The sequence below is a fragment of the Microseira wollei NIES-4236 genome (genome assembly GCF_020521235.1).
Lineage (GTDB): Bacteria > Cyanobacteriota > Cyanobacteriia > Cyanobacteriales > Aerosakkonemataceae > Microseira > Microseira wollei.
The window spans coordinates 1-48,535 of the sequence record NZ_BLAY01000065.1 but is presented as its reverse complement, the minus strand read 5'-3'; the positions used below and the strand labels follow the sequence as shown (position 1 = coordinate 48,535).

46 protein-coding genes and 2 pseudogenes are annotated in these 48,535 nt (G+C 46.1%); 29 read left to right on the top strand and 19 right to left on the bottom strand.

What is annotated here, in order from left to right:
* Window positions 1–273: 273 nt before the first annotated feature.
* Window positions 274–2,592 carry a GumC family protein gene (locus tag MiSe_RS21445; protein WP_226584757.1) on the bottom strand — a complete coding sequence of 773 codons (2,319 nt, stop codon included), beginning with the start codon at window positions 2,590–2,592 and terminating at the stop codon, window positions 274–276.
* Window positions 2,593–2,959: 367 nt separating this feature from the next.
* On the opposite strand from MiSe_RS21445, the gene MiSe_RS21440 reads away from it, so the two are divergent.
* The 10 genes from MiSe_RS21440 to MiSe_RS21395 all read left to right on the top strand — a co-directional run bounded on the left by MiSe_RS21440 (window position 2,960) and on the right by MiSe_RS21395 (window position 16,400).
* The gene (locus MiSe_RS21440) at window positions 2,960–4,228 is read left to right on the top strand and encodes a glycosyltransferase (protein WP_226584755.1); all 1,269 of its coding nucleotides are present in this window, start codon (window positions 2,960–2,962) and stop codon (window positions 4,226–4,228) included.
* A gap of 64 nt (window positions 4,229–4,292) precedes the next feature.
* Window positions 4,293–5,639, top strand: a complete 1,347-nt coding sequence (locus MiSe_RS21435) for an oligosaccharide flippase family protein (protein WP_226584753.1) — start codon at window positions 4,293–4,295, stop codon at window positions 5,637–5,639.
* Between the two features lie 382 nt (window positions 5,640–6,021).
* Complete coding sequence (locus MiSe_RS21430) at window positions 6,022–7,014, top strand: class I SAM-dependent methyltransferase (RefSeq protein ID WP_226584751.1); 993 nt, start codon at window positions 6,022–6,024, stop codon at window positions 7,012–7,014.
* A 146-nt stretch (window positions 7,015–7,160) separates the two neighbouring features.
* Window positions 7,161–8,561 (top strand): O-antigen ligase domain-containing protein, encoded by a 1,401-nt coding sequence (locus MiSe_RS21425; RefSeq protein WP_226584748.1) that lies wholly within the window; start codon window positions 7,161–7,163, stop codon window positions 8,559–8,561.
* A gap of 51 nt (window positions 8,562–8,612) precedes the next feature.
* Window positions 8,613–10,376 carry a cellulose-binding protein gene (locus MiSe_RS21420; protein WP_226584746.1) on the top strand — a complete coding sequence of 588 codons (1,764 nt, stop codon included), beginning with the start codon at window positions 8,613–8,615 and terminating at the stop codon, window positions 10,374–10,376.
* A 379-nt stretch (window positions 10,377–10,755) separates the two neighbouring features.
* The gene (locus tag MiSe_RS21415; protein WP_226584744.1) at window positions 10,756–11,805 is read left to right on the top strand and encodes a class I SAM-dependent methyltransferase; all 1,050 of its coding nucleotides are present in this window, start codon (window positions 10,756–10,758) and stop codon (window positions 11,803–11,805) included.
* 104 nt (window positions 11,806–11,909) lie between these two features.
* Window positions 11,910–12,881, top strand: coding sequence for a glycosyltransferase family 2 protein (locus tag MiSe_RS21410; protein ID WP_226584742.1), 972 nt, complete (start codon window positions 11,910–11,912; stop codon window positions 12,879–12,881).
* Window positions 12,882–12,938: 57 nt separating this feature from the next.
* Window positions 12,939–15,086: an NAD-dependent epimerase/dehydratase family protein gene (locus MiSe_RS21405; protein ID WP_226584740.1), complete on the top strand. Its 2,148-nt coding sequence runs from the start codon at window positions 12,939–12,941 to the stop codon at window positions 15,084–15,086.
* A 22-nt stretch (window positions 15,087–15,108) separates the two neighbouring features.
* On the top strand, window positions 15,109–15,477 hold the full coding sequence (locus MiSe_RS21400; protein WP_226584738.1) for a glycosyltransferase family protein: 369 nt from the start codon (window positions 15,109–15,111) through the stop codon (window positions 15,475–15,477).
* A 341-nt stretch (window positions 15,478–15,818) separates the two neighbouring features.
* Complete coding sequence (locus MiSe_RS21395; protein WP_226584736.1) at window positions 15,819–16,400, top strand: serine O-acetyltransferase; 582 nt, start codon at window positions 15,819–15,821, stop codon at window positions 16,398–16,400.
* Between the two features lie 13 nt (window positions 16,401–16,413).
* Here the strand turns inward: MiSe_RS21395 and MiSe_RS21390 are convergent, their stop codons facing one another.
* Window positions 16,414–17,067, bottom strand: coding sequence for a class I SAM-dependent methyltransferase (locus tag MiSe_RS21390; RefSeq protein ID WP_226584734.1), 654 nt, complete (start codon window positions 17,065–17,067; stop codon window positions 16,414–16,416).
* A 116-nt stretch (window positions 17,068–17,183) separates the two neighbouring features.
* On the opposite strand from MiSe_RS21390, the pseudogene MiSe_RS21385 reads away from it, so the two are divergent.
* Window positions 17,184–17,402, top strand: a pseudogene (locus tag MiSe_RS21385) (serine acetyltransferase); the annotation flags it as partial.
* 454 nt (window positions 17,403–17,856) lie between these two features.
* On the opposite strand, the pseudogene MiSe_RS21375 reads toward MiSe_RS21385, so the two are convergent.
* Window positions 17,857–18,425, bottom strand: a pseudogene (locus tag MiSe_RS21375) (transposase).
* Window positions 18,426–18,646: 221 nt separating this feature from the next.
* Window positions 18,647–18,775 (bottom strand): hypothetical protein, encoded by a 129-nt coding sequence (locus tag MiSe_RS51090; RefSeq protein WP_264196621.1) that lies wholly within the window; start codon window positions 18,773–18,775, stop codon window positions 18,647–18,649.
* A 768-nt stretch (window positions 18,776–19,543) separates the two neighbouring features.
* Here MiSe_RS51090 and MiSe_RS21370 point away from each other — a divergent pair.
* Window positions 19,544–20,368, top strand: coding sequence for a WecB/TagA/CpsF family glycosyltransferase (locus tag MiSe_RS21370; RefSeq protein ID WP_226584732.1), 825 nt, complete (start codon window positions 19,544–19,546; stop codon window positions 20,366–20,368).
* 125 nt (window positions 20,369–20,493) lie between these two features.
* Window positions 20,494–21,690 carry a glycosyltransferase family 2 protein gene (locus tag MiSe_RS21365; protein WP_226584730.1) on the top strand — a complete coding sequence of 399 codons (1,197 nt, stop codon included), beginning with the start codon at window positions 20,494–20,496 and terminating at the stop codon, window positions 21,688–21,690.
* 97 nt (window positions 21,691–21,787) lie between these two features.
* Here MiSe_RS21365 and MiSe_RS21360 read toward each other — a convergent pair whose 3' ends face one another.
* The 4 genes from MiSe_RS21360 to MiSe_RS21345 form a co-directional block, all read right to left on the bottom strand.
* Window positions 21,788–22,051 (bottom strand): hypothetical protein, encoded by a 264-nt coding sequence (locus MiSe_RS21360; RefSeq protein WP_226584728.1) that lies wholly within the window; start codon window positions 22,049–22,051, stop codon window positions 21,788–21,790.
* Between the two features lie 81 nt (window positions 22,052–22,132).
* A complete protein-coding gene (locus MiSe_RS21355; protein WP_226584726.1) occupies window positions 22,133–22,831 on the bottom strand; it encodes a pentapeptide repeat-containing protein in 699 nt (232 codons plus the stop codon).
* A 31-nt stretch (window positions 22,832–22,862) separates the two neighbouring features.
* Window positions 22,863–24,218, bottom strand: a complete 1,356-nt coding sequence (locus tag MiSe_RS21350; RefSeq protein ID WP_226584724.1) for a DICT sensory domain-containing protein — start codon at window positions 24,216–24,218, stop codon at window positions 22,863–22,865.
* 81 nt (window positions 24,219–24,299) lie between these two features.
* Window positions 24,300–25,874, bottom strand: a complete 1,575-nt coding sequence (locus MiSe_RS21345) for a photosystem II high light acclimation radical SAM protein (RefSeq protein WP_226584770.1) — start codon at window positions 25,872–25,874, stop codon at window positions 24,300–24,302.
* Between the two features lie 304 nt (window positions 25,875–26,178).
* On the opposite strand from MiSe_RS21345, the gene MiSe_RS21340 reads away from it, so the two are divergent.
* Window positions 26,179–26,568 carry a DUF1830 domain-containing protein gene (locus MiSe_RS21340; RefSeq protein WP_226584722.1) on the top strand — a complete coding sequence of 130 codons (390 nt, stop codon included), beginning with the start codon at window positions 26,179–26,181 and terminating at the stop codon, window positions 26,566–26,568.
* Window position 26,569: 1 nt separating this feature from the next.
* On the opposite strand, the gene MiSe_RS21335 is transcribed toward MiSe_RS21340, so the two are convergent.
* Window positions 26,570–27,790 carry an RNA-guided endonuclease InsQ/TnpB family protein gene (locus tag MiSe_RS21335; protein WP_226584721.1) on the bottom strand — a complete coding sequence of 407 codons (1,221 nt, stop codon included), beginning with the start codon at window positions 27,788–27,790 and terminating at the stop codon, window positions 26,570–26,572.
* Between the two features lie 363 nt (window positions 27,791–28,153).
* Here MiSe_RS21335 and MiSe_RS21330 point away from each other — a divergent pair, with 363 nt between their 5' ends.
* Window positions 28,154–28,591 carry a DUF4079 domain-containing protein gene (locus MiSe_RS21330; protein WP_226584768.1) on the top strand — a complete coding sequence of 146 codons (438 nt, stop codon included), beginning with the start codon at window positions 28,154–28,156 and terminating at the stop codon, window positions 28,589–28,591.
* A gap of 1 nt (window position 28,592) precedes the next feature.
* On the opposite strand, the gene MiSe_RS21325 is transcribed toward MiSe_RS21330, so the two are convergent.
* Window positions 28,593–28,892, bottom strand: coding sequence for a c-type cytochrome (locus MiSe_RS21325; RefSeq protein WP_226584766.1), 300 nt, complete (start codon window positions 28,890–28,892; stop codon window positions 28,593–28,595).
* A 155-nt stretch (window positions 28,893–29,047) separates the two neighbouring features.
* Between MiSe_RS21325 and MiSe_RS21320 the strand changes: the two genes are divergently transcribed.
* Both MiSe_RS21320 and MiSe_RS21315 read left to right on the top strand, forming a co-directional pair.
* Window positions 29,048–29,635, top strand: coding sequence for a hypothetical protein (locus tag MiSe_RS21320; protein ID WP_226584719.1), 588 nt, complete (start codon window positions 29,048–29,050; stop codon window positions 29,633–29,635).
* Window positions 29,636–29,726: 91 nt separating this feature from the next.
* Window positions 29,727–30,524, top strand: a complete 798-nt coding sequence (locus MiSe_RS21315; protein WP_226584717.1) for an ABC transporter ATP-binding protein — start codon at window positions 29,727–29,729, stop codon at window positions 30,522–30,524.
* 76 nt (window positions 30,525–30,600) lie between these two features.
* Here the strand turns inward: MiSe_RS21315 and MiSe_RS21310 are convergent, their stop codons facing one another.
* A complete protein-coding gene (locus MiSe_RS21310; protein WP_226584716.1) occupies window positions 30,601–31,383 on the bottom strand; it encodes a response regulator transcription factor in 783 nt (260 codons plus the stop codon).
* A 196-nt stretch (window positions 31,384–31,579) separates the two neighbouring features.
* On the opposite strand from MiSe_RS21310, the gene MiSe_RS21305 reads away from it, so the two are divergent.
* The 4 genes from MiSe_RS21305 (at window position 31,580) to MiSe_RS21290 (ending at window position 35,058) form a co-directional block, all read left to right on the top strand.
* On the top strand, window positions 31,580–31,816 hold the full coding sequence (locus tag MiSe_RS21305; RefSeq protein WP_226584715.1) for a hypothetical protein: 237 nt from the start codon (window positions 31,580–31,582) through the stop codon (window positions 31,814–31,816).
* Window positions 31,817–31,906: 90 nt separating this feature from the next.
* Window positions 31,907–32,164, top strand: a complete 258-nt coding sequence (locus MiSe_RS21300) for a DUF6761 family protein (protein WP_226584714.1) — start codon at window positions 31,907–31,909, stop codon at window positions 32,162–32,164.
* A gap of 551 nt (window positions 32,165–32,715) precedes the next feature.
* Entirely contained in the window at window positions 32,716–33,813 is a 1,098-nt protein-coding gene (locus MiSe_RS21295; protein WP_226584713.1) for a hypothetical protein, read from the top strand.
* Window positions 33,814–33,870: 57 nt separating this feature from the next.
* A complete protein-coding gene (locus MiSe_RS21290) occupies window positions 33,871–35,058 on the top strand; it encodes a pyridoxal phosphate-dependent aminotransferase (protein WP_226584712.1) in 1,188 nt (395 codons plus the stop codon).
* A gap of 190 nt (window positions 35,059–35,248) precedes the next feature.
* On the opposite strand, the gene grxD is transcribed toward MiSe_RS21290, so the two are convergent.
* Together grxD and MiSe_RS21280 are read right to left on the bottom strand one after the other, a co-directional pair.
* Complete coding sequence (grxD, locus tag MiSe_RS21285; RefSeq protein WP_226584764.1) at window positions 35,249–35,572, bottom strand: Grx4 family monothiol glutaredoxin; 324 nt, start codon at window positions 35,570–35,572, stop codon at window positions 35,249–35,251.
* A gap of 131 nt (window positions 35,573–35,703) precedes the next feature.
* On the bottom strand, window positions 35,704–35,940 hold the full coding sequence (locus MiSe_RS21280) for a BolA family protein (RefSeq protein WP_226584711.1): 237 nt from the start codon (window positions 35,938–35,940) through the stop codon (window positions 35,704–35,706).
* A 214-nt stretch (window positions 35,941–36,154) separates the two neighbouring features.
* Between MiSe_RS21280 and MiSe_RS21275 the strand changes: the two genes are divergently transcribed.
* Complete coding sequence (locus tag MiSe_RS21275; protein WP_226584709.1) at window positions 36,155–37,351, top strand: RNA-guided endonuclease InsQ/TnpB family protein; 1,197 nt, start codon at window positions 36,155–36,157, stop codon at window positions 37,349–37,351.
* Between the two features lie 25 nt (window positions 37,352–37,376).
* Here the strand turns inward: MiSe_RS21275 and MiSe_RS21270 are convergent, their stop codons facing one another.
* From MiSe_RS21270 to grxC, 4 genes are all read right to left on the bottom strand, one after another.
* Window positions 37,377–37,997 carry a hypothetical protein gene (locus tag MiSe_RS21270; RefSeq protein WP_226584707.1) on the bottom strand — a complete coding sequence of 207 codons (621 nt, stop codon included), beginning with the start codon at window positions 37,995–37,997 and terminating at the stop codon, window positions 37,377–37,379.
* A 127-nt stretch (window positions 37,998–38,124) separates the two neighbouring features.
* Window positions 38,125–38,892 carry a lysophospholipid acyltransferase family protein gene (locus MiSe_RS21265; protein WP_226584705.1) on the bottom strand — a complete coding sequence of 256 codons (768 nt, stop codon included), beginning with the start codon at window positions 38,890–38,892 and terminating at the stop codon, window positions 38,125–38,127.
* 190 nt (window positions 38,893–39,082) lie between these two features.
* Window positions 39,083–39,577 (bottom strand): tRNA adenosine(34) deaminase TadA, encoded by a 495-nt coding sequence (gene tadA / locus MiSe_RS21260; RefSeq protein WP_264196620.1) that lies wholly within the window; start codon window positions 39,575–39,577, stop codon window positions 39,083–39,085.
* A gap of 4 nt (window positions 39,578–39,581) precedes the next feature.
* Entirely contained in the window at window positions 39,582–39,899 is a 318-nt protein-coding gene (gene grxC / locus MiSe_RS21255) for a glutaredoxin 3 (RefSeq protein WP_226584703.1), read from the bottom strand.
* A 273-nt stretch (window positions 39,900–40,172) separates the two neighbouring features.
* On the opposite strand from grxC, the gene MiSe_RS21250 reads away from it, so the two are divergent.
* The 7 genes from MiSe_RS21250 to MiSe_RS21220 all read left to right on the top strand — a co-directional run bounded on the left by MiSe_RS21250 (window position 40,173) and on the right by MiSe_RS21220 (window position 46,998).
* Window positions 40,173–40,454 carry a hypothetical protein gene (locus tag MiSe_RS21250; RefSeq protein WP_226584701.1) on the top strand — a complete coding sequence of 94 codons (282 nt, stop codon included), beginning with the start codon at window positions 40,173–40,175 and terminating at the stop codon, window positions 40,452–40,454.
* Between the two features lie 6 nt (window positions 40,455–40,460).
* The gene (locus MiSe_RS21245; RefSeq protein ID WP_226584699.1) at window positions 40,461–40,748 is read left to right on the top strand and encodes a type II toxin-antitoxin system RelE/ParE family toxin; all 288 of its coding nucleotides are present in this window, start codon (window positions 40,461–40,463) and stop codon (window positions 40,746–40,748) included.
* A gap of 110 nt (window positions 40,749–40,858) precedes the next feature.
* On the top strand, window positions 40,859–41,980 hold the full coding sequence (locus MiSe_RS21240; RefSeq protein WP_226584697.1) for a filamentous hemagglutinin N-terminal domain-containing protein: 1,122 nt from the start codon (window positions 40,859–40,861) through the stop codon (window positions 41,978–41,980).
* Window positions 41,981–42,140: 160 nt separating this feature from the next.
* Window positions 42,141–43,286, top strand: a complete 1,146-nt coding sequence (locus MiSe_RS21235; protein WP_226584696.1) for a beta strand repeat-containing protein — start codon at window positions 42,141–42,143, stop codon at window positions 43,284–43,286.
* Between the two features lie 339 nt (window positions 43,287–43,625).
* The gene (locus MiSe_RS21230; RefSeq protein ID WP_226584694.1) at window positions 43,626–44,438 is read left to right on the top strand and encodes a calcium-binding protein; all 813 of its coding nucleotides are present in this window, start codon (window positions 43,626–43,628) and stop codon (window positions 44,436–44,438) included.
* A 107-nt stretch (window positions 44,439–44,545) separates the two neighbouring features.
* A complete protein-coding gene (gene glpX, locus MiSe_RS21225; protein ID WP_226584759.1) occupies window positions 44,546–45,583 on the top strand; it encodes a class II fructose-bisphosphatase in 1,038 nt (345 codons plus the stop codon).
* Between the two features lie 119 nt (window positions 45,584–45,702).
* Complete coding sequence (locus MiSe_RS21220; protein ID WP_226584692.1) at window positions 45,703–46,998, top strand: glutamyl-tRNA reductase; 1,296 nt, start codon at window positions 45,703–45,705, stop codon at window positions 46,996–46,998.
* 75 nt (window positions 46,999–47,073) lie between these two features.
* On the opposite strand, the gene MiSe_RS21215 is transcribed toward MiSe_RS21220, so the two are convergent.
* Together MiSe_RS21215 and tnpA are read right to left on the bottom strand one after the other, a co-directional pair.
* Window positions 47,074–47,865 (bottom strand): PDDEXK nuclease domain-containing protein, encoded by a 792-nt coding sequence (locus MiSe_RS21215; RefSeq protein WP_226584690.1) that lies wholly within the window; start codon window positions 47,863–47,865, stop codon window positions 47,074–47,076.
* 87 nt (window positions 47,866–47,952) lie between these two features.
* On the bottom strand, window positions 47,953–48,351 hold the full coding sequence (tnpA, locus tag MiSe_RS21210; RefSeq protein WP_226584689.1) for an IS200/IS605 family transposase: 399 nt from the start codon (window positions 48,349–48,351) through the stop codon (window positions 47,953–47,955).
* Window positions 48,352–48,535: the final 184 nt, after the last annotated feature.

The window sequence follows — 48,535 nt, the reverse complement described above, 5'->3', positions numbered from 1 at the left end:
CCGTGAGAAGATATATTGAGGAACAGCGTCACCATGACACTACTTGACGGGACTTAAAAGTCCCGGTCGCACTACATCCCCGACCTAAAGGTACGGGGTTTTGTGCTTCTCGTCTCGCTTGATAAAAGAACACAAGCAAATAAGGGATGGGAGTAGAACGCTGGTGCTAACTATGACGTCAAGTTGGTTGGATTAATTGCCCGAAATAGGTAGAGTTCCTAGTTGCGCTTTAGCGAAGATAGCGCAACTAGGAACAAGCGTTTTTATTATGAGTCAAATCGATTTGCTATTCATTTCTGGAAGAGAAGGCTGGTGGGAATCTAATGGGAGTTTTTCGCTAAGTCTGGAAGTTGGGTGGCGATTGTCAGAGGAGGCAGCAGCGGACTTTGGTTTGGCATAATTAGCAACTACACCCAGGGTTGATAAGCGAAAAGTGTTTAGCTGACTAATGGCTTGCATGACTGCGGATTTTTTAGTTTGTTTGACGCCTACCACCAGCAATATTCCATCGGTATGGGTAGCGATAAAGCTGGCATCCATAAAGGTAAGCAGATTAGGCGTGTCGTATATAACTAAATCGAAGTTGGACTGAAGTTCATCTGTCAGATGCTGCATCCCAGGAGAGCCGAGTTGTTTGGGAGAGTCTGGTAAAGGTTGTCCAGCAGTTAACACAAACAAATTCTCGGTTTGGTGGGATCGCTCGATGAAAACATTAGGTGATAATTTGTGGTTAAGCAGGTCGCAAAGTCCCCTGTGGTTTGGTAAATCTAACCAGAGGTGAAGCTGAGGACAGCGCAAATTAGCGTCCACTAAGAGGACTCGCTGACCCGCCTGTGCTGCTGCATAAGCCAGATGTAAGGCAATTTTAGACTTGCCATCACCAGCGGTAGCCGAGCAAACTGCTAACGAACGGACTGGTGGAGCGGAATAGAGAAAACGGAGGTTGGCATAGAGAGAGTCGAAAGCTTCTACAAAAGCAGAACTATTTTGATGGCTGTCGTTAATTTTGGGCAGCCACTTCAGCAATGCCATTGACTTTGGTGTTTTTTCTTTCTTTTTATCGAGTGGAATGGCTCCCAAAAGCGGCACTTCCATCGCATCTTTAATGTCTTCAACTGTGTAAAACATATTGCGGAACTTCTCTAGGAGAATAGCCGCCAATAGCCCCAAAACCAGTCCTCCTCCTACTCCCATCATTAGTTGCTTTCTATTACTCTGGGGAGCCGCAACCGGATTTCCAGCAGCATCGCGCTCAATTTGAGGATCGGAAATGAGTTCCCACGGCACGTTTTTTTGTGCTGCTTCGACCCGCAGTGTTTCTCGCTGAGTCAGAAGTTGGTTTAGCGTCTGGTTTGTAATTTCCAATTTCCGTTCTATATCATTATACTGACGAGCAATAATTGGAAATTGCTTTGCTTGTTGCTCAAAAGCATTTCTAGTTTCTGCCATTGCCCGAGTCCGAGCCTCTAGCAGTTGAATTTGGTTAGCCGTCTTAACCATTTCCTCAATTAGTCTTACCCGAACCTCATCTTGGAAAGATAATACTTGGGGGTTGCTGGCTTTACTTGTTGCATTTCGTCCCAAAATTCGCTGGTTTTCTTGATTCATTAATCTGAGTAAGTTTTGTCTTTTTTCCTGTAAAGCTTGAATGTTGGGGCTATTAGCCGTGAAGCGAACGGTTTCTGTTGCAATTTGACTTTCTACTTCCTGTAACTTTTGTAGCAATGCCACCCGGTTGGGGTCTTTACTTAACGCTGATGCTGCCAGTGCTTCGTCTGGCGTTAGCTCTAATTGTCTCTGAAGATTTGCATACAAAATTTTCTGCTCTTGCAGCTGCCTTTGAGCTTCTAATTGGTCATCCCCTATTTTACGAACTTGCTCGAATAAGTCGCTGCCCTGTGCTTTTGGATCGATGAGGGTGTATCGTTGTTGCAGCACTTGCAACTGTCCCTGAAATTGATTTACTCTATTTTGCAATTCAGGCATTTGGTCGTCAATAAATTTTATCCCTTCACTGATGCGCGTTTTTCGTTCATCTAGACTGTACTTCAAGTATTTTTCAGCCGTTTTCCTCAAAACCAAATCAACTTCTTTGGGATTTTCCCCCTTATAGATAACCTCGATAATCTTAGTTTTGGTAAACGAATCTTCACCGATGCGTTGAACTATTAGTCCTTTTTTAAGTTGATTCAAGCCAAACTTAGGAAGCTGGGTTTGCACTTGCTCGGCAATGGCAGATAGCATTGCCGGACTCTGTAAAATCTGTAACTGAGTTGGATAGTCGAGGCTAAAAACCTTATCATCAGGTAGTCCTCCCCCACTGCGCGTGAGTGTGGTGGGTTCAGACATTTTGGCTTCAGATGTTACTGGTTCTACTAAAAGCCGAAAACTGCCTTCATAGATGGGGGGTTCTTTGCCGCCGGAAAGCAGAGCGGCAAACATGACTACCCCCGCCACCCCGGTAACCAACAACGCTTGCCGCTGGAATGTCCTTAAAAACGGACGCAGATTCAACCCTTTGGAAGGCGGAGCGTTAAACTCCTCTAGGTCTTCCGATGGTAATTGCTGCAATGCTCTGCTATCTTTAACCATTTGTCAATTTCTACGCAGATTTGCTGACTCAGCCTGCCACTGACTCAATCTACCGTCACTATACAATTATGTCTTGACTCTGATTCGGCTTGACCGACTCACATCGAGTATAGGTTAGGAAGATTGTGGGTGGCTTTTCCTTTGGGGGGAAAACGATAATATCTTTATATTGTCACTTTTGAGAGCGGGTAAAAAAAGTGACAGGGATCGCTCCCATTCTCCCTGTGGTATGAAAATGAAGAAAAGCTCGCTAGTGCAGAACGATCGCGCCTTAGATCCTAGTATAATTATAAAGTTACCTGAAAAATAAAATCCTCTGGCTGTCGCTTGCCTATAATTTGGCTGTGACATGCCTATAATTTGGCTGATGACTATAGCTTACCTGGTTAATCAGTATCCCAAGGTCAGCCACAGCTTTATTCGGCGAGAAATCGCCGGTATGGAAGCTTGCGGCCTTCAAATTGTAAGGTTTGCCCTGCGCTCGTGCGGCTCGGAACTGGTGGATGAAGCAGACAAAATCGAACTGGAAAAAACGCGAGTCGTTCTGGAAGTAGGGATTGCAGGCTTACTTGTTAATCTGCTCTTGACGGCTTTAACTCGACCTGTTGCCTTGTTAAAGGCTTTGTGGCCAATGCTACAAACCAGCAAGCGGTCAGAACGTAAGATTTTGTATCATTTGGCCTACCTGGCTGAAGCTTGCGTGGTGCTGGGTTGGTGTTCAAAGTTGAGCATAAAACACGTTCACGCTCATTTTGGAACCAATTCGACCACGGTAGCAATGTTGTGTCACGCGCTGGGCGGGCCAACCTATAGTTTTACGGTACACGGGCCGGAAGAGTTCGACAGGCCGTTAGGGCTGTGTTTGGGAGAAAAGATTAAGCGAGCGGCGTTTGTGGTGGCGGTAAGCTCTTTTGGTAAAAGCCAGGTGTTAAGGTGGTGCGATCGCCAGCATTGGTCAAAAATCCACGTCGTTCATTGTGGCGTAGACGAGATATTTTTAACCCAACCCCATACCCCAGTACCAGAAACTCCCCGCTTAGCCTGTATTGGTAGACTGAGCGAACAGAAGGGTCACCTGCTCTTGCTCGAAGCAGCCGGTCGGTTAGCAGCCGAAGGTTTGCAATTTAAGCTAATCTTAGTAGGCGATGGCCCCTTGCGACCTGAAATTGAAACTTTAATTTCACAACTGGGTCTTCAAGACCAGGTCGAAATTACTGGTTGGGCGAGTAACTCTGAAGTTCAGCAACAGATTCTAGCGTCGCGGGCAATGGTTTTACCGAGTTTTGCCGAAGGGTTGCCAGTAGTGGTGATGGAAGCGCTAGCATTAGGGCGACCAGTCATCAGCACCTGTGTTGCTGGAATTCCCGAACTGGTAGAACCGAATGTCTGCGGTTGGCTAGTGCCAGCTGGATCGGTCGCAGCCTTAACGGAGGTGATGCGCGTCACATTGCAGTCCCCTGTGGAAAAGCTAGAACAAATGGGTCGCGCTGGGGCAGAGCGCGTCGCATTGCAGCACGATGCCGCTAAGGAAGCAAGCAAATTGGCAGCTTTGTTTTGCTCTAATATCGAAAAGTCCCCGCTTGGTGACTCACCAAGCGTTATCTATGCCAACATCTACCCTAATAGCATTAACTGAGTACTGATGCGTAAAAATACATTGCTCCCCCACAAGTTTGGGTTCCCCACTCGGAGATGCGATCGTGACATCAATTAAACAGCTGGCAATTCGAGGGGCAGCTTGGACATTTGCTGCCTACGGGATGAGTATGATACTGCGACTTGGCAGTAACTTGATCCTGACTCGTCTGCTCTTGCCAGAAGCATACGGCCTGATAGCCTTAGTTTATGTGTTCATAACCGGGCTGCACCTGTTCTCAGATGTTGGCATCGGTCCGAGCATCATTCAGAATAAGCGCGGGGATGACCCAGCTTTTCTCAACACGGCTTGGACAATACAGGTGGTTCGCGGCTTTTGTCTGTGGGTTGGTAGCGTTTTGCTTGCGTGGCCAGCTGCCCAATTCTACAATGAAACCCGGCTGTTGTCGTTGCTGCCGGTAGTTGGTTTGAACGCAATTATCTCTGGGTTCAACTCTACTGCCGTGTTTACGCTCAACCGGCAAGTAGCGATTAGTAAATTGGCAATTTATGAGTTAGCGGGACAAATTACGTCGATAACTGTAACGATTGTCTGCGCTTATTTCAATCGAACAGTCTGGGCTATGGTAACCGGGGGTTTTGCATCGGCATTGGTTCAAATGGTTTGGAGCCATCGTTTATTTCCAGAACAACCTAACCGCTTTGCCTGGGAGCGAGATGCAGTCAAAAGTATTTTTTCGTTTGGGAAGTGGATCTTCGTTTCAACAGCTCTATATTTTTTCGTTTCCCAATCGGATCGGATGATTTTAGGCAAATTAATCCCGCTTGAAATGCTGGGAATTTACGGCATTGCTTTTACCCTTGCCGACATACCGCGCCAAGTCATTTTAGCTCTCAGTAACAAAGTGATTTTTCCATCTTTTGCCAAGCTTGCTGACTTGCCTCGCGAAACGTTTCGAGCCAAAATTATCAAGAGCCGCAGACTTATGCTTGTCGCTTTAGCCGCAGGCTTGTCGTTGATGATCGGGTTTGGCGATCGCCTGGTTTTTATCTTGTATAAAAGCAATTACCACGAGGCGGGTTGGATGGTGCCGATTATTGCTCTGGGGATATGGCATACCTCGCTTTATTTTACAACCTTTCCCGCGCTTTTAGCCCTGGGAAACGCTCGCTATAATCCTCCAGGATCCCTGTTGGCTTTTATGACTATTGCCATTGGATTACCCCTGGCATTTTCCCAATTTGGCCTAGTTGGGGCTATGTTCGTAATCGCCTTTTACGATCTTCCTCTGTACGCGGTAAACATGTACGGTCTTTGGCGTGAAGGGTTGATTTGTTTGGGACAGGATCTTGTGGCAACTGCGCTGTTTTTGCTATTACTAAGCTCTGTGGTGCTAGTGCGATACATTTTAGGTTGGGGGCTTCCTATAAACCAAATACTTCTTCAATGAGTCGGAAAAATATATATAAACCTACCATGAACAAAAACCTCTCAATTAGCGAGCATAAAAATGGCTGGTACAAGACTAATTTTTTGATTAATATCATGTCCGCTTGTATCGGTAGCGTATCACCAGCACTACGTGCCGCTGCTGCGCTAATACCAGATACCCCTTTCCCATCAGGGAGAGGGGGCAAGAACGGAATTTTACACAACCGATGCTAGCGGAAAGGATATTAAATATATTATATTTAAATCTGATTTATATATAAAACACGAACAAATTTGCCAAAAAATGGTGGAGATATTAACGAAAGTGCGTAGGCGGTGTTGAGAAAATGTATAAAAGACTATGAAAAACTATTATTAAAAAATAAAACCATGTAATCTGGATGGAGGCTGAAATGAATGTTTGTGCAATTTGTAACAATAAAACTGGCAATAAAACTTATGTTGTCAAAGAAATGATGTTTGGATTCAGAGATGAATTTGAATATTTTGAATGTGCCGAATGTGGATGCATACAAATTAAAGAAATACCGGAATATCTGTCAAAATACTACCCGGATAATTTTTACTCTTTTAAAGAAAAGACATATTCAAAGGTAAACTCGATCGAGTCATTTCTCAAGCGTCAGAGGATGAAATATCTTATTTATGGAAATAAAGAAATCGGGATTTTGCTTTCAAAAATCCTAATAAAAATATATAAAACACCCATGGCGGATTATTACGAATGGTTCAGAAAATTACAATTACCGCTAGAATCAGAAATTTTAGACGTAGGTTGTGGTTCTGGAAACCTTATACTCCAGATGCGATCGGATGGATTTACTAACCTTACAGGTGTCGATCCCTTTATCAAAAGTGATATTTTTTATGAAAACGGTGTTAAGGTTCTTAAGAAGTACTTACACGAGATAGAAGGTTCGTTTGACTTTATTATGTTGAACCATGCTTTTGAACATATGCCCCAGCCTTTATCTGTGTTAAAAGAATTATATCGTATGGTGAAGAAAAATAGATATGTTTTAATTAGAATTCCTGTAGCTTCTTCTTTGGCTTGGCGAAAATATGGCGTTAATTGGGTTCAAATTGATGCGCCGCGGCACTTTTTTTTACATACGACTAAAAGTATGGAAATCTTGGCAAATAAAGCTGGGTTTAAAATTGCGGATATCGTATTTGACTCGCACGCTTTTCAGTTTTGGGGCAGCGAACAGATTCTTGGAAATATAGCCATAACGGAGAGTGCATCTTATGCTGTAAATCCCGATAAATCTATGTTTTCAAAAGAACAAATTGATGACTTTAATTCTATGGCTAAGCAACTAAACAAGGAGAAAGATGGTGATGCAGCAGGTTTCTACTTATACAAAGAATAAAAAATAATTAAAGGCTCATATTCCCAAAATATCAAAACTAAACAAGGCAGGCTAGGTGGCTTTTAAACATGTTTAAGCTTTGATGAAAAAGATTACTCGTGCAGTTAACTTAGTTTTTAAGGTCGTGGCAAACGAAGCCCATACCTATGTATAGTCCCATAGCTTTACTCGCTGCAATTGCCTGGATTCCAACCGTTCTTTATTTGTTCCAACGGTTTCCGCCTCAGCGGGCAGTAATTGTGAGTTTTATCGCGGCATGGCTGTTCCTCCCAGTAATCAACTATACCTTACCGGGCATCCCAGACATCACCAAGATGAACACAACTTGTTACGGAATTTTGTTGGCAACCGTGCTATACGATGCGGGACGGATTACTTCGTTTAAATTCGGTTGGCTTGACCTGCCGATGCTAAGTTGGTGCCTATGTCCGTTGGCTTCATCGATCGCTAACGACCTGGGTTTGTACAATGGATTTTCCTCTGTTCTCGATCAAACTATGACCTGGGGAGTGCCCTATTTTCTGGGGCGGATATATCTTGCTAATCTGGCGGGGATGCGCCAGCTAGCAATTGGTGTTTTCATCGGCGGGCTAGCCTATGTTCCTCTGTGCATATATGAAGTACGCCTCAGCCCGCAACTGCACCTAATGATTTACGGCTACTACCCTGGTGGAGTGGAGTACTTTATTCAATCAATGCGTGCAGGGGGATTTAGGCCGATGGTGTTTATGAACCACGGTCTTATGGTGGCCGCGTGGATGATGGCTGCAACACTGACTGGGATTTGGCTTTGGAAAAGTGGAACCATCAAGCATGTCTGGAACATACCAATCCAAAGGCTTGTAATTGTTATGCTAATCACCTTTGTCTTGTGCAAATCCTCTGGTGCTTACATTTTGCTGGTATTAGGGATCGTCCTGCTATTTTCTTCCAGTTGGTTGCGTACCGCCATTCCGGTGTTTCTTCTAATATTAGGCATGTCACTTTACCTCTACCAAGGAGTAACCGGAACTGTTTCTGGCGAGCAAATTTATGACATGGCGGTCAAGATAACTAATGAAGAACGAGCCGAATCGTTAAAGTTTAGACTCGATCAGGAAATACCCCTGTCAGAGAAGGCAAGGCAGAGGATAATTTTTGGCTGGGGAGGATTCGGACGCAACCGCGTAATCACACGGGACTGGAAAGGAGATCTGGTAGATAAATCAGTTACCGACAGCTTGTGGATTATTGTGTTTGGTGTCAACGGTGTGGTCGGGCTGGTTAGCATAACAGCATCCATGTTACTACCTCCTGCAAGCTTGTTTATACTACGTTATCCAGCTAGTACTTGGTTTCACCCCAAAGTAGCACCCGCAGCTGTGCTGGCGGTGGCCTTGATTTTGTACATGCTCGACTGTATCATCAATGCCATGACTAACCCGGTGTTTGCGCTTATCAGTGGGGCAATATCAGGGCTGGTGCTGAAAGAGGCAAGAACCAATCAGGTTACGGGAACGCGCTTATCGCCATCCAGGCGTTCCCTAGCTCAAGCAAGACCAAACTAGCCTAATTGACTGACTTGAGGCCAACCTATAACCGCCAAGGTAGTTAAATCTATGTCTATATTCAATTGGCTTAAAAAAACAAAAATATTAGCCTTTTTAGTTGGAATATTAATCAGTGTAATTTTGCTGCAATTTTCGACAGTTTTTAATAATTTAACCCAAAATAATAAGGCAAACAATAAGATAGCTGTGGCCAGCAATATTCCTAATTTAAATTCCCCTTTAGGAATTGGTCTTAGTGGTATTGCTGACTGGTCAACTCAGTTGCCCTTTCTGGATGCTTTCAAATCCTCTAGACAATGGGTTACTCAATGCGTGACTGGAACTCCTGGCTGTAATGGAGAATGGGATACACAGGAATATAATCTGTTAAATCTGGACGAAAATGGCTGGGTTAAGTCTCTACCAACTCCAGAAGAGGCTCCTAAATATACTCGTGTAAGTACTTTGTTATTAAGGGATATACCCAATCGTTATCCTTCTGGAAAATATGTGGTTTTGTATGATGGGGAAGGCACGATTGAATATGGTTTTGATGCCAAAAAAGATTTGGCTGCTTCAACTCCTGGAAGGGATGTGCTGGATGTGGATTCAAAAGGAGGCGGCGGTATACTGTTGACGATCGCTTCTACCGATCCCAAAAAGACAGGTAATTATATCCGTAACATCAGAGCAGTTAAGGCTGAGGATGAAAAGAATTATAAAACTGAAATATTTAACCCGATTTTTATAGAAAAGATTAAAAATTTTAGATCCTTGCGTTTCATGGAATGGATGGGAACAAATAATTCAAACCAGAAAGAATGGCGTGACAGACCTCGAATAGAAACGGCTTCCTATGCAACTAAAGGAGTCCCGATAGAAATAATGGTGGCTTTATCTAATAAAGTCAAAGCTGACCCGTGGTTCAATATGCCACACCAGGCTAACGATGAATATATAACTAAGTTTGCTCAGAGAATTAAAGAGAGTTTAGCTCCTAATCTAAAAGCTTATGTAGAATTTTCTAATGAAGTTTGGAATTGGCAATTTAAACAATCTCATTATGCTTTAGAACAAGGGAAAGCTAGGTGGGGGCAAGATAAAGCAGATGCTTTTTATCAATGGTATGGTATGCGTACTGCTCAAATGTGCGAGCTGTGGAAAAATGTGTTTGGTAATCAAAGCAATCGAGTCGTCTGCGTGCTCAGTACTCAAAGAGTATATAAAGGTTTAGAAAATTACGCATTAGAATGCTCATATTGGGTAGCAGAAGGTAATAAACCTTGTTATCAACACGGTATTGATGCTTACGCTATAGCTGGCTATTTCAGTGGAAATTTGGGTGCGCCTGAAAATTACAGCACAGTAGAGTCCTGGATAAATGAACCGGATGGTGGTTTTGATAAAGCCTTCAAGCAATTAAGATACGGGGCTTTACTTGGGGGGTTTAAAGATAGCTTGCCGGATGTTTATAATGATTTTATCTATCACGCAGATGTAGCCAAAAAGAAAGGTCTTAAATTAGTTGCTTATGAAGGTGGTCAGCATATTGCTGGTGCTGGAGGAGTAGAAAATAACGAGAAAATAACCAAATTTTTTATAGAAATAAATAGACGCCCGGAAATGTACGATCTCTATACACAATTACTGAATGATTGGAAAAAAGCTGGAGGAACCCTGTTTATGCACTTGGGGGATATAGGTCAACCGAGTAAATGGGGAAGCTGGGGAGCTTTAGAATATGTAGAGCAAAACGGCTCGCCTAAATACAATGCTTTGATGGAATTTATTAAGAACAATCAATGCTGGTGGGATGGCTGCCAGAGGAATTAAAATCAACTGCAATCATTAGTCATTAATGGAAATTTGATGGCTGAGGGCATGGTTTGAAATAGTCCAAGTGTAATTATTAGGTGCAAGCAAAAATCCGCGAAGGACTTTGCCGCAGCGTGCCGGAGGCATTAGCATTTGGGTAGAAAAACCCTGATGATACCGAAAGCTCGGATCGCAAATACTTCCCCCCTACAGAGAAAAAGTGATTTTTGCAATAATTATAATAATGAGGCGGAGAAAAAAATAACTTGATTGAAACAATGGAGGTGAAATTAGAATTTTAATTATGAATAAAGTATTTAGAAAATAATCAAGGCAATATATTAACATCAAAAAAAATATTTTGAAAGAAACAAGGTTGAAAAAATTTAGATAATATATGGGAGGACATAATCTAGATAATGCTCTGGTGAAGAAAATGGACTATAATAGTAATTTGCATAAATCGCTTTCAATAGATAGGGTTGTAGAAACCTATGGCGAATGGACTGCCATGTCTATCTACCTCGGCGACGATCAATACACGCTGATGCCTGGGAAAGTTGATTATCGGCTTCGCCGTCTGGTTCAAGTAGCCTCTGATTTGGTCGGTAAACCCCTGAACCAGATCCGCGTCCTGGACTTAGCCTGTCTGGAAGGTCATTATGGCATTGAGTTTGCCCTGCATGGCTCAGAGGTAGTGGGGATAGAAATCCGCGAAGCGAACCTTGAAAAAGCACGGTTTGCCAAACACCATCTCAAACTGGATAACCTTTATCTGTATCAAGATGACGTGCGTAATCTGAGCAAGGAGAAATATAGTTCGTTTGATCTGGTGTTGTGTTCGGGAATGCTATATCACCTCAAACCGCCTGATGTATTCCAATTCGTCAAGAACATTTACGAAGTCTGCGAACGAGTAGTTCTGTTCGATACTTTCATCAGTCTGAGCGATCGCAAGAGCGTCGAATTTGAAGGTAAAACCTACTGGGGCTTGGATTATGTCGAACACCCCGAAGAGGCAACAGCGGAAGATAAGAAACGAGATTTGTGGGCATCGATCGATAATACGATTAGTTTGTGGATGACCCACGCTTCCCTGAGCAATTTAGTGGCGCATGTCGGTTTTACGTCGTTCTATGAATGCTACGTTCCGACAATGCCAAATAACCCCACAGACCGTAAAACTTATGTAGCGATCAAAGGCAAACCAGTGAAACTGCTGTCTTCGCCGGTCACGGAGCAAACTCCCCACGTGGACATTCCCGAAAATGAACCCAAAAAAGTTCATCCCGCACAAATCAAGCGTAGTCCGATTTTCCAATTTGTCAAAAAAACATTCCCTCAGCCGGTCAAAGACATGATTAAACCTGTTTTACGGTCGCTGAGATTACTGGAACAGGATCAGACTCCGGAATTTCTGAAAAAACAGGCCAAGTCTGATAAATAGCTGCTTGAGGGATGGGAAAAATTACAGACAAGCTCAAAAGCAGCCAGCGATCGCCAAGGATGAATTCAATTAACGGAAAAATGCTCTAATAACAGGAGATTCAGGTGAGTAGCTTGTCTGAGAAAATTGGAGTAGTTGCGATTGGACGCAACGAAGGCGATCGCTTAATCCGCAGCCTAGACTCGGTTGTCCGCGAGGCTTGCCCAGTGGTGTACGTAAACTCCGGTTCTACTGATGGAAGTTGCGAGGTGGCACGCGATCGCAACGTTGAAGTAGTCGAACTGGACATGTCAGTTCCCTTCACTGCGGCAAGAGCGCGCAATGCTGGTTTTGAGCGGCTGCGCGAAAAATACCCCCAAGTCGAGTACGTCCAGTTGATCGACGGAGACTGGGAAGTTGTCCCAGGGTGGCTCGAAGCTGCCGCCGAAACGCTCGACAATAACCCCGATGTAGTTGCCCTATACGCTTGGCGGCTGGAACGTTATCCAGCTGCCAGGGTCTACAATCGGATTTGCGATGTAGAGTGGCGCAGTGGCTCAATAGGAGAAACCAAAAGCTGCGGCAAAGATGTGATGATTCGCGCCGCAGCACTCGCAGCAGTTGGAGGTTACAACCCCAGGGTTATTGCTGCCGAAGATGACGAATTGGGCGTGCGTCTGGGTCAAAATGGTGGAAAATTAGGGCGAATCGACCAAAATTGTACTCGGCACGACGCGGACATGCATCGACTATCCCAATGGTGGGCCAAACGTTGTGGCTATGCTTATGCCCTGGTTTGCCATATGCACGGGGCTTTGCCAGAACGCAAGTTGATCAAAGACTTGCGCGATACCTGGCTTTGGGGGTTAATTGTACCCTCAGCCGCACTGGTGTTGATGATTCCTACTCATGGAATTTCCCCAACTGCCTTCGGGCGCTATCCGCTGTCGGCATGGCGGACAATTGATAAAACGCAACGGCAGGGGTTTTCATGGAAAGATAATATAGCGTGGGGGCTCTCTTGGGCGATGTCGGTGTTCCCTCAAGCCTTTGGCGCTCTCAAGTTCCACCGCGCGCCTGCAAAACAAACAGCATGAAATGATTGAGTACAAGGCTGCTCAAGCACCCGCGATCCAACCAACTGGGAGATAAAAATGGCTGCTAGCAACAAACATAGCAAACCTATCGCCGTCGCCCTCCTGGGCGCTGGCTATATTAGTGACTACCACTACTCGGCGCTGCGCTTGTTGCCCAATGTTGAGGTGCGAGCAATTTGCGACTTGAACCGCACCCTGGCGCAGCAGTTCGCCGCAGCAAAGGGGATATCCAAAGTCTATGGGGACCTGGGCGAAATGCTAGCCCAAGAACAGTTGGATGTCATCCAAATCCTGACGCCGCCCCACGTTCACTTTCCCACAGCCTGCCAAGCGATCGAAGCAGGCGTTGACGCCCTGATCGAGAAGCCGCTTTGCCACACAGTTGCCCACTGTCAGGAGTTGCGCCAGCGTGCCGCAGCCGCCGGTAGGGTAATCGGGGTCAGCCATAATTTCCTGTATTTTCCAGTCTATGAAAAGTTGGTGTCCGATCTGCGTAGCGGTCGGTTAGGGCAGATCGATCAGGTGGACATCGTATGGAATAAAGAGCTGGGACAGCTTAAGGGCGGGCCGTTTGGAGCCTGGATGCTCCAAACACCAAAGAATATTTTATTCGAGGTGGCTCCCCACTCCTTCGCCCACCTGGTTCATCTTTTGGGTCAACCCGACTCGCTCTCGGTCGATGTGCGCGACAAGGTAGAACTGCCTCAAGGGCTAGAGTTTTACCGTCGTTGGGAGATTCGGGGATGGAAGGGTAATACCAGTATCCGGCTGCGTTTTTCGTTTATTGATGGATACGCGGAACACTACATCCACGTGAGGGGAACGAACGCAGCAGCACGGGTTGACTTCGAGAACAACACCTATGTTTGCCAAGAGCATACACCTTATCTACTCGATCTGGATCGCTTCGCTAATGTAGCCACAACAGCCAGGGACTCGCTACTCCAAGCAGGCGGCACTTTGGGTAACTCGGTGCTATCCAAGATGGGTCTATTCAAGGCAGCGAAGCCATTTCCCTACAGCATCGCGCGGACGGTTGAGAGCTTTTATAACGGTCGGGGAGGTAAGCTGGACGAGCGAGTCGATCCGGCAATTGGCGAGGCGGCGGTGGCACTGGCAGAGTGGGTGGCACGGGAAACCGATGTGCCGATGCCTGAGAAAACACTATCGGTTCCCAGCCCCTTGGTCGAGCCTCCCGCTCAAAAATCTACAGTACTTGTCCTCGGCGGTACGGGTTTCATCGGTCGGGCGTTGGTTCGCCGCCTGCGTCAGGATGGTTATGGGGTGCGGATACTCGCCCGCAATCCCAGTAGCTGCCCGCCGGAATTAAAAAACCTTCAGGTGGAAATTGTCAAGGGCGATTTCACCGATCCCAAAGCAGTAGCGGCGGCACTCGATGGGATAGATTATGTTTACCATTTAGCGCGGGGCAACGGGAAAACCTGGAGCGAGTTTCTTCAATCTGATGTTGAACCTACGCGCAAAGTTGGCGAATTGTGCCTGGAACGTGGAGTCAAGCGGTTGTTCTACGCATCGTCGATTGCGATTTACTATGCAGGTAAAAACGCTGCGACCATCACCGAAGAAACTGAGCCTAACGCAGGTATAATGCGCGCCGCCCCCTATGCGCGATCTAAAGTAGAGAACGAGCGCTCGCTGCTCGAACTTCACCGCCAAAAAGGTCTGCCCTTGGTCATCTTCCGCCCAGGCGTCGTACTCGGTAGCGGTGGTAGTCCCTACCACTGGGGCATTGCCGCTTGGCCCTACAATTCGGTGTGCAGCCTGTACGGTGATGGCAACAATCGGCTCCCGATCGTGCTAGTGGATGATGTAGCCGATGCAATGGTGAGGGCGATTAACGTACCCGGAATCGAGGGTGAATCTTATAATCTCACCAGCACTGCCTGTATTACCGCCAACGAATATCTTAATGAGTTCGAGCATAAGGCTGGCATTAAGTTACGCCGCGTGCCTACAGCAGCTTGGAGGGTTTACACGTCGGCGATCGCCAAGTGGGCAATCAAAAGCATCGGACGCGACCCCAATGCTGCGTTCCCCAGCTATGCTGATTGTGAGGGTCGCAGCTTTGCTGCTTTGTTCGATTCCTCCAAGGCGGAGCGTCAGCTTGGCTGGTCTCCCGTTAAAGAGCGCGAGACTTTGATTAAAGAAGGCATACATGTCCCTGTTAACGAGTCCTTGAGGTAGGCGTGACCCAATTATTACCCGTATGTATAATGCAATACAGGTAAATAACCCAAGCCGTTTGCTTGCAGTCATCCTTAACTACCGAAGGTCAAAGCCAACCGTTGACTGCTGGCGATCGCTCCTCAATGAAGTGCCAAGTCTCCCCGACACCCGCGTTATAGTTTCCGACAACGCTTCTGGCAACGGATCGGTCGAACAAATCAAAGCCGCCTTTGAAACCGAAGGTAGGAGTTTATCAACTCTCATCCAGACGTGGGAATTGCTGGTAGCCGCCGGGAAGACCCCGACGGCACGCCGCAGTGTTCTGCTTTTCGCTGCTATACACTACTCAGCGATCTGGATTCCGGCTTACGTCTTGGTGCGGTATCAAAATTATTGGCAAAGTGGCTAGTTTGGCCTCTTGGTCTTTGGGCTTTGCTGTCTGGCGGCTGCGCCTTTGCGTTCAAGGCAAACCGGATAACGATCCGCCAAACTTCCTGAGTGATTTTATACGTAATAACGCAAGTTGCTAGTTATAAACTTTGGCGTTGCTAATTGCTAATTGCTAATTGCTAATCTTGGATTTTTACCAATCTCGCCATTAGCCATTAGCCATTAGCCGCTCCCAGAGAGATAACTAGCAACTTGAGTTAATAGCGTGTTATCTAAGGGAAATGTCTTAACTTCTGCGCGCCTTACGCAGTAGTTAAAAGAACTTTGTCACCGAAATAGTGAAGCAGCAAAGATAACTTTATGGTCACGCAACCCGAATTGATTTCAAGTGCCAACGAGTCAGAAACTCCAGAGCTTGGACTGTGGGAACAAATCAAAGAAGATTGGATTGCTCACGGACGGGATTGGACGCTGCCGGGATTTCGAGCCGTTGCGGTTCAGCGGTTTGGTGTGTGGAGAATGAAAATTGAACCGAAGCTACTGCGGGCGCCTTTTAGCATTCTCTACCGGATGTTGTATCGAAAAATTCGCAATACTTATGGGATTGAGTTGCCTTATACAGTGAAGCTTGGTCGCCGCGTTATTTTTGAACATCAACATGGTATTGTTATTCATGGATATTCCGAGATCGGCGATGATTGTTATATCCGGCAAGGTGTCACTATCGGAAATCGTTATTTGGATCGCCCGTTTGAGGCTCCGAAATTAGGCGCTCGCGTCAATGTCGGTGCTGGTGCAAAAATCCTTGGCGACGTGACGATTGGCGATGATGTCAACATCGGTGCCAACGCCGTCGTTCTGAAAGATATTCCCTCCGGTATGACGGCGGTAGGCATCCCCGCTAAAATTATTAATGCTGCCAAATCGCCAGATATCACCTGAGTTGGCAGCGGATTCACCTTGGGAAAGGTCGATAAGCCGAGTAAGATTTTTCAAACAGGAATTGGCGCTCAACATACATCTCGGCATCGGGAAAAAGTTGATGCATTCGTTGCCTAGAAAGAACACGTGTTTGTTTAATAAATTCTGCCCAGGCTGGTAATTTTTCTTCCCAGGAACGCATGAGGCGATCGCGCACCCAATTCGGTAGTTTCCAGTAATAGGGCATACCCGTATGGCATTCAATCGGACAGCGATCGCTCGGCGTCTGTATCCAATAAGCCTTGCCTAGTCTGTGTACTTCAGCGGCGAAGGCAGCCTGCTTTTGTTCATTTCCAACGTGTTCGATCACCGAGTTACTAAATACTACGTCGAAAGATTTATCCTTAAATATTCTGGATAGATCCGTCGCATCACCTTCGACAAACGTAATGTTTTTGACTGGGTTAGTTGAGTTAAACGAACCGGGTAGATTCACTAATGCGATCTCGAAGTCATGGTCAAACAACTGCCATATATAAGGTGTTCCTCCCAAATCGAGTATTAGCGCTTGTTTTGGGGGTTTTACCAAATCTAGAAAACTCGCCGCCATCCGTTGCCTGCGCCAAGCTTGTACGATCGACTTGCTTGAGTAGGCACGAGACGAAATCTTGCGGATCAGAAGCTGCATATTGCGATTGTTCCTATGGTTGTTATAACGCACCTGTTTGAGCAGCGGGAGCGCTCACCATTTGCATAAGTCAGTTTTATCCCCGCAGGTTTTCCCCTATTATCGGCGATAATTGAACCATCGGAAATCCTGATTTGGATCGCCCGCTTGAGGCTGCGAAATTAGGCGAGCGCGTCAACGTCGGTGCTGGTGCAAAAATCCTTGGGGAGGTGAATATTGGAAATGATGTCAACATCGGTGCCAACGCCGTCGTTCTGAAAGATATTCCCTCCGGTATGACTGCGGTAGGCATCCAGGCTAAAATTATCAGCGCTCCCCAATGTAGGGACACCTGAATCTGTTTGTTTCTCAGATTCTTTACCGCTCTTCTGTCACTCTTGGCAGCGAAAAACTGAAAATCCTGTGTTTGAAGAGGTCGAGTAACAGCGCTAGGGAAGAAATTCATAATGGCAATCAACCGAGAAAAACCTGTTAACAAAGCCGGAATTAGAAATACTTTCAACCAATGTTTAATCAAATTAAACAATACAAAAGGTTGGAGAATTAAGCGGAGATTATTCAAGTGATTTTTCCAGCCACTGCCTTGATTCCAGTCGGGATGGTGGGAAAAGAGCGGAACAATCGAAGCAGCACTAGCTGTGTCATGAGAATCCCCACAAGGATTACAATCGGTCAACCCCGCAGGTCGTAAGGGGTTGACCGATTGTTGTCACCCCGTCAGCTTTTGCCGTCAGCGCTAATCCACATCAGGGGTCATTGACCTAAGTAAGTGTCCGAGAACCAGGAAGACTAGGGCGTGTTTTCCAACTCTAACCACAACAAAATGCAGGCGCTCGCGAGCATAGCGGTATAATTTGCAGCTAGCTTTTCCGCTCGGGTAGCGAACTGGCGAAATTGCTTGAGTCGGTTGATAGCACGTTCAACAATGTTGCGTTGACGGTAGATTTCACGGTTAAAAGGACCGTGACGTGGCTGATTTGAGAGTCTTGGAATAGTCAAACGAATACCACGACTTGCAGGTAATTACGGATGCGAAGACCCCTATAGCCCAAGTCTCCAACTAATCTCAAAGGACGGATACTTGGGCGACCGCGACTAGGACGTTGGACTGCTGGGCTTTCTCAGACTCGCTGCCAAATTTCAGCTTTTTGCCACCGATAAAACCTAGTGGCCACGCTTTCCCACTTTCCATAACGTTCTGGCAGGTCTCGCCACGGCGCTCCAGTTGTTAGTATGCACAGGGTGCCCTTGACAACCTGTCGGCGATCGTGATTTGGCTTACCCGTTTTCGGTTTCTGCGGTGGCAGTAGCGGTTTTAACCTCTCCCACTGCTGATTACTCTCGTCCCCTCGATGCATCAACACAAAAGAAGAGCGCTCGCGCCTTTTTCAGGATATAACGAGTTTGAAAACACGCACTAGGAAGCAATTCTGAGGAATCCCTACCCTCAACGAAGTAGGGTAGGGAGGATGTCAAAAGTCCAGTCTTTGTGATATATAGATTTCAATCGCGCCAGATCGATTTGAGACCGAGGGCTAATTTCGTCTGAATGTCTGTTGGTTGGCTTCTGCGAGCTTACCTAAACTTTGAGTTGACGGACAATTTGGTAAGGATTCCGGTGGCGATCTCGTTGGCGATCCCAAACCCGACAAGATGGCGCACTCCAGCTGCCGTACAGTCTTTGCTTGTGCAACGCTTTGTTATCCAAGGGCGCGTACCCATAGACCCTCGTCGAGGAATCTAGCATTCAGGCTCAAAGCGTAGTGGAAAATTAACCATCAACTGCTGTCGTCTGGGGGAGTCGGCGGGAGCGATTCCCCGAACAGTCGATCTATAACCGATTATGGGAACATAGAATGTAATACAGCTACTTTTACCTATATTGCGATGGCGAATGGTATAAATCGATGCGGCTTCCTCCTTTTTGTTTGGGGATTCCGGCTGATTTGATTTAGGCCATCATGGTTAAAAGGCTGGCGAGAAATCAAGAAAGAATTTTTCGCTCGCTCCTGCCATCTCCCTCTCTCTCCTACCAATAAATAACTTTACAGCAACAATGTTGCGCCTCAGTATAACAGTGCTATAATTGTTGTATAAATAAATACGGTTTTTTCCTGGCTGGGTTACCTAGTTCCGGGGGAAGCAAAGCAGCTTAACGCTCATGATATGGGAAATACCCCTAAAAAAAATAGTTAGGGAGACTACCGTAGATCTACACATATAAAAAATGCTCATATTTAAATGATCTTTAACACGAGCTGGATTGACTAAAATTGTATTGTAGGGGAACCTCAGTATAATTGAGTAAGCACAAAAAAGAAGAGGAGAAAATATCAGTGAAACCAATAAATATAAGCTGAACAAGACTAATGAATTGCCAAAATGGAGGCGGTGAAGTTAAAACAAAACTAGATTTGTCCGTATTACGATCTACCTAAATGTTGGAAAGCAAGTTAAAAGGTTACCGGGGGTAAAAATGAAGCGAGTCAATATTCTCAATGCATCTATCGACAACTTATCCAAACAAGAGTTACTGGAAAAGCTAAACGAACAGGGTGGAATAGTCGTAACACCGAATGTAGACCATCTGATGCTGATGCAAAAAGATGCAGAATTTTATAAGATATACAACCAGTCAAATTATAAAGTTTGCGATAGCAAAATAATATTTTATGCATCCAGATTATTAGGATGTCCGATTCGGGAGAAAATATCAGGTTCAGACTTTTTTCCAGCTTTTTACGAACACAACAAGAAAAATGAAGAGATTAAAATTTTTTTAATGGGAGCGCAGGAAGGAGTAGCGAAAAAAGCCCAGGAAAGAATTAATCAAAAAGTAAAAAGAGAAATAATTGTGGAGGCGTATTCGCCTTCGTTTGGGTTTGAGAAGAATGAAAAAGAATGCGAAAAGATTGTGGATAGAATTAATAATTCAGGAGCGACGGTACTGGCAATAGGAGTGGGTACGCCTAAACAAGAAAAGTGGATTTTCAAATACAAAGATAGGCTAAAGAATATAAAAATATTTTTGGCAATTGGAGCAACCATTGACTTTGAAGCTGGCAATAAGGTAAGAGCGCCTAAGTGGATGAGCGAGTTAGGAATAGAGTGGCTGTATCGGCTGATGCAAGAGCCAAGGCGTTTGTGGAAAAGATATTTAGTAGAAGACCTACCTTTCTTATGGCTGGTGTTCAAGCAAAAGCTCAACCTATACAAAGACCCGCAGTATCAAGAATGGGTACCCGATTGGTCAACACAATGTCAGGAGAAGAAGTTTGAGAAACCGTCTCAGGTGAGTTGAAGAATCGGGAGAAAACTCAAGGGGGTGCTTTGTTGCTCCTATTAAGTCCGAGTTTGATCACCCTGGTTTGAAACAACCTACTCGCAAGGATTTTTACTAGACTGGGATTATTAAGCGTACAGCCCGTGTTCTTAGTTAATATTGTTCTTTTAGCGATCGCCCTGGGACTCCTAGTTCCGATCGGGGTTCTGTTTATAGAATGCAGTGCAGCCTTATTGCCCAGTCAAACGAAGGGCAATAAGATTGAAGGCATACGACCTCGAATTGCTGTATTGGTTCCAGCTCATAATGAAGCCAAAGTAATTGGTACAACGCTGTTGAAATTATTGCCACAGTTAACAGCTTCAGATCGGCTGGTAGTAATAGCTGATAATTGCACTGATGGAACGGCTGCGATCGCTGGCAACTGCGGCGCAACGGTAGTTGAAAGGCAGGATCTCGATCGCCGAGGTAAAGGCTATGCCTTAGACTACGGTATGCGGTTCATCGAAGCAGACCCCCCCGACGTAGTCGTGATGATCGATGCAGATTGTATCGTCGATCCCGGTACAATCGATGGCATAGCCCGAAGAGCGATGAATACAGGACGCCCGGTTCAGGCAACCTACCTGATGGAACAACCCGCCAACCCAAACCCAAAAGATGCGGTTTCTTCCCTAGCTTTTCTGGTCAAGAACCTAGTCAGAACGCGGGGATTGGAAAGACTGGGACTCCCCTGCTTGTTAGGTGGGACGGGAATGGCGTTTCCTTGGTCAGCGATCCGAGAAGCACCCCTAGCCAGCGGTAATATTGTTGAAGATATGCAGCTAGGGTTGGATTTAGCGATCGCCGGACATCCTCCACTATTTTGCTCCCAAGCTAGAGTCACAGGCGTTCTCCCCCAGCAAAACCAAGCAGCAAAAAGTCAAAGGACGCGTTGGGAACATGGTCACTTGCAAACCCTGCTGAAGCAAGTGCCGCTATTGCTTAAAGAGTCACTTCGTCAAAGGCGATTTGATTTGTTGGCGATCGCGCTAGAATTATCCGTGCCGCCCCTCTCGCTTTTAGTCATAATGTGGCTAGCTGCCTTTGGATGCGCTCTATTAGCGGCAAGCTTAGGATTGGGATCAACGCCAGCAATTTTATTAGCAGCAGAAGGATTGCTAATTTTAGTCTCAATTGTGGGGGCTTGGGCTAAATTTGGACGAGCCGACTTACCGCTTTTAACACTTTTGGCAGTCCCTTTTTATGTCCTTTGGAAAATTCCCCTGTACCTGGCTTTTCTAGTGCGACCTCAAACAAAGTGGATACGCACCGAACGGGATGCAGTTGATGCTAAATAGTTATTTGCTAATGGCTAATGGCTAATGGCTAATGGCTAATGGCTAATGGCGAGTTGATTCAAAGCCATTTGCTATTAGCCATTAGCTAGCTGGCGATTTATTCCGGAAAGCTTGCCCAATCATCCCAGCGAGATGGATCGATGTCAGGCGCAGAAGGTCTTTGTGCTGCATTGGCAGACATTTCCCACTGGGGTGGTTCTTGGGGTGGTTGGGGAGGTTGCTGGGTTTGCTGGTGCTGCTGGGGAGCAGTGGGTTTATCCCTTAACTCGCTTTCTAGCTCAAAAGCCATTTGCTGCATCAAACGCACTTTATCTACTGGCGAAAGTTGCTTGGCTAGGTTCAGAACTTCATGTAAATTCACGAGATTTTCTCAGTCACTTGAGCCAAATTGTACCACCGTTGACCGCGATCGCTATTTTATTTGGTTTTGTCCCCCACAAGCTTATTCTTGTACCTGAGAATGCTCGCTATGAGCAATTTTCAAAGGAATTTTCAACTCTTCGAGTGGCTGCCTTATGTGGATGAGGGATGTTCCTACCAGGCAAGATGCGGCTAAATTCACCCCATCTAAATTAGCGCCTTCTAATTCAGCACAAAGCAAATTAGCCCCATGTAAATCTGCTCCAGCTAGATTCGCCCCCCGCAAGTCTGCCTCTTCCAAATTAGCATAGCTCAAGCTAGCGCCGCGCAAGTCGGCGCGACTCAAATCAACTCCTAAAAGATTAGCGCCTGTAAGATTCGCCCCGCGCAAGTCCGCACCGCGCAAGTCCACCCCCTGCAAGTTTACGCTCATCAAATTAGCACCGCTTAAAAAAGCACCGGCAAAAGACGCTCCAGTCAGTTTTGCCCCCATTAAATTAACGCCTCGGAGGTTAGCACCTCGCAAATCAGCACCCGTTAAATCAGCTTGTATTAAGTTTGCACCTAACAGGTTAGCCCGTAAGTCAGCCGATGCTAAATTAGCACCTAAAAGATTAGATCCTTCTAACTTTGCCCCTTCTAATTTCGAGCCGCAAAGATTTGCACCGACGAGGTTAGCACCCGCCAAATTAACGCGACTGAGGTCGAGATTTGATAAATCTTCGTCTTCTAAATCTGCCCCAGGCAGAGGTTGAATATTGCCCGATTTTATAGCTTCCATAGCTGGTAATGGGTAACTTTTGACTAAATGATTAATTACTAACCAAATTGCTTTCCTGATGGTCATCAAATAACCACATGCCAGTACTCACTTTAGGTGGCGTAACAGGTAAGCTGAGTCCCTGTTGTAAACCTTTGACCAAAAGAGTTAGGGCTTCTATTAGTTTAGGGTCCCACCGCTCCCCTGCCAGCGCCTGACACTCTGCCAAAGCTTGAGATAAACTTTCGGCGCGACTGTTTTGGGATGCTTTATACTGACTGACTCGCCACTGAAAATCTGTAACTAGCCCTAAAATTCTCGACTCCAAGGGTATGGCATCATATGCTAACCCGGCGGGAGTGCCGCTACCGTTCCACCATTCGGTAAAGTGGGTGATGATTGATGCGATCGCTTTCAACTGCGGCATGGCACGCAATGCCTGTATTCCCGGCACTAAGGCGCAGCAAGGCACTTCTTCCTGGGAGGAAGTCGCCGGTGTCAACGATGGCACTAACCCGTGGAGTAGACCAGCAAGGCGCAAGCGCTTTAACTGCCATGCGGGTAAATCTAAAATTTGCCCCATTGTTTCTGCTAGCGCTGCTACTTCTGCCGTTGACATTGGGTTTCCCGTATTGGCAAGTTCCATCAGCTGCGCCATCCGCACGAAAGCTTGTAACTCGTTGGAAACCAAGTTAATATCCAACAGTTCGTGATGGGATGGGGGTATTTCCCCGTGCTTGTCCTTAATTAAATCCTCATGGCTACTCTGAAGGTAATCTACCACGCGGGATACAATCGCACCGAGATCTTCTGGTTGCTGGTTTCCCTCCCTCGGCATTGCTTTGAGCTGCGCGGTTAATTTTTCTTCCAGTTCGGGATTATATTGCCCGATGCGAGACTTCGCTAATTCTACCGTTTCCCATACCAACGCCGGTTCAAACGTCCAAAACCCGTAAAACTTGCGCTCCAAATCTGCTTCTGGTTGCCCCCCCGCTCCATAATCTGATCGGGATAGCTCTTGACAAATTACCATTGCTGTGTATGTAGGCGACAGAATCATCAAGTGCCACTCTTGCGCCACGGGATCGACAGGAGCGAGGCTAACTAAGTTTACATTGGGCAGCTTGCTGGTGGGGTGTTCGGCAAAGCCGGTATCGGGTGCTGCCATGATGGTAATTTGACGGGATTTTGCCGCTATTTCTCGATACCGCTCTGCTTCTTGCAGGTACCACTTTCCGCGCTGAAATGCCGTAATGACTATTGGCGAACAGTTTGAGGATAAAATGCTGTCTTCTAAGGCGTGGCAGAGGGCAACTAAGGTGTTTTTGTAATATACGCCAAAACGCAGCGGTCTTGGCCCAGTTTTGTGGGCATCTGACAGCTGTTGTAAAATTGAGCCTTCTAACATGGTTTTTGCTAATAGGGAGATTGCTAATTGCTAATTGCTAATGGCTGGTCAATTGCTGCTTAAGCCATTAGCCATTAGCTATTAGCGATTAGCTGTTACTAGCTGTTTTTGTTTGGTTGCGATGGGGGCATTGAGTGCTGATTCTAAGTCGGCACAACCGAGTCTTTGTTCTAATATTCTCATAACTTCGCGTCCAAAATCGTTGGGATTTTGTCGCCAAGCTTGCAAGCAAACTTCCCCAAAGAATGAGCCTAATGGTTCTGGGTTCCACAGGAGTTTTTTGGCTGTCCAAGGCATTAAGCTCATGGGATCGTAGCCTGGTTTGAGGATATTGTTTTCAAAGGCATATTCTTCTAAATGGGTGTGGGGTTGTAACCCGATGAAGAAGATTGCGGGTTCGACTTTATCGGCTCCAAAAATTCGCTCTAGTTCGCGGTGATAGGCGATAGTTTGGCGAATCGTTTCGGGACGTTCGTCAATCACGTTGAACGAGTAATTGACGGAAACTAAGTCGTTGAAACCGGCAGCTTTTAAGTCGCGGCAGTTTTCTAAGACGGTGCGGAGGTTATAGCCCATCCGCATTTTCCGTACCAGTTCCTGCGACCCGCTGGTAATGCCAATTTCAAAATAATTCATCCCGGTTTTTACCATCAAGTCGCATAATTGGGGCGTCAAATTATCTGCCCGAATGTATGCTGCCCAGTGGATATCTTTCATCCCGGCGTCGAGGATTTTTTGCAACAGTTCGACGGCGTCGTCGATAAATTTCCTGGCTGGGATAAACTGGGCGTCGGTAAACCAGAAGTTACGGATGCCGCGAGCGTATAATTGGCGCATCTCGGCGACGACTTCATCGGCGGGGTTGATGCGTACTTGTTTGCCTTCGATGACGGTGTAAACGCAGTAGCAGCAGTTGTGGGGACAACCGCGCTTGGTTTGGACGCCGACGTAAAAGTCTTGCTCTTGCAGGTAATATGGAAATTCCGGCCAGATGGTTTCGATATAGTCGTAATTGCAGGCGGTTTTTTCGATCGGGGTGGGAGGTTCGTGGATCATGCGATCGCGCGGTGTTGTCTCTCCCACCACATAACACCTTTCGTTGCTAAAATCTTGCCCCCGCAACAGTTTTTCCAGCAACGTTTCGCCTTCGCCTACCGAAACAATTGTCCCATTCGGCAAGCTTTTACCCAATTGCTCGTAGAATACGCTCACCGCACCGCCGCCAACAACCGCACGCGCATCGCTTTGGTATTTTCTGGCGCGTTTTAGTCCCCGCTTGATTAACCCCAGGTTGCGCCACAGTTCCATATAGTAGGCTGTGGTCACGCGCAACCCGCCCAGCGCTCCCCGCAATCTGATCAAAGGATTCGGGGCGTAGTAAAACTCAAAGGCGTGCTGGAGTGGGTTACCACCTCTACCCCCCACTGGTGCATAAATTTGGATATCTCGCCAAGAAAATACCAATAGGTTGGGTTGAAATTCATCTATACAGGTATCCAAGGCAGGGGCAAAATCTAGGGGTGGCACCGTTCCCAAATCGAAGATGCGCTGTTCTACCTCTGGATATAACTTATGCAGGTGATCGGCAAGATAAACAACCCCGATGGGAAAGATGGGGTTGCAGGGGAGGCGGACATAGAGAATTCGATTTGCCATTGCGGGTAAGTGGATGGGTGAGTTGCCACTCATTAATCAAAATTTTAAACCTGTCGTTCATATAACTTTACGATACCGCAGAGTTTATTCATCTGCCCGCTGCCAGCTTAAAATGACGCCGCTTCTTAGTTGGGCTTGTATCAACTTGTAAAATATATAAGAAATTCTTAACCTATCGGAAGACCGATTTTACGGTAGAATCCTTATGGAGTGGCCTGTTGGTAGTCACAGTTACAAACAACGGGGATCGCAAAATGCTAAGGTGCATATGTAATCGGTTTTGGCATCAGTTACCCTAGCAGCTATGGCTCAAATCCTTGATCCCTTACCGCCTAACTCGAGCGATCGCATCCTCTGTTGCTACGTGAATGCGACGAGCAAGGTTCAAGTTGTTCGGATTACCAACGTTCCCAACTGGTACTTCGAGCGGGTGGTGTTTCCGGGCCAACGCCTCATGTTTGAAACAATATCTGAGGCGCTGCTGGAAATTCATTCGGGTATGATGGCGAGTGCCATCTTATCGGATAAGATACCGTGCGATCGCTTACGAGTCGAGGAACAACCCCAAGTCTCGAGCGAGGCAAGTCAAAAAGTCGAAGCAACCATCGCTTTCCATCAAAAGTCAGAAAAAACAAACAAAACTTTAGACAAAACAGCATCTTTAACATCACCCGTTTTAGTGGCTGTAGAGTGAACTACTCCGCCCTGTAAGAGGGCGGAGCTTCCGTACTCACAGGGGAATGCCTCAACTTGGACGATCGTCCAAGTTTTGGTCTTACTCCCCCTCCTACGGCAGAAACGGCTGTTCCATCCGTCTTTAGGATTCTGATTCCTTCTGCTCTAATGTTCGTTGCGGCATTCCCATCCCTGTCATGATGCGTTTTGCAATTAGGGCAAGTCCATGCCCTCACATCTAATGGCATTTGGGACATTTGATGGTAACAATTAGAGCAGAGTTTGGAACTGGGAAAGAATCTATCAATTTCAACAAGCTTTCCGCCTTTGCGTTCAAGTTTATAAGCTAGGAAATTGACAAACATTCCCCATCCACAATCAGATATGGCTTTAGCTAAATTATGATTCCTTACCATGCCTTTAACATGAAGATTTTCGACTATCACAGCTTGGCTATCGCTGGTCAACTTATGACTAAGTTTGTGTAGAAAATCCTGCCTCGCGTTGGCTACTCGTTCATGAACTTTAGCTACAAGGAAGCGGTATTTGTTTCTAGAGTTACTTTCTTCTTTTTTGCGAGAAAGTTTTTGAAGTTTGCGTTTTAGGTTCTTTTCATGTTTAGCTAAATGCTTCGGGTTGTCATACTTGGAAACCTTTTCACCGTCTGTAACTACAGCAAAATGTTTTACCCCTAAGTCAATCCCATAAATTTTGCCGTCAGCAGTTTTAGGAGTTTCGCCTTCTGCTTCAAATAAGATAGAGGCAAAATATTTACCCGATGGTGTTTTACTGACGGTTACGGTTTTGATTTGGCCGTCTATAGGACGATGAATAGAGGCTTTGATTTCCCCAATATTTCCCGGTAATTTGACAACGCCATCTTTAACTTTTACGTTTTGAGGATATTTGGCAGACTGTTTACCTTTCTTAGATTTGAAATTAGGAAATCCAGCACGTCCATCAAAAAAGTTTTTGTAGGCTACGGTTAAGTTGAGTGTTGTTGCTTGTAAAACTTGGCTGTAACACTCACCCAACCATTCAGTTTCCTTGTCTTTTTTGAGCTTTGGAAGTAAAGCATTCAAGGCTGACTGCCCTAAACCTTTACCCGTTGCTTTATATTCCTCAATACTTTTGTTTAGTGCAAAGTTCCACCACCATCGACAACACCCAAATATCTTGGATAACTGGTGCTGCTGCTCGTTGGTTGGATATAAGCGAACTTTTACTACTTTTATAAGCATTACTGGAATATAACATTTACAGTAACAGGATAGCACAAATCTAAGAAATGTGGATTCGCTCTCGTGAGCGTCTGAGATAGTTTGTCGCTATCGATCCCCGCCTTCAGAAGGACGGGGACTTCGGCGACATTTTCGTTAAAATTTCCGTTTTTATGACTGCTGGGGCTGCTTTGCTCGAGCAGCCCTATTTTTGTGCTGGCGATTGCTACAGGACAATCGCCGCAACTCCAGATATGGTAGAGATGGTGCCGTACACCGCTCTTGATGCACCCTACATATAGAGACGTTGCGTAAGTCCTCTGCTAGTAGGGTCGAAGCATGAAGCTTCCCACTACCCATTACCGATTACCTATTACCCAATTTGTGAATTTACCTGATTTTATTTGGTTATGGAAAATTGCCGCCTGGTCGATGGGATTGTCGATCGCGGCATATCTGTTGCTAGCCTTATCGGGGATTTGGATGTTTTATACCCGCACCTCTGGCAGGCAAAAACCTAGCTGGCTGCGATCGCTGCACTACACTACAGGCAGCATTATGGTGGGTCTAGTACTTCTACTCCTAACCATTGGCATCGTGGGTACTTTGGGTCACTACGGCACCCTGGGTCATTCCTCCCACCTACCCGCTGGGTTAGCAGTAGTTGGATTAGTTTTATTATCGGCAGGCAGCGCCATCCTGATTAGCCCCCAATTTCCTTGGGCGCGACCTTTTCACATTGCAACGAATTTTGTTCTTTTTGTCGGCTTTGTCTTGGTTTCCCTAACTGGGTGGGACGTGGTACAGAAATATTTACCTTGATTTATCGCCAGCCTTTGTTTGCTTGTTCTAGAACGTAAGCGGAAACATCCTCAATTTCAGGTTGGGTTAAACGATCTTTGTAGGCGGACATATTGGCTTTGCCGTTGGCGACTAGGGTAGCGATCGCATCAATTGTATTGACTTTGTTGCGTTCTAATGTTTTAAGTTTAAGCGTCTTATTCCGCCGGATAATATTGCCACCGTTAACGTGACAACCGACACAGTGAACTTCAAAAAGTTTAGCGCCGTTGGCGGTATCTGCGGCAAGGACAGGGGAAGTTAAAACGTGAGTCCAAACCATCAGCGCACCCCATCCAACAATGAACCATCTTTTCAAGGCAATTCTCCTAAATTTATATAAATAAGTTTAATCGAGTTTGTCAGGGTTATTTCATGGTTGTTGCCGCGAGCGCCCGCACCCGTTAAATTGTTAAGAAAGTCAGCTAATATTCTACAGTGTCAACCAAACCAGTGAATCAACTCTCATCAGAAACAGAGTCAGCTTCTGTCTTCCGCATATCTCCATTGATCCGAATTACCTTATTGTGTCTGTATGTCGCTCTCACACTTCCCTTACCCTTTTTGTTGGCACAAGCAACCGCAGCACCCGTCCCCTCAGCTATTTTATGGTTAGGGATTGCCATGGGGTTAGTTGCCTTATATGCCGCCTTATGCGAACGGGTGATTTTAGATCGGCAACAAATTCAGGTAACCTATCCCCGCTGGGTTCCTCGCTTTTTTCGTAAAGGTTGGTCGCTACCTTGGACAGATGTAAAAGATTTGAAAATGCGTTCCACTGGACAAGGCGGGCTAGTTTATTATTTTCTCAGTCAATCTGGTCAAGCTTACTTGCTGCCGATGCGCGTGGTAGGATTTGCCCAAATGGTGAGGCAAGTGCAAGCAAAAACAGGCATCGATACAACAGATATTCGTCCGTTATCACAGCCTTGGATGTATTTAATTTTGTTAGGATTTACCTTGTTGTTGTTATTAGTAGATGCTTGGACAATCTTGACAGCTATGAGTTTGGGTAAGCTCACCTAGTTCGTAGTAAGGAATTTAGCACTAAAGTGCTTACTACAAACAAATTTAAACCCAGGATTACCCAGTTCGTAGTAAGGAATTTAGCACTAAAGTGCTTACTACAAACAAATTTAAACCCAGGATTACCTTGATTTTGAATAGCAGAAACAATCCGCAATTGCAAGTAGAAGGCGTCAGCTTAGCTGCGCCAGTCGGTTTATCTTATTTGCTCCAAAATATATCCTTTGAAGTTTTTTCAGGAGAACGAATTGCCATAATAGGGCCATCGGGTGCGGGGAAAACTTCGCTTTTGCGGCTGTTAAACCGACTCAGCGAACCCACCAAGGGATCGATTTATTTGGAAGAGCGAGATATCCGTAAAATTCCGGCGATTCAGTTGCGCCAGCAAGTGACTTTACTGATGCAAGAAGCTAAACTTTTGGGGATGACGGTACGGGAAGCGATCGCCTATCCCTTAGTTTTACGCCGCCTAGAGCAACAGCAGATACAAGAACGTCTAGCTTATTGGATCGAACAGCTACGCATCCCGCAAGACTGGCTAGGACGCACGGAGGTGCAACTATCTGCCGGACAGCGACAGCTGGTAGCTTACGCCCGTGCCTTAGTCATTCAACCTAAAATTTTACTCTTAGACGAACCAACTTCTGCCCTCGATGTTGGTCGTGCTTCTTTTGTTTTAAACCTACTGCAACAGTTACAGGAACGCGAACAAACCACAATTTTAATGGTCAATCAGCAACTAGAACAGGCGCAGCAATTTTGTACGCGAGTTTTACGCTTACAACAAGGTCAACTGGTTCAAGATTTACCAGCGACTCAAGTAGACTGGCTGCAACTGCGCGCAACTTTAATTGAATTAGAACGGCTTGCTGCCCAAGAATGGGAGTGAAAATAATTGCAGATTTTAGATTTTAGATGGCAGATTTAAATTAAATCTCAAATCTACAATCTCAAATCTCAAATTTTCACCGCCAATTACCGTCTAATGCGACCATGCTAGGCGTGCCAGGAGTAGGAGGCTTTTTGTTATTGACAGATTCATCCCCTTGAGTTTGATTCAGGTTGAGAAAATCCGGGTTAAAACGGTATCCCACGTTACGGACGGTTTGAATTAAACTAGGTTGCCGGGGATCGGTTTCCAGTTTCTTTCGCAGGGAGAGGACGTGGGTGTCTATCGTGCGCGGATTATCAATCGCATCGGGCCATGCTCTATGTAACAGTTCCGAACGACTTAAAGGCACTCCCCCAGCTTGAGCCAGGACATAGAGCAGGCTAAATTCTTGGGGGGTTAAATCTACCAGTTCGTCCTTGAAGCGGACGCGGCGCTGCACCAGGTCAATTTTGAGATCGCCATAATCCAGGTAAGCGGGTGGAGTCGTCGCGCGCTGGCGTCGAATCAGCGCCTCCACCCGCGCCAAAAACTCTTGGATGCCAAATGGCTTGGTTAAGTAATCATCTGCTCCTGCTTTCAATCCAGCGACGATATCGGCTTCGCTGTTGCGCGCAGAGAGCATGAGAACGAATGGCATTTGTTGCCGTTGCAGCCAGCCGCAAAATTCTAAAGCATCCCCGTCGGACACTTCGGTATCGAGAACTACTACCGTTGGCTGGCGCATGTGAAAAACTTCCCTAGCTTGATAGAGGCTAGCGGATTGATGCACGCGATATCCTGCCTGCTGTAAGTGCCAACCGAGCAGCGAGCGCAGGTGCGGATTACCTTCAACAATTTGAATCCCTACAGAAACCACGGAGGCTATATTCCTTGCCGTTATTGACCTTCAACTTAACACCAGACCCTATTAAAATTTTGTAACACCGGCTACTTGGGGGGCTACAGCGTTGGGCTTCATCTTAGTGCGTTCTAGCTTTTAGCGCAACCGCTGCGCCGGGATACGAGCCAAGCTGGGAAGAATATTAAATTATCGTTACAATAATCCTAACCTAGTGGTTCAAACACCAGTGACCGAGCCGGAACAAAAAATAGCAGAAATCGCTCAGCAGATACAGGTTTTCCTTTGCCTGCTTGATTACGATCAAGCTAAGCACGATGCGCCAGCGGGGTGTGGGCATCAAGCGAACGCGCGACTGACCGAACCTAGCCATCTGGACTTAAATATTGCCCAGTTGAATAATTTTCAGGAAATCTTTATCTCCAAGTCACGCATAGAGAGTCTACGTTAGTCGAGTGAAGATGCTATGCTTAACGCCAATAATTACCGACGGTAAACACTGTCCGTAATTTCCGCCCTTACCGAGTTCAGACACCCAACCATGCTCCAAGATACACAAACGATTCGCCACTATCAAAAACTGACCGACGCCCTAGTCGAAATGTGGAATCGAGGCTACAGATTCAGCGATTTAAGGTTGTATTTAGACGGATATCTCGCCGCCCTGCGCCACACTAACGCGATTGAACCTTATCTAATCAACCGTTTAGAAGAAGAGTCAACTCGCTACATCTACGATCCGTCCAACTTTGAAATGCCTCAGCTCCAGCCTGAGACCAAGAAATCTGACTATTACTAGCTCTTACGGGTTGCGTTATCAGTTCGATCTAGCTCAAACCAGGGTGGCAACTGCCACCCTTATTTGATCGGAGGACTTGGGGACTGTTGAGTCACGTAGGCGTAAGCCTTCCCGTAGGGTAACCCAAGGCTATAAGGCTTTTTGGGCAACACTGGTGTTCCACAAGGGCTGACGCTCTTTGTGAGCAACTCGGTATCAGTGCATAAATGTCTGGATGTCCCATATATCCTAAAGCAAGTACGAGTTGTCCCTTCGCGCAGCGTGCGGTCGGCATATCGCTTTCGGGCTTTTTGCTTACGGAATTATAATGAGTGGCGTTGTAGATTATAGCGGTTTACCAGCGAAGTGTTGGAAAGTTTGCAGGCACCCTTAAGGGTGCCGTTACACAAACCTTCGGTGTACCATCAGCGGCTGCAAACCGCTATCAACATGAACCAATAGATTTACAAGTTGGGTTAGCGAAGCTTACCGAAGGTATCGCTCAGTTTGATTTTTTGCATCTATCCAAAATTGAGAACCACTCGACGTGACCAATTTGAGCAAACCAAACCATGCAACTCAAGAAACTTACCAAAATAATTGGCAAAAAATTATCCTTAAATCCAGAAGCTCTTGATAAGCTGTCAAAAATTATTATCTTGTTACTGTTTGGGCTTGTTTCCTTGGTAGTTCTCTATTTTATCAGCAAGCTTAACCCTCAACTTCAAGAAACAATCGCCGAGATAGCGCTTGGTTTAATTCCAGAATTTATCGGTTCTATTGCTGTTTATTTGGTGTTAGATAGTAGCATTAAGCAGCTTTATGGTATATCCGAACTCCCTGCACTACCACTGGAAGATTTTGTTGATGATATAAATTCAGCTAAGCGAATTCGGATTCTGGAAACTTTCACCGATTTAGCCAACGACAAATATCTTCACCAAAAGTTTTCTCAGGCAGTTATAACAGCTTTGGATAATGGTGCAGAAATCCAAATCCTTCTAATTCATCCTGACTCAGAAGGAGCCAAACAACGCGATGAAGAACTCAAATCGATTGGTATTAATGTGTTAGACATGCTCCGGCTGACACTAGCTCGTTTTTATAAGTTACAGGACAAACTTTCCGACAAAAGAGGAAGGGGTAGCCGCCGAGGTAAGCTACAAATTAAGCTATATAATGCTTCTCCTGCAATTGCAATGCATATGTGGGATCGCGATGCATATGTGAGTTTTTTCCCTGTGGGGAAACGTTCTGATGAAGCGCCCAATCTAAAGATATCTATTGTCACGACGTTTGGTAGATTTGCCGCCTCTAAGTTTGACGAATTATGGATTCACCAGGAAACTATTTCCCTCACCTCACACATGAAACTTACAGTAATACTTTCGAACGGTCAAAAAAACGATCTTTATTACGTGCGGAGCGGTGATAAAACTCCTAAATCTTTCTATGCATCTTGCACTTTCGGCGAGAACCTGCTCAATTATTTAGATCAATCGTGTTTGCCTCAAGCGGATCCAATCAAAGTTATTGCCGAAGGAAAAAGTTCGTCGGCTACCTGTAAAAGACTAAATTCATCCTCGGATAAAAATCTGGCGATCGCATTGAAAAAAAATATGAGTGGGATGCTCAAGAGAGGCACGCAAGAATTAACTCGGATCCTATAATCTTTATGATCGAACTGATCGATAACCAGAGTCCTTGATTCAATTTAAGCATTAATTATGGTAAGCCAGCCTTCATTGTCAGATGTTACTGCGGATGCGTTATACGCCAATAATGCAGATATCCGCAGTTTATTCTTAAAGTATTGGGAAGAACTAGAGAGATGTCCAAATTGCATCAATCTTGGCATGGGTATGCCACCGATTGAATTGTTTCAACCAGAGTTGGAAGCTCAAGAGGAATTTGACGCAGGAAGGCAGATATGGCAAGCAGAATATCAACATCAGGCAGGAGATAAATATGTGCGGGAAGCATTTTCAAAGTTTGAAGCAGAGCGTACAGGGATTGCTTATACAGCCGAGAATATTATGCTTGTATCGGGGGCAATTCGTGGTTTTTCCCTAGTTTTGGATTGTTTGGTAAAAGATGGAACTCGTGTTGTTGAAATTGTCCCAACCTATCCTCTCTGTTCAGGTCAAGCACGCAATATTTTAGAAAGACGAGGAGGAGCGGTCGCGACTGTTGTTCCAAAAGATACTAATACCTTCCAAATCACCTTTGATGAAATTAAACCATATATACAGCCATCCACCATTATTTATCTCACCAATCCTAATAATCCAACGGGACTTTATCTACCAAATGATGTTTTATCTAAGATAGTAACAACCTGCGAGAACGAAGGGGCCTATCTGATTATCGACCAAGCTTGCGATATCCCTCTAGCCTCAATTGCTGATGATAGAACTTATTTAGATAGTCCATCTGTAATCCGCATCTTAAGCTTATCAAAAACCTATCTACTTGCGGGTTTTCGGCTGGGATATGTGGTTGCTAATCCTCAGCCAATCGAAATATTTTCCAATGCTTTCTCCTTTGCCGATGGCAATGCACCTTGCGTCGCGAATAAAGCGATTATCAAATATTTGAATAATTCTCAATTAATGCCCTTATTTTCAAAGGTGTCTCGTTATAAAGTTGAACTTGCTTTACACAGATTGACAAAGTGTAGTTCAATTATCGACTTTATCAAACCAGAGGCATGTTTTTATATATTTTTGAAGCTCGGTTATCCCCGTAGTAGTTGGCTGCTTTTTAAGCAATTGGTATCGCGAGGAGTGAATGTGGTTCCTGGATGTTTATTCGGTGTTCGTGAAGGTTGTTGGATTCGTGTCTGCTGTGGTCGAGAAGATGATGTATTGATAGACTATTTAGATAAGCTTAGTCAAGCTCTTGATACCTTATAGAAGAAATTGCCGATTGCAGATTGCAGATTTAACGAAGGAGTATGAATGAATGCGCCTCAGTATAAAAACCAGTATAAAAACCGGAATTTCTTAACATAAAACACCAGGGAATACCAACGCATTTATGTTATAGAAATCCGGTTTTTGTGTAAGTCAAAATCCTAGAAGCCGAGTCAAGAAAATCGAGGGTTTACGAAGCGAGAGCGACTTCCACCTTTTGCTGTAACTCGCCTTTTTCATACAGCTCGATCATGATATCCGAGCCGCCAATAAACTCACCGTCAATATAAACTTGAGGAATCGTAGGCCAGTTGGAATATTCCTTAATTCCCTGACGGATTTCGTAGTCTTCCAGAACATCTACGGTTTGGTAGGGGACTCCCAAAGTATTCAGAATCTGCACCACATTGTTGGAGAAACCGCACTGGGGCATCAACTTGTTGCCCTTCATGAAGACTAAAATCTTATTGTCCTTAACTAATTTGTCCAGGCGTTCTTTCAGTTCTGGTGTCATGATTTTACCCTTGCGATCGTGTTGTTTTCCTGTACTAGGTTCAAGCGGGTTTGGTTCAACCATATTACCGCTAACCAACGGGTCTTTGACCCAACCATTATGTTTGCTTAATTAATCGAACCAGCAGCTTGCTAGCCTTGGGGAGCAGAGGTATTCAGCGCCAGAGCATGAATCGCTTCTGTAGCCATAGCTTCTCGCAGTGCGCCATAAACCATCTGATGCTGTTGCACTCGATTCTTACCTTCAAACAACGAAGAAACTACCGTTACTTGATAGTGGTCGTTCGTTCCGGTTAAGTCTTGAACCTGAACCTGAGCGTCCGGCATTTGGGCCTTGATCATCGCTGCAACCTGATCCGGAGTAATCATTCGATTCCTTTCGTGTAAAAACCGACAGTTAAACGCTTTGTTTTAAGTTTAGCGCGATCGGCTCTCATCCCACGCTGTCGATAGGGTCAGCGTGGGATGATAGCCTCGGCAACGGATGCGCCTCACCCCTCGCAGGTGAGAGACTTAGAGCCTATAGGTCGTGCCCCAGTGTCAAAAGTACGTTATAGTGAATATACTTAACTCTAAAAATACCATGAGAAACGTAGTCAAAGTCAGGCTCTATCCCACCGATGACCAAAAGCAGGCACTCGCCAAAGCTTTCGGTTCGGTGCGTTGGGTCTGGAACTACTGTCTTGCCCTCAACAACGAAACCTATAAGGCAACGGGAAAGGGTATCTCTGGTATGGACTTAAAAAAACAGTTACCGCTTCTGAAAAAACACAAGGAGACCGAATGGCTGAAAGAAACCTACTCCCAATGCCTACAGCAAGCGGTACTCAACCTCTCGCAAGCCTTCGTTAACTTCTTTGAAAAACGAGCCTGCTATCCAAGATTTAAAAGCCGACACGGTAAACAGTCGTTACACTATCCCGCCAATGTCAAGATCGTTGAGGGGGCGGTTAAGTTTCCGTTTCTGGGAAAAATCCGAGCCAATCTTCACCGCAAATTTGACGGTCAACTCAAGACGGTAACGCTAGCGAAAACCAAGACCGATAAATACTACGCCTCCCTGCTTTTCGAGGATGAGCGACCCTACACCGTAGTATCTTCCCAGGGAAAAGCGATAGGAATCGATCTCGGTTTAACTTATTTCTGTATTACCAGTGACGCGAGTAAATACGATAATCCTCGCCACTTCAAAAAGCATGAACGTAACCTAAAAAGGAAACAGCGAAAGCTTTCAAGAAAACAGAAAGGGAGTAATTCACGCAGCCGCGCCAGAAAGCTGGTAGCGAGAGCGCACGAGAAAATCAGTAACTCTCATCTTGACTTCCTACATAAACTGTCGAGGAAAATTGTCAACGAGAACCAAGTGATAGTTTCCGAGAATCTGAACGTTAAGGGCATGGTCAAAAATCACAATCTAGCCAAAGCTATCAGCGATTGTGGTTGGTCTATGTTTCTTAACTTTATCGACTACAAAGCCAAACGGGACGGAAAAACTTTTCTGGAGATAGATAGGTTTTTCCCATCCTCTAAAACCTGTAACGTCTGTCTCCACATTGTTGATAGCTTGCCCCTCGATATTCGGTCTTGGGAATGCCCGCACTGCCATACCAAGCACGACCGGGACGTTAACGCCGCTATCAACATACGGGATGAAGGCTTGCGGTTACTCGCCTCTGGGACGGGGGCGACTGCTGATGGAGGGAATGTAAGACCAAAGCGAGGGCGAAAGTCTTCCGTGGCGGCTGTTCCCCGTGAAGTCAGAAGCTTACACTCTCCCTGAGGGGAGTGCAGGTAGTTCACTCGATTTACTGAGCAGATGAAGACGAGGGGGCATTACCCGCTCTGGGAAAAGGTGCATCGACAAAACCGAGTTCCAATAATTGCTGGTAAGCTTTTTTACCCAACTCCCTTGTTGGGTTTTGACTGCGGACAATTTGAACTAGCAACGGCACTGCCAGTTCCGGCTGATTTTGCGCCCTGTGTACGAGTGCCAATTGATACGTTGCCTCATCCCGCATTTGAGCGGTTTCGATTGCCTTGCGCCGTTGGCTATCGGCTACGCGGTTATCAATTCCTGAAAAACTGGCGGCTAGCTCTTGATAAAAGTTGGACAGTTGATTGAAAACTTGGCGAGCATCCTGAAGTTTCTTAATTGCCAAAGCATAATCCTGTGCCGAAACTGCATTGCTAGCTTCAGCCATCAGACGCTGCCCTCCTTGCAGGCTGAGCAGACTGCTATCTTGATTTAACGGACGCAGTTGGTTTGGGTCTGTTGCGTTAGCTGGCTGTACTCGATTAGAACCTGTCGGCAGAGCCGATTCCTGTGCCTGAACATGCACTGGTACTAGCAGGTGCAAAACTGCCATTAGCGGTAGAACCACCAAGCCAGTGAAGTTGAGGAAACGAGCAGTTGCTGAAGGGATCATGGAGTTGTTTTGTGCCAAGGCACAAATACGACGGATAGACTTCGCAGTATATTACCATTACTAGGCAAAAGTGAGTTGACAATTGCTGGCAATCCTTTGGGTGAGCGAGAGGCTGCTGCCGATCAAGCTAAACCGAACCAGCAAGCACCTTTGGGTTTGGGCTATCATAACCGACTTGCAACGTTCTGAGCGCCTCTTCCAAATCAGCCGTTAGTCGTGGGGCGCTTTGCTTGACGGATTCGGTTTTGATGTAGTAATCAGCCACCTGGAGGGGAGAACCAATGCGGATTTTGACATTACAGCCTTTGGTGGCAAAGGAAGTACTGTAATCAATGTTAATCGGCACAATTTTAACCCCTAAGCCTGGTTGGCTCGATTCGGCTTGCAGCGCTATGCGAGCTAAACCGGGTTGTAATTTATTGACTGGGTACTTGCGATTTTCGGAAAGGTATCCGCCCTCTGGGAAGATTACCAGGGTTTCCCTTGCTTGCAGTAACTCGATGGCGTGACGGATGCTGCCAATTCCCGGATGCTTGATGTCAACTGGGAAGCCGCCTAAGCGACGGATAAACCAGCCTTGCAATCCTCTCATTTCGTCTGAAGTAACCATAAACCGCAAATCTCGCCCCGTAATATCCCGCCCTGCGGCGATTGGAACCATAAATGAATCCCAGCGATCGCGATGGGTAGGAGCTAGAATAACTGGCGCTTGTTTGGGTAAATTTTCCCGTCCCGTTACTTCGATCTTGCCGAAGTAAAAGGGTAAAACAACGTAGCGCGCCAAGGGATAGGCTAAGGAACTCAAACAAGGGGAAACGCGAGAGGTGACTGTTGTCACTTTCATTGTTGGTTTTGACTCAGAGAGGGATTTTTCGGTGGAATCGAGCTGTGTCATATCAAAGGCGCTGGTTACTAAAGCATCCTTACTAGATAACGGTAAATTTTATCTGGTTAATTGTCTTCTATCAGATGGACACTTCTGTTGGTGTCATGAGCTTTTACAAGGCAATTATTGACGGTTTTTACGAAAAATGTGGGCGATTGGGTATGAGGGATATGATACCTTTGCTCGCCCATTCTCCTACTCACCTTTTTTGGGCAAACCACGATTGTAGCTGGTGGCGACAGGCAGATTCTAATATGCCACCGATGACGGATAAGCGGTGATTCGAGCAAGGGCTATCGGGGATATTAACTACGGTGCGGATAGCCCCTGTTTTCGGATCGTCCACTCCATAGACTAGCTTATCCAACCGGGCGTGAGCGATCGCACCGGCACACATCGGACATGGTTCTAAGGTAACGTAGAGGGTGCATTGGTTGAGATGCCTCTTTTGCAGGATTTTACTGGCTGCTCTGATGGCGATAATTTCTGCATGAGCTGTGGGGTCAAAGTCGCGTTCTTTTCGGTTTTGGCCTTGAGCGATCGCATTACCAGCAACATCAACAATAACCGCTCCCACTGGCACTTCACCCGCCTCACCAGCCGCTTGTGCCAGTTCTAGAGCTTGCATCATCCATTGTCGGTGAACCAGATAGGCTGCATCATCAATGGTGGGTGGGGATATTTCAATATTCACGCATTTAGGTTGTCGCTGGTTGTGTTAATAAAGTGTCCAGTTGACCTTGTCCGTCTAAGTGATAAAGGTCGTCACAGCCGCCTATATGCTCTTTATTAATAAAAATCTGGGGCACGGTGCGGCGTCCATTGGCTCGTTCGGACATTTTGTTTCTCGCTGCTTCGTCGCCGTCGATTTTGTATTCGGTGTAGTTGACGCCTTTCCACCACAGTAATAATTTAGCTCGTATACAGTACGGGCAGGTTTGCCATGTATAAATTTCTACATAAGCTTTGATGCGTTCTGGATGGCGACCAAGGATAGGGTTGAGGAAGTCTAGCATGTTCTTTTCCCTGTCTTCTGAGTCAACTGAATCTAGGGTATATCATTGGCTGGGAAAGGGAAATACAGGATGGGCGGCTCTTAGCGATCGCTCCCACTATTCAATCTTAATAAATAATTTTTACTATTAACCCTAAAATAGCTTAGGCGTTTTCCTGTATAAATTAATCGATTAACTACTGAGATAACCCTAGTAGTTAGAGGATGTCTCTAAAGCCAGAAACGTTAAAATAACATTATCCATCCTCATAGTACAGCCATTTTCCGACAACCTATGACCGAAGCCGCCACAATCAACACCCAACTCATCGATACCCTCACCCAAATTATCCTCGCTCTCACCGATGAAGAGCGCCACATCCTCATCCATAAAGTTCTAACTCCAAATCAAGCTTCAGACACTACAAACGCCGAGCAAGAAACCCTGAAGCAGGAAATCGCCATCGGCGCACAACAGCTCCAGACAGGACAATTCACAGAGTACGATGATACTTCTGTGCCTAATCTTTTCCTCACCATTAAACAACGCGGGCAACAGCGCCTACAGCAGGAGTAAGCGTTTGTGAATCGCTATCGCCTTTCCCAGCAAGCCGAACAAGATTTAGAAGATTTATGGGTTTATCTGGCACAGCAGGACAAAATTGCCGCAGATCGTCAAGTGGCGCGACTGCTAGATCGCTTTCCCATGCTTGCCCAATTTCCCAATATGGGGCGACAGAGAAATGAACTCTTCACAGGACTGAGAAGTTTTCCCGTCAAACCTTACATCATTTTCTACACAATTCTCCCAGAGAGAGTCGAGATTGTGAGAATCCTGCATCAATCACGGGATCTAGAAGCACAATTTTAGCGCTCGCTCCCGAAATACCATCCCTCCCAGATAATGTTCCTCAACCTCATATCTCTCAGTACATGAAAGGGTGTTCTGTCCGATTCTGGCTCTTTAACGGGTGTACTTTGTTGGCTCTATTCCCAGCCCAACCAACGGCAGCACAAATTATCCCGGATGCAACCTTACCTGTCAATTCCACAATTACGCAAGCAGGGAACACCCGCATTATTGAGGGAGGAACAAGCGCAGGTAGCAATTTATTTCACAGCTTTCAAGAGTTTTCTGTCCCGACGGGTGGCACCGCCTTTTTCAACAATGCTCTCGATATTCAGAATATTTTCAGCCGAGTAACAGGTGGATCTATTTCTAATATTGATGGCTTAATTCGAGCGAATGGGAATGCTAATTTATTCCGGCTCAATCCAAATGGGATTATTTTGGGTCGCAATGCGAGGCTAAATATTGGTGGCTCGTTTTTGGCAAGTACGGCAAACAGTATTGTCTTTGCAGATGGGAGTTTTTTCAGCGCTAAGACTCCTCAAGCAACACCGTTGTTAACTATCAGCGTACCCATTGGCTTACAATATGGCGGAGTAGCAGGAAGTATTGTGAATCAAGCCAGGGTAACCAATAGGGATAATTTTGTATCCGGCAGGCAAGTACAATTGGGAAATACCCTAGCACTGGTCGGCGGCGATGTGCGATTAGAAGGTGGAATTTTGCAAGCACCGGGTGGTCGAGTTGAGTTAGGAGGATTGGCAGCAGCAGGCATAATTCGACTGAGTATTGATGGCAAAATTCTGCGCTTGAATTTCCCTGAAGGGGTGGCGCGAACGGATGTATTTCTTAACAATATAGCTGGTGTTCTTGTTGATTCTACGGCAGGTGGGGATATTGCCATTAATGCTCGGAATTTGGCAATGTCTGAAGGAAGTACGCTTTTGGCTGGGATAGCTCTAAGTTTGGATCCATCTGGCACTGTTGCGGGGAATATTGAGATTAATGCCACAGAGCAAGTAACGATTTCCTCTGGCGCTATTGCCAATCTTATAGGCACGGTAGGTATAGCTCAGACTAAGGGGGGTGACATTAACATTACAACGAGGTCACTTTCTGTTAAGAATGGCGCTGGACTTTCCACCAGCACGTTGGGACTGGGAAATGGGGGAAATATCAGCATTATTGCCACTGATAGCATTTCTTTAGATGGGGTAGATAGCAATGGATTCTCTACTAACGCAAGTTGCTAGTTATCTTTTTAGGGCCCAAGACAGGCTAATGGCTAATAGCTAATGGCTGGTAGAAACGAAAAATATTCCCATAAGCAATTAGCAAGCTTGCGATTAGCTTCTGCTGTGCAACCCACGATAGTTATAACTAGCAACTTGGGTTACTATAGTCACAAGTACGGTGGAACGGGGAGCAAAAGGCAACACTGGCGATATCAACATCACAACAAGGTCGCTTTCTGTTACGGGTGGCGCTCAATTACAATCCCTGAGTCGCGGACAAGGGAATGCCGGAAATTTGAGGATTACTGCTACCGATAGCGTCTTCTTTGATGGAGTGAGTAGCAATAAACGCCCCAGTGCAGCTTTCACCACGGTGGAAACAGAAGCCGTAGGTAACGGTGGTAGCATTGACATCACAACCAGGTCGCTTTCCCTCACCAATGGTGGCGTTTTAACAGCGAGAACAAATGGGGAAGGAAATGCAGGAAATATCACGATTACTGCTACCGAAACCGTTTCCCTTGATGGCGTGGGGATTGATGGAGGTTCTAGCGGTATCTTTAGTACCGTCGGTGACAAAGCTGTGGGAAAGGGAGGCGAAATCAGCATTACAACTGGGTCGCTTGCTGTTACTAACGGCGCTCAATTACTTGTCGGTACTTCCGGAAAAGGAGATGCGGGAAATGTGAGGATTATTGCTACCGATACTGTCTCTTTTGATGGAGTGGGGAGCAATGGAGAATTCAGCGGTATTTTCAGCTCAGTAGCAGCAGAAACAGCTATTGGAAAAGGCGGTTTGATTGAGATTGAAACGGGGTTACTCTCAGTTACAAATCCTGCGGTTCTGAATGCCAACAGTGTCGGACAGGGTGCGGCAGGCAATATAGAGGTCAAAGCTGACTCCGTGGGTCTAAACCAAGCAGCGATTGGTGCTGAGACGGTGGCGGGTAAAGGGAATATTACCTTGCGATCCGACTCCCTCATCCTCCGCAATCGCAGCTTCATCACCACCAATGCCACAGGTAGCAATATCGTCGGCGGCAATATCACCCTCGATGTCGGTGTCCTCGCCGCTTTGGAAAATAGCGACATCAGTGCTAACTCTGAGGAATTTGTCGGCGTTAATGTCACTATAGATACTCAATTTATTTTAATTACGCAACCACGCGATGCACTTACCTCAGAAAGCGATATTACCGCTACTGGAAAGATTGCGGCTGGTACTATTACTATCAACACACCTGATGTTGACCCCAGTTCTGGATTGGTGGAATTGGCAGATAATGTGGTAGATGTTACCGGACTGATTGTTGACGGCTGTTGAGCCGCTCGACAAGGGAGTAGCTTCGTCGTCACCGGACGGGGCGGCATTGCACCGAGTCCCAACGAATCGATGGGGGGCGAAACGGTACTGGTAGATTTAGTTACACTCGATGGTGAAAGGCGGGGACGCTCTGAAGAAGAAGACGCTCTGACAAAGGAGTTGGAGAGACGCGGAGCGCGACCCTTCCGGCGATCAAAGCAATAGGATAGTGGAAGCTACTGGCTGGGTAATTAACGAAAAAGGCCAGGTTGTGCTTGTTGCTACTGCACCAACTCCCGACCTTGTTTGGCTGGCTGAACCAGCCTGTAGGTTAAGCGCTCAAATAAGGTAGGTAGAAAAATGGCACTCAACCCAGAAGGTTTTTACAGCCTGACTTCCGGCAACGATAATTTTCAGGTGACTCCAGGATTGCTGGTGGGGTTGCCAATTGGATTGGTGGCGCTACAGGGCAACGATACCATCAAAGGCTCTTCAGACAGCGAAATAATGAATGGCAACATGGGTGAGGACTTCGTGTACGGTGGCGGCGGCGCGGACACCCTGTATGGCGGGAAAGATTCTGATGGAGTGTTTGGGGACGAAGGGAACGACAACGTCAACGGGAATATGGGGGAAGACTTCGTTTTGGGGGGAGCAGGAGACTATATAGTTCGCGGCGGTAAAGGTTCAGATCTGGTGTTTGGGGACTTGCTAGCTGATAATACGGGGAAAGTTGGCCCTGGTGGTAATGACATTCTGATTGGGGATTTTGGCCTGGATTTCTTGATTGGTGGTGGGGGTAGCGATATTTTTGTCCTCAGAACCGATACGGTTTTGCAAGATCCCAATAGTGCCGATTTGATCTGGGATTTTGATAAATCTAGCGATCGCATTGGTTTAACTGGCGGCATCACTGAGGCCAATATCTTGCTGAAATCGGAGAATATCCCGATGGCTGACGTTCTCGCTACTCCAGAATTGGTAAATGTCGGCCTCACCACTGAAATGATTAGACAAGCATATATTTTCACTACAGGTATAGACATCGATCCCAACGGCGATGGTCTGATTAGCGGCACGTCAATTGGAATTAACGGCTCGGCGCTGCTGGGTTTTGCGATTAATACCACACCCGCCGACCTCAGCGGTCGTTTCACTGCCGTAGATTTTTAACTTATCGGAACCCCTTCAAGTGGAGATCCCCATTCTGATAGACTTTAAAACTGGTAAGGCCACACGAAACTTCGGAAAATCAAGCAGCTGGAAGGACGGACACCGTGATCGAGAGTAGCATCGGTTTAGAAATTATTGAAGTAGTAGAGCAGGCAGCGATCGCATCTGCTCGCTGGATGGGGAAAGGCGAAAAAAACACCGCCGATCACGTGGCTGTGGAAGCAATGCGGGAACGCATGAACAAAATTCACATGCGGGGTCGTATCGTTATCGGTGAAGGGGAACGGGATGAAGCTCCCATGCTCTATATCGGGGAAGAAGTGGGGATCTGCACCCGGGAAGATGCCAAAGCATTCTGCAACCCCGACGAACTGGTTGAGATTGACATTGCCGTTGACCCTTGCGAAGGCACTAACTTGGTCGCCTACGGTCAAAATGGTTCGATGGCGGTGTTGGCAATTTCTGAAAAAGGCGGGTTGTTTGCTGCACCCGACTTTTACATGAAAAAGTTGGCAGCACCAGCCGTGGCGCGGGGTCATGTCGATATCAATAAGTCCGCTACCGAAAACCTGAGAATCCTCTCGGATTGCATGAAGCGCAGTGTTGAGGAATTGGTGGTAGTCGTAATGGATCGCCCCCGTCACAAAGAACTGATTCAAGAAATTCGCAACGCGGGAGCCAGAGTGCGGCTGATCAGCGACGGCGACGTTTCTGCCGCGATTTGCTGTGCTTTTGCTGGGTCGGGCATTCACTGCTTGATGGGTATTGGCGCTGCACCCGAAGGCGTGATCTCGGCAGCAGCTATGCGCTGTTTGGGCGGACACTTCCAAGGTCAGCTGATCTACGATCCGGATGTCGTGAAAACAGGTTTGATTGGCGAAAACAAAGAAGGTAACCTGGCGCGGCTGAAGGAAATGGGAATTACTGACGGAGATCGGGTTTACAACGCTGAAGAACTCGCTTCTGGCGAAACTGTTCTGTTTGCTGCTTGCGGGATTACCCCAGGTACGCTGATGCAAGGTGTGCAGTTCTTCCACAACGGCGCTCGGACTCAAAGTCTGGTAATTTCCAGTCAATCGAGTACAGCTCGCTTCGTGGACACAATCCACATGTTCGATAAGCTGGAATACATACAGCTGCGCTAGGAAAATTTTAGATTTCAGATTGCAGATTTTAGATTTAAATTAATTTAATCTGAAATCTGCAATCGGCAATTTGAAATTACCAATTACCAATTAGCAATTAGCAATTAGCCATTTAGAAAATGAATATCGCAGTCGTAGGACTTAGCCATAAAACCGCAACCGTAGAAGTTCGGGAAAAACTGAGCATTCCAGAACCCCAGGTGGAAGGCGCCATCGCTCACCTCCTCAGTTACCCCCACATCGAAGAAGTCGCCATCCTCAGCACCTGCAACCGTCTGGAAATTTACATCGTCGCTAAGGAAACCGAACCAGGCGTCCGGGAAGTAACCCAATTTCTTTCCGAACATAGCAAAATCCCCGTTCCTCACCTGCGGAAACACCTGTTTATCCTGCTGCACCAAGACGCGGTCATGCACCTGATGCGCGTTGCAGCAGGTTTGGATAGTTTAGTGTTAGGAGAAGGGCAAATTCTGGCTCAAGTCAAAAATACTCATAAATTAGGCCAACAATACAAGGGAATTGGGTCAATTCTCAACCGATTATTTAAACAAGCGCTGACCGCTGGGAAGCGAGTCCGCACCGAAACCAGCATCGGTACAGGTGCTGTGTCTATCAGTTCGGCGGCGGTAGAATTAGCCCACATGAAAGTAGACCATTTAGCCGCCTGTAAAGTGGCAATTTTGGGCGCGGGTAAAATGTCGCGCCTGCTGGTGCAACATTTGTTGGCGAAGGGTGCAACTCAGATTGCGATTGTGAATCGTTCGATGCAGCGAGCGCAAGAATTAGCCAATCAATTTCCAGAAGCACAAATACAACTGCACACCCTATCAGAAATGATGCCAGTTGTTGCCGGATCTAATATTGTTTTTACCAGTACTTCTTCAACTGAACCGCTGTTAAATCGCACCAAATTGGAAGCGGTATTAACAGCCAGTTGCTCTTTGATGTTATTTGATATTTCCGTACCCCGCAACGTAGATGGGGATGTCAACGGATTGGCTAATGTCAAAGCATTTAATGTCGATGACTTAAAAGCTGTAGTAGCTCAAAATCAAGAAAGTCGGCGACAAATGGCGCAAGAAGCCGCAGTATTGTTGGAAGAAGAAGTCGAAGCTTTTGATAGTTGGTGGCGCAGTCTCGATACAGTCGAAACGATCAACTGCTTGCGAAATAAAATGGAAACTATCCGCGCCCAAGAGTTAGAAAAAGCTTTATCTCGTTTGGGTACGGAATTTTCAGAACGCCATCAAGGCGTAATTGAAAACCTGACGCGGGGTATTATCAATAAAATTCTCCACGACCCGATGGTACAATTACGGGCGCAGCAGGATATCGAAGCGCGGCGCAAAGCGATGCAAACTTTGGAAATGCTGTTTAATTTGGAAGCAGAGTCTACCGGCGAGCAGTTTGGTTAGCTCATTAATGGAGAATTGCAGATTGTAGATTGCAGATTTTAGATGTGAATTAAATCTGCAATCTTAATTTTTTAATTAGAAATCCATCTCATCTGATTCTATAGCGATCGCCTCTAGTTCCATTTCCAGCTGTTCTATCGAGGGTAAGCTATCGCGTAGCGGCTCAGGGAGTGACTGGTGCAATTTAAAGGTTGAAACACCAATCGGGTTTCCCATCTCCTGAAGGGCATACTCCACAGTGGTTTTGCTCTTACTTTTACAGAGAATGATGCCGATGGTGCGATTATCGCTGGAAGAGCGGAGCAGATTATCAACCGCTGCAACGTAGAAATTCATCTTGCCAGAGTATTCCGGTTGAAACTCTCGCATTTTGAGGTCAATGATGACATAGCAGTGAAGCTTTACATGGTAAAAGAGAAGGTCAAGCCTGTACTCTTTACCATCAACTTCAATCGGATACTGGTTGCCCAAAAAAGCAAAACCCAATCCAAGTTCCAGTAAAAAGTCGCGGATGTGTTCGACAAGACCTTTCTCCAGTTCCCGCTCTTGTGCATCTTGGCTGAGAGTGAGGAAGTCGAGGTGGTACGGGTCTTTCAGGAGACTTTGAGCGAGATCGGATTGTGGTTTTGGAAGCACTTGTTGGAAGTTGGTGATTGCTCCTCCCATGGGTTGGTAGAGGTCGGTTTCAATCTGAAGTACGAGTATATCCCGGCTCCAGCCGTTTTCCAGAGCTTTCCCAGCGTACCAAAGTCTTTTTTCATGGGACTTCAGCTTTTCAAGCAGGGCGATATTGTGCCTCCAGGGTAATTGTCCAACGCTGCGTTGGACAATTTCTTCATCCGGGTATGCCTCTGCAAAAGCTCTCATAGGAAAAACGGGAAGCGAGAAACTCAGTCTCTAAAGAGCTGAGAGGAAAGCGACACGAGCGGTTTTAACCGCAGTCGTATTTCAGAATCAACGATGGTGAGGATCTTCAATATAACGTTTAACCACATCGCTGCTAATATTACCAGCAGTACTGACAAAATAGCTGTGCGTCCAAAGAGACGGCAGCTTTTTTAATTGGGGAAACTCTTTTCGCAGATAGTAACTAGATCTACCTTTAAAAGCTTTAACCACTAAATGAGGAGTGTCGGTTGGCTTGACACTAACAAATAAATGAACGTGGTCGGGAGCAATCTCCATCGCCAATATATCCCAATCCCTCTCTATCGCTAAATCCAAAAACACCTGCCTTATCCTTGTTGCTACATCACCCACTAAAACCTTTTTCCTGCGCTTAGGAATCCAGACAAAATGAGAGTTCACCAAATACTTAATATGATTGTGAGATTGGTAATCTTTTTGCAGCATCTTGTCGTTTTGTTACATAACAGTTGACACAGGTATCGTAGTCGATTACCATAAGCATGTCAACAAACTCGCAAGTCATGCCAAAGACTAAAGACAGCATAGGCGTCCAGCAAATATTGCTACACCCAGATCCAGAAACAAAAGCGATATTAGAATACCTATGTCAACAGGCTGGCAAACTCTA

Bases quoted from the DNA above. Each gene is read 5' to 3' on its own strand.
- MiSe_RS21445 (WP_226584757.1), bottom strand. From the start codon at position 2,592: ATGGTTAAAGATAGCAGAGCATTGCAGCAATTACCATCGGAAGACCTA.
- MiSe_RS21440 (WP_226584755.1), top strand. From the start codon at position 2,960: ATGACTATAGCTTACCTGGTTAATCAGTATCCCAAGGTCAGCCACAGC.
- MiSe_RS21430 (WP_226584751.1), top strand. From the start codon at position 6,022: ATGGAGGCTGAAATGAATGTTTGTGCAATTTGTAACAATAAAACTGGC.
- MiSe_RS21425 (WP_226584748.1), top strand. From the start codon at position 7,161: ATGTATAGTCCCATAGCTTTACTCGCTGCAATTGCCTGGATTCCAACC.
- MiSe_RS21420 (WP_226584746.1), top strand. From the start codon at position 8,613: ATGTCTATATTCAATTGGCTTAAAAAAACAAAAATATTAGCCTTTTTA.
- MiSe_RS21415 (WP_226584744.1), top strand. From the start codon at position 10,756: ATGGGAGGACATAATCTAGATAATGCTCTGGTGAAGAAAATGGACTAT.
- MiSe_RS21405 (WP_226584740.1), top strand. From the start codon at position 12,939: ATGGCTGCTAGCAACAAACATAGCAAACCTATCGCCGTCGCCCTCCTG.
- MiSe_RS21400 (WP_226584738.1), top strand. From the start codon at position 15,109: ATGTATAATGCAATACAGGTAAATAACCCAAGCCGTTTGCTTGCAGTC.
- MiSe_RS21395 (WP_226584736.1), top strand. From the start codon at position 15,819: ATGGTCACGCAACCCGAATTGATTTCAAGTGCCAACGAGTCAGAAACT.
- MiSe_RS21390 (WP_226584734.1), bottom strand. From the start codon at position 17,067: ATGCAGCTTCTGATCCGCAAGATTTCGTCTCGTGCCTACTCAAGCAAG.
- MiSe_RS21370 (WP_226584732.1), top strand. From the start codon at position 19,544: ATGAAGCGAGTCAATATTCTCAATGCATCTATCGACAACTTATCCAAA.
- MiSe_RS21355 (WP_226584726.1), bottom strand. From the start codon at position 22,831: ATGGAAGCTATAAAATCGGGCAATATTCAACCTCTGCCTGGGGCAGAT.
- MiSe_RS21350 (WP_226584724.1), bottom strand. From the start codon at position 24,218: ATGTTAGAAGGCTCAATTTTACAACAGCTGTCAGATGCCCACAAAACT.
- MiSe_RS21345 (WP_226584770.1), bottom strand. From the start codon at position 25,874: ATGGCAAATCGAATTCTCTATGTCCGCCTCCCCTGCAACCCCATCTTT.
- MiSe_RS21340 (WP_226584722.1), top strand. From the start codon at position 26,179: ATGGCTCAAATCCTTGATCCCTTACCGCCTAACTCGAGCGATCGCATC.
- MiSe_RS21335 (WP_226584721.1), bottom strand. From the start codon at position 27,790: ATGCTTATAAAAGTAGTAAAAGTTCGCTTATATCCAACCAACGAGCAG.
- MiSe_RS21325 (WP_226584766.1), bottom strand. From the start codon at position 28,892: ATGGTTTGGACTCACGTTTTAACTTCCCCTGTCCTTGCCGCAGATACC.
- MiSe_RS21300 (WP_226584714.1), top strand. From the start codon at position 31,907: ATGCTCCAAGATACACAAACGATTCGCCACTATCAAAAACTGACCGAC.
- MiSe_RS21295 (WP_226584713.1), top strand. From the start codon at position 32,716: ATGCAACTCAAGAAACTTACCAAAATAATTGGCAAAAAATTATCCTTA.
- MiSe_RS21290 (WP_226584712.1), top strand. From the start codon at position 33,871: ATGGTAAGCCAGCCTTCATTGTCAGATGTTACTGCGGATGCGTTATAC.
- grxD (WP_226584764.1), bottom strand. From the start codon at position 35,572: ATGACACCAGAACTGAAAGAACGCCTGGACAAATTAGTTAAGGACAAT.
- MiSe_RS21280 (WP_226584711.1), bottom strand. From the start codon at position 35,940: ATGATTACTCCGGATCAGGTTGCAGCGATGATCAAGGCCCAAATGCCG.
- MiSe_RS21275 (WP_226584709.1), top strand. From the start codon at position 36,155: ATGAGAAACGTAGTCAAAGTCAGGCTCTATCCCACCGATGACCAAAAG.
- MiSe_RS21270 (WP_226584707.1), bottom strand. From the start codon at position 37,997: ATGATCCCTTCAGCAACTGCTCGTTTCCTCAACTTCACTGGCTTGGTG.
- MiSe_RS21265 (WP_226584705.1), bottom strand. From the start codon at position 38,892: ATGACACAGCTCGATTCCACCGAAAAATCCCTCTCTGAGTCAAAACCA.
- grxC (WP_226584703.1), bottom strand. From the start codon at position 39,899: ATGCTAGACTTCCTCAACCCTATCCTTGGTCGCCATCCAGAACGCATC.
- MiSe_RS21250 (WP_226584701.1), top strand. From the start codon at position 40,173: ATGACCGAAGCCGCCACAATCAACACCCAACTCATCGATACCCTCACC.
- MiSe_RS21230 (WP_226584694.1), top strand. From the start codon at position 43,626: ATGGCACTCAACCCAGAAGGTTTTTACAGCCTGACTTCCGGCAACGAT.
- MiSe_RS21220 (WP_226584692.1), top strand. From the start codon at position 45,703: ATGAATATCGCAGTCGTAGGACTTAGCCATAAAACCGCAACCGTAGAA.
- MiSe_RS21215 (WP_226584690.1), bottom strand. From the start codon at position 47,865: ATGAGAGCTTTTGCAGAGGCATACCCGGATGAAGAAATTGTCCAACGC.
- tnpA (WP_226584689.1), bottom strand. From the start codon at position 48,351: ATGCTGCAAAAAGATTACCAATCTCACAATCATATTAAGTATTTGGTG.